General features: G+C 71.5%; 41 protein-coding genes. 19 read left to right on the top strand and 22 right to left on the bottom strand.

Annotated elements, in window-relative coordinates; translation table 11 throughout:
• Positions 1 to 879: 879 nt before the first annotated feature.
• Positions 880 to 2,157 (bottom strand): tyrosine--tRNA ligase, encoded by a 1,278-nt coding sequence (gene tyrS, locus A3IC_RS0142390; protein ID WP_020556141.1) that lies wholly within the window; start codon positions 2,155 to 2,157, stop codon positions 880 to 882.
• Between the two features lie 150 nt (positions 2,158 to 2,307).
• Positions 2,308 to 2,985 (bottom strand): DNA-3-methyladenine glycosylase, encoded by a 678-nt coding sequence (locus A3IC_RS0142395; RefSeq protein ID WP_020556142.1) that lies wholly within the window; start codon positions 2,983 to 2,985, stop codon positions 2,308 to 2,310.
• Positions 2,986 to 3,056: 71 nt separating this feature from the next.
• On the opposite strand from A3IC_RS0142395, the gene A3IC_RS0142400 reads away from it, so the two are divergent.
• Positions 3,057 to 3,842, top strand: a complete 786-nt coding sequence (locus A3IC_RS0142400; protein WP_020556143.1) for a sporulation protein — start codon at positions 3,057 to 3,059, stop codon at positions 3,840 to 3,842.
• Positions 3,843 to 3,899: 57 nt separating this feature from the next.
• On the opposite strand, the gene A3IC_RS0142405 is transcribed toward A3IC_RS0142400, so the two are convergent.
• The gene (locus tag A3IC_RS0142405) at positions 3,900 to 5,417 is read right to left on the bottom strand and encodes a hypothetical protein (RefSeq protein ID WP_020556144.1); all 1,518 of its coding nucleotides are present in this window, start codon (positions 5,415 to 5,417) and stop codon (positions 3,900 to 3,902) included.
• 135 nt (positions 5,418 to 5,552) lie between these two features.
• Between A3IC_RS0142405 and A3IC_RS0142410 the strand changes: the two genes are divergently transcribed.
• The gene (locus A3IC_RS0142410; RefSeq protein ID WP_020556145.1) at positions 5,553 to 6,095 is read left to right on the top strand and encodes a YbhB/YbcL family Raf kinase inhibitor-like protein; all 543 of its coding nucleotides are present in this window, start codon (positions 5,553 to 5,555) and stop codon (positions 6,093 to 6,095) included.
• A 253-nt stretch (positions 6,096 to 6,348) separates the two neighbouring features.
• Positions 6,349 to 6,876, top strand: coding sequence for an HNH endonuclease (locus A3IC_RS0142415; RefSeq protein ID WP_020556146.1), 528 nt, complete (start codon positions 6,349 to 6,351; stop codon positions 6,874 to 6,876).
• Between the two features lie 138 nt (positions 6,877 to 7,014).
• Here the strand turns inward: A3IC_RS0142415 and A3IC_RS0142420 are convergent, their stop codons facing one another.
• The 10 genes from A3IC_RS0142420 to A3IC_RS0142465 all read right to left on the bottom strand — a co-directional run bounded on the left by A3IC_RS0142420 (position 7,015) and on the right by A3IC_RS0142465 (position 17,714).
• A complete protein-coding gene (locus tag A3IC_RS0142420) occupies positions 7,015 to 8,499 on the bottom strand; it encodes a peptidase MA family metallohydrolase (RefSeq protein WP_020556147.1) in 1,485 nt (494 codons plus the stop codon).
• Position 8,500: 1 nt separating this feature from the next.
• Positions 8,501 to 10,147: a hypothetical protein gene (locus tag A3IC_RS0142425; protein WP_020556148.1), complete on the bottom strand. Its 1,647-nt coding sequence runs from the start codon at positions 10,145 to 10,147 to the stop codon at positions 8,501 to 8,503.
• 165 nt (positions 10,148 to 10,312) lie between these two features.
• Complete coding sequence (locus A3IC_RS0142430; RefSeq protein WP_079027046.1) at positions 10,313 to 11,272, bottom strand: metallophosphoesterase family protein; 960 nt, start codon at positions 11,270 to 11,272, stop codon at positions 10,313 to 10,315.
• Between the two features lie 52 nt (positions 11,273 to 11,324).
• Positions 11,325 to 12,836 carry a cobyric acid synthase gene (locus A3IC_RS0142435; RefSeq protein WP_020556150.1) on the bottom strand — a complete coding sequence of 504 codons (1,512 nt, stop codon included), beginning with the start codon at positions 12,834 to 12,836 and terminating at the stop codon, positions 11,325 to 11,327.
• A gap of 94 nt (positions 12,837 to 12,930) precedes the next feature.
• On the bottom strand, positions 12,931 to 13,893 hold the full coding sequence (locus tag A3IC_RS0142440) for a cobalamin biosynthesis protein (protein WP_020556151.1): 963 nt from the start codon (positions 13,891 to 13,893) through the stop codon (positions 12,931 to 12,933).
• Between the two features lie 109 nt (positions 13,894 to 14,002).
• Positions 14,003 to 14,191, bottom strand: coding sequence for a DUF1272 domain-containing protein (locus tag A3IC_RS0142445; protein WP_020556152.1), 189 nt, complete (start codon positions 14,189 to 14,191; stop codon positions 14,003 to 14,005).
• A gap of 72 nt (positions 14,192 to 14,263) precedes the next feature.
• A complete protein-coding gene (locus A3IC_RS0142450; protein WP_020556153.1) occupies positions 14,264 to 15,034 on the bottom strand; it encodes a sulfite exporter TauE/SafE family protein in 771 nt (256 codons plus the stop codon).
• A 116-nt stretch (positions 15,035 to 15,150) separates the two neighbouring features.
• Complete coding sequence (locus tag A3IC_RS0142455; protein ID WP_020556154.1) at positions 15,151 to 16,284, bottom strand: SPFH domain-containing protein; 1,134 nt, start codon at positions 16,282 to 16,284, stop codon at positions 15,151 to 15,153.
• 117 nt (positions 16,285 to 16,401) lie between these two features.
• Positions 16,402 to 16,809 carry an NfeD family protein gene (locus A3IC_RS0142460; protein WP_040878161.1) on the bottom strand — a complete coding sequence of 136 codons (408 nt, stop codon included), beginning with the start codon at positions 16,807 to 16,809 and terminating at the stop codon, positions 16,402 to 16,404.
• A 92-nt stretch (positions 16,810 to 16,901) separates the two neighbouring features.
• Positions 16,902 to 17,714, bottom strand: a complete 813-nt coding sequence (locus A3IC_RS0142465) for an ABC transporter ATP-binding protein (protein ID WP_020556156.1) — start codon at positions 17,712 to 17,714, stop codon at positions 16,902 to 16,904.
• A gap of 171 nt (positions 17,715 to 17,885) precedes the next feature.
• Between A3IC_RS0142465 and A3IC_RS0142470 the strand changes: the two genes are divergently transcribed.
• Complete coding sequence (locus tag A3IC_RS0142470; protein WP_020556157.1) at positions 17,886 to 18,662, top strand: hypothetical protein; 777 nt, start codon at positions 17,886 to 17,888, stop codon at positions 18,660 to 18,662.
• Positions 18,663 to 18,687: 25 nt separating this feature from the next.
• On the opposite strand, the gene A3IC_RS0142475 is transcribed toward A3IC_RS0142470, so the two are convergent.
• Positions 18,688 to 21,216 carry an FHA domain-containing protein gene (locus tag A3IC_RS0142475; protein WP_020556158.1) on the bottom strand — a complete coding sequence of 843 codons (2,529 nt, stop codon included), beginning with the start codon at positions 21,214 to 21,216 and terminating at the stop codon, positions 18,688 to 18,690.
• A gap of 253 nt (positions 21,217 to 21,469) precedes the next feature.
• Here A3IC_RS0142475 and A3IC_RS0142480 point away from each other — a divergent pair, with 253 nt between their 5' ends.
• Together A3IC_RS0142480 and serB are read left to right on the top strand one after the other, a co-directional pair.
• On the top strand, positions 21,470 to 23,089 hold the full coding sequence (locus A3IC_RS0142480) for a streptophobe family protein (RefSeq protein WP_040878152.1): 1,620 nt from the start codon (positions 21,470 to 21,472) through the stop codon (positions 23,087 to 23,089).
• 86 nt (positions 23,090 to 23,175) lie between these two features.
• The gene (gene serB, locus A3IC_RS0142485; RefSeq protein WP_020556160.1) at positions 23,176 to 24,360 is read left to right on the top strand and encodes a phosphoserine phosphatase SerB; all 1,185 of its coding nucleotides are present in this window, start codon (positions 23,176 to 23,178) and stop codon (positions 24,358 to 24,360) included.
• Positions 24,361 to 24,477: 117 nt separating this feature from the next.
• Here the strand turns inward: serB and A3IC_RS0142490 are convergent, their stop codons facing one another.
• Together A3IC_RS0142490 and A3IC_RS0142495 are read right to left on the bottom strand one after the other, a co-directional pair.
• Positions 24,478 to 24,993 (bottom strand): SixA phosphatase family protein, encoded by a 516-nt coding sequence (locus tag A3IC_RS0142490; RefSeq protein WP_026219374.1) that lies wholly within the window; start codon positions 24,991 to 24,993, stop codon positions 24,478 to 24,480.
• A gap of 209 nt (positions 24,994 to 25,202) precedes the next feature.
• Positions 25,203 to 27,560 (bottom strand): MMPL family transporter, encoded by a 2,358-nt coding sequence (locus A3IC_RS0142495; RefSeq protein ID WP_020556162.1) that lies wholly within the window; start codon positions 27,558 to 27,560, stop codon positions 25,203 to 25,205.
• Positions 27,561 to 27,947: 387 nt separating this feature from the next.
• Here A3IC_RS0142495 and A3IC_RS0142500 point away from each other — a divergent pair, with 387 nt between their 5' ends.
• A complete protein-coding gene (locus tag A3IC_RS0142500) occupies positions 27,948 to 28,244 on the top strand; it encodes a hypothetical protein (RefSeq protein WP_158696326.1) in 297 nt (98 codons plus the stop codon).
• Positions 28,245 to 28,554: 310 nt separating this feature from the next.
• On the opposite strand, the gene fabI is transcribed toward A3IC_RS0142500, so the two are convergent.
• Both fabI and fabG read right to left on the bottom strand, forming a co-directional pair.
• The gene (gene fabI, locus A3IC_RS0142505) at positions 28,555 to 29,334 is read right to left on the bottom strand and encodes an enoyl-ACP reductase FabI (RefSeq protein ID WP_020556164.1); all 780 of its coding nucleotides are present in this window, start codon (positions 29,332 to 29,334) and stop codon (positions 28,555 to 28,557) included.
• 4 nt (positions 29,335 to 29,338) lie between these two features.
• Positions 29,339 to 30,043 (bottom strand): 3-oxoacyl-[acyl-carrier-protein] reductase, encoded by a 705-nt coding sequence (gene fabG, locus A3IC_RS0142510; protein ID WP_020556165.1) that lies wholly within the window; start codon positions 30,041 to 30,043, stop codon positions 29,339 to 29,341.
• A gap of 358 nt (positions 30,044 to 30,401) precedes the next feature.
• Between fabG and A3IC_RS0142515 the strand changes: the two genes are divergently transcribed.
• The 5 genes from A3IC_RS0142515 to A3IC_RS0142535 all read left to right on the top strand — a co-directional run bounded on the left by A3IC_RS0142515 (position 30,402) and on the right by A3IC_RS0142535 (position 35,274).
• Positions 30,402 to 31,925, top strand: coding sequence for a TldD/PmbA family protein (locus A3IC_RS0142515; RefSeq protein WP_026219375.1), 1,524 nt, complete (start codon positions 30,402 to 30,404; stop codon positions 31,923 to 31,925).
• The gene (locus A3IC_RS0142520; RefSeq protein ID WP_040878154.1) at positions 31,922 to 33,331 is read left to right on the top strand and encodes a metallopeptidase TldD-related protein; all 1,410 of its coding nucleotides are present in this window, start codon (positions 31,922 to 31,924) and stop codon (positions 33,329 to 33,331) included. The genes A3IC_RS0142515 and A3IC_RS0142520 overlap by 4 nt, the downstream gene beginning before the upstream one ends.
• 206 nt (positions 33,332 to 33,537) lie before the next feature.
• Positions 33,538 to 34,077 carry an RNA 2'-phosphotransferase gene (locus A3IC_RS0142525; protein ID WP_020556168.1) on the top strand — a complete coding sequence of 180 codons (540 nt, stop codon included), beginning with the start codon at positions 33,538 to 33,540 and terminating at the stop codon, positions 34,075 to 34,077.
• A gap of 135 nt (positions 34,078 to 34,212) precedes the next feature.
• Positions 34,213 to 34,719, top strand: a complete 507-nt coding sequence (locus A3IC_RS63985) for a DUF3099 domain-containing protein (RefSeq protein ID WP_020556169.1) — start codon at positions 34,213 to 34,215, stop codon at positions 34,717 to 34,719.
• A gap of 297 nt (positions 34,720 to 35,016) precedes the next feature.
• Positions 35,017 to 35,274: a hypothetical protein gene (locus A3IC_RS0142535; protein WP_086018539.1), complete on the top strand. Its 258-nt coding sequence runs from the start codon at positions 35,017 to 35,019 to the stop codon at positions 35,272 to 35,274.
• 367 nt (positions 35,275 to 35,641) lie between these two features.
• Here the strand turns inward: A3IC_RS0142535 and moaA are convergent, their stop codons facing one another.
• Complete coding sequence (gene moaA / locus A3IC_RS0142540) at positions 35,642 to 36,649, bottom strand: GTP 3',8-cyclase MoaA (RefSeq protein WP_020556171.1); 1,008 nt, start codon at positions 36,647 to 36,649, stop codon at positions 35,642 to 35,644.
• Positions 36,650 to 36,862: 213 nt separating this feature from the next.
• Here moaA and A3IC_RS70380 point away from each other — a divergent pair, with 213 nt between their 5' ends.
• Both A3IC_RS70380 and A3IC_RS0142550 read left to right on the top strand, forming a co-directional pair.
• On the top strand, positions 36,863 to 37,804 hold the full coding sequence (locus tag A3IC_RS70380; RefSeq protein ID WP_205354584.1) for a D-alanyl-D-alanine carboxypeptidase family protein: 942 nt from the start codon (positions 36,863 to 36,865) through the stop codon (positions 37,802 to 37,804).
• Positions 37,805 to 37,960: 156 nt separating this feature from the next.
• Positions 37,961 to 38,140 carry a hypothetical protein gene (locus tag A3IC_RS0142550; protein ID WP_020556173.1) on the top strand — a complete coding sequence of 60 codons (180 nt, stop codon included), beginning with the start codon at positions 37,961 to 37,963 and terminating at the stop codon, positions 38,138 to 38,140.
• An 18-nt stretch (positions 38,141 to 38,158) separates the two neighbouring features.
• Here A3IC_RS0142550 and A3IC_RS0142555 read toward each other — a convergent pair whose 3' ends face one another.
• Together A3IC_RS0142555 and A3IC_RS63395 are read right to left on the bottom strand one after the other, a co-directional pair.
• Positions 38,159 to 39,535 (bottom strand): ABC transporter substrate-binding protein, encoded by a 1,377-nt coding sequence (locus A3IC_RS0142555; protein ID WP_052174052.1) that lies wholly within the window; start codon positions 39,533 to 39,535, stop codon positions 38,159 to 38,161.
• A 56-nt stretch (positions 39,536 to 39,591) separates the two neighbouring features.
• Positions 39,592 to 40,227 (bottom strand): MTB12 C-terminal domain-containing protein, encoded by a 636-nt coding sequence (locus A3IC_RS63395; protein ID WP_158696327.1) that lies wholly within the window; start codon positions 40,225 to 40,227, stop codon positions 39,592 to 39,594.
• Positions 40,228 to 40,511: 284 nt separating this feature from the next.
• Between A3IC_RS63395 and A3IC_RS63400 the strand changes: the two genes are divergently transcribed.
• The 5 genes from A3IC_RS63400 (at position 40,512) to A3IC_RS0142585 (ending at position 45,296) form a co-directional block, all read left to right on the top strand.
• The gene (locus A3IC_RS63400) at positions 40,512 to 41,150 is read left to right on the top strand and encodes a hypothetical protein (protein WP_020556176.1); all 639 of its coding nucleotides are present in this window, start codon (positions 40,512 to 40,514) and stop codon (positions 41,148 to 41,150) included.
• Positions 41,151 to 41,155: 5 nt separating this feature from the next.
• Positions 41,156 to 43,051 (top strand): branched-chain amino acid ABC transporter permease, encoded by a 1,896-nt coding sequence (locus A3IC_RS0142570; RefSeq protein ID WP_020556177.1) that lies wholly within the window; start codon positions 41,156 to 41,158, stop codon positions 43,049 to 43,051.
• Entirely contained in the window at positions 43,048 to 43,839 is a 792-nt protein-coding gene (locus A3IC_RS0142575; RefSeq protein ID WP_020556178.1) for an ABC transporter ATP-binding protein, read from the top strand. Before A3IC_RS0142570 ends, A3IC_RS0142575 begins: the two co-directional genes overlap by 4 nt.
• On the top strand, positions 43,839 to 44,519 hold the full coding sequence (locus A3IC_RS0142580; protein ID WP_020556179.1) for an ABC transporter ATP-binding protein: 681 nt from the start codon (positions 43,839 to 43,841) through the stop codon (positions 44,517 to 44,519). Before A3IC_RS0142575 ends, A3IC_RS0142580 begins: the two co-directional genes overlap by 1 nt.
• 312 nt (positions 44,520 to 44,831) lie before the next feature.
• The gene (locus tag A3IC_RS0142585; protein ID WP_040878174.1) at positions 44,832 to 45,296 is read left to right on the top strand and encodes a DUF6924 domain-containing protein; all 465 of its coding nucleotides are present in this window, start codon (positions 44,832 to 44,834) and stop codon (positions 45,294 to 45,296) included.
• A gap of 41 nt (positions 45,297 to 45,337) precedes the next feature.
• Here A3IC_RS0142585 and A3IC_RS0142590 read toward each other — a convergent pair whose 3' ends face one another.
• Positions 45,338 to 46,423 (bottom strand): amidohydrolase family protein, encoded by a 1,086-nt coding sequence (locus A3IC_RS0142590; protein WP_020556181.1) that lies wholly within the window; start codon positions 46,421 to 46,423, stop codon positions 45,338 to 45,340.
• Positions 46,424 to 46,712: the final 289 nt, after the last annotated feature.

Below are 46,712 nucleotides of genomic sequence, written 5' to 3' on the forward strand. Positions count from 1 at the left end.
CAACACTGACCGCTGCTTCCCGAGTGGGAAGACGTTCAGCGCCGGGGGTGTTTCTTTGGCGTTGACTTTTGGCACGCTGTTGAGTTCTCAAGGAACGGACGCTTCCTTTGGTGCGGAGTCAACCGCGCCCTCCGGGCGTTTAACGTTCAGGTGTTTCGTTGTGTTTCTTTTGTTTCGCTTTCGCGTCTCCAGCTTAGCACACCGTTTCGGCGGCTTCGCTTTCCTCGCTTTCGGCTTCCACCGCGTTTCCGCGTTTTCCGCCTTCCGGACTCTAGCAGATCCTGCGACCCGCTTTTCGTCCTTTTCGTGCTTTCCGCTTTCGAAACTCTCGTTTCTTCCGCTTCCGGCCCGCCGAGCTTAGCAGACCCGTTTTCCCGCCTCCCCCGACCCCGCTCGATCACTCTGCGGTGCCGGCGGCTTGCGAGCCGCGCGTCGTGCCCCGGATCTCTCCGGTACTCGATGCCTCCACCTTAGCAGGTTTCCGCGATAAATCCGAATCTCATTCCATGAATGTGATCCCGGTAATTAATGGCAGCACAAATAGAACCCCCGGAATTTGGATGATCAAATTCCGCGCGCTTCACAATGGCTGTCACTGGTTTCTCTGGTTCACACCCGCCCCGGAGACACCACAGGTACGGAGCGGCCGAAGGCCGTCCGTTTCCGGATGGATCGTTGGGGTGTGAGTCGCGGTGGGATCGGCCATCGCGCCGGTGCTGAGGGCGCGCCTGTCCGGATCTCCCGAAGTTGCGACTCGTACGAGCCTAGACCACCCTCTTGGACGGGTCAAGCCGGTCCCTATACCCAGTGGAACGGGTCGGGAACCGGCTCGACGAGTGATCCGATTGGTGTGGCTGACAATCCATCAACTGCGGTGCGTCAGGCGGTGATCTCCGCTGCGGCGAGGTTGCGCTTGCCGCGGCGCAGCAGGGCCCAGCGGCCGTGCAGCAGGTCGGTCGCGGTGATCACCGCGTCCTCGTCGGTCACCTTGGCGTTGTTGAGGTAGGCGCCACCCTCCTTGATGGTGCGCCTGGCGCCGCCCTTGCTGGGGGCGAGGCCGGTGGCCACCAGGGCGTCGACCACCGTCGGCATCTGGGCCAGCTGCGCGCCCGGGAGTTCCGCGACCGCCGAGCGGAGCGTCGCCTCGTCGAGCGCGGTCAGGTCGCCGTGGCCGAACAGCGCCTTGCTGGCCTCGACCACCGCGGTGCACTGGTCGGCGCCGTGCACCAGCGTGGTCAGTTCCTCGGCCAGGGCGCGCTGCCCGATGCGGGCGGCGGGGCGCTCCGCGCTGTCTCGTTCGAGGGTCTCGATCTCCTCGCGCGAGCGGAAGCTGAAGGTGCGCAGGTAGCGCGACACGTCCCGGTCGTCGGCACCAAGCCAGAACTGGTAGAAGGCGTACGGCGTGGTCAGCTCGGGGTCGAGCCAGACCGTGCCGCCCTCGGTCTTGCCGAACTTGCTGCCGTCGGCCTTGGTGAGCAGGTTGGTGGTCAGCGCGTGGGCCTGGCCGTGCGGCTCGTTGCCGGTGATCCGGCGGATCAGGTCGAGGCCGGCGGTGATGTTGCCCCATTGGTCGCTGCCGCCGATCTGGAGCGTGCAGCCGTACCGCCGGTAGAGCTCGACGAAGTCGTAGGACTGGAGCAGCACGTAGCTGAACTCGGTGTAGCTCATGCCCTCGCCGGCGAGCCGGGACTTCACCGTCTCGCGCGCGAGCATCTGGTTGACGCTGAAGTGCTTGCCCACGTCGCGCAGGTACTCGACGATGCTCAGCTGCGAGATCCAGTCGTGGTTGTTCGCCATCACGGCGGTGTTCGGCTCGGCGCCGTCGAAGTCGAGGAACGCGGAGAGCTGACCCCGGATCCGGTCGGTCCATGCCTCGACGGTGGCGACCTCGTTCATCGCGCGCTCGGCCGAGGGCTTGGGGTCGCCGATGAGACCGGTGGCGCCGCCGACCAGGGCGATCGGGCGGTGGCCGAAGAGTTGCAGCCGGCGCAGCGTCAGCACCTGGGTGAGGTGGCCGACGTGCAGACTGGCCGCGGTCGGATCGAACCCGCAATACGCCGTGACGGGACCGTCCGCGAACGCCTTCTTGAGCGCGTCCTCGTCGGTGGTCTGGGCCAGCAGGCCCCGCCACCGCAACTCGTCGACGATGTCCGTCACAGTGCCTGGTCTCCTCGGTCGATACAGCGGATACAGCGAATACGGCGGATATGGGGTTACGGCCGATATGGCGCCGTGGCCCGCGGGCAAGCGGTGCGGAGCATCCGCCGGTACAGCGGTTACAGGGTGCCCGACGGGCCGCCCTGTGCGCTAACCGCTTTGTCTGCCGGCGTCGGCGGCCGGCTTGGCGGTGCGCTTGCGCGGCTGGTGGGCCCGATACGGGCTGACCGTCGGATCCTCCGCGATGTGGAAGCGCCACGGCTGGGCGGCGCCACCGCCGCCGACGCCGGTGCGTGGGCCGGTGCGGATGGCGGCGCGGGCCGGTGGGGTGCCGTACAGGACGCGGACCGGGCCGGTGGGGTCGCAGACGTCGGTGCCGTCCTGGGTGCGGTCCAGGCCCATGGCCATGGCCAGGCGGGCGGGGCCGCTCGCGAGGTCGGTGTCCTTGCGGGTGGTGGGGCGGCGGGCGCGGGCCAGGGCGGTGCCGGCGGTGATCTCGCCGCCGCGCAGCAGTACCCCGGAGGCCCGGCCGGGTGGGCCGCAGACCAGGTTGGCGCAGTAGTACATGCCGTACGTGAAGTAGACGTACAGGTGTCCGGGCGGGCCGAACATCGTCGCGTTGCGGGCGGTCCTGCCGCGGAAGGCGTGCGAGCCGGGGTCGTTGGCGCCGTCGTACGCCTCGACCTCGGTCAGTCGCAGTTCGACCGGGCCGGCCCCGGTTTCGTGCACGACGACTCGGCCGAGCAGATCGGCGGCGACGGCCAGGACCGGGCGGTCGAAGAACGAGCGCGGCAGCGGATCGGTGGGATCGGCGGTGGAGGCACGCATGACGAGCCAGCTTAGGGCGGCCGCGCACGCGTGATGGAATGGGCCGCCGGGACGATCTTCGGGGAGGACATGTGGTTTTCAAGAAGCTGATGGCGAGCATGGGTGCGGGCAGTGCCTCGGTGGAGACCGAGCTGCACAGTGCCGAGACCATGCCGGGTGGCGTGGTCGAGGGACGGATCCGGGTCCGGGGCGGCAAGGTCGATCAGCGGATCGAGGGCTTGTTCGTCGGGTTCCAGGCCGTCGTCGAGGTGGAGACCCAGGACGGCGAGCAGCGGCGGAACGTGGAGTTCGGTCGGCACCAGGTGGGCGGCGAGTTCGGGCTGCGCGAGGGCGCGACACACGACCTGCAGTTCCGGCTGCCGGTCCCGTGGGAGACACCGCTGACCATGTTCCGCGGGGTGCAGCTGCGCGGGACCACGATCGGGGTGCGGACCGAGCTGGCCATCGATCGGGCGATCGACAAGGGCGACCTCGACCCGATCTCGGTGGGCGCGTTTCCGGCGCAGGCGTTGATCCTCGACGCGTTCGGCAATCTGGGCTTCCACTTCAAGGCCGCCGACCTGGAGCAGGGGCACATCCGCGGGGTCGACCAGCGGTTGCCGTTCTATCAGGAGATCGAGTTCGCCCCGCCGCAGGCGTATGCGCGCGGCATCAACGAGGTCGAGTTGACCTTCGTGTCGGCCGAGCACGCGACCGAGGTGATCCTGGAGATCGACAAGAAGGGCGGTGCGCTCTCCGGTGGGAGCGACGCGATCCGGCGGTTCACCGTGGATCACGGCACGGCGCAGCAGACCGACTGGAACGCCTATCTGCACGGCTGGTTCCAGGAACTCGGGCAGCGCCGCGGCTGGTTCTAGGGCGAAGGCGCAACCCGCCGGGGTCGGTTGTCCGGCGGGGTGCGGCGGCCCGGTGTGTCACACGTCCAGGAGGGCGTGCACCCGGGCCGCCCAGTCCGCCTCGAATCTTGCCCTGGGCAGGCCGGTCGCCTTGCTGATCGCCGCGTCCACGGCGGCCGGGGCCGGGTCGGCGTAGACGGCCGTGACGAAGCCGTAGACGGCCAGGGGGCCGCTGATCTCCTCGATCCGGCGGATCGCCAGGTGGGCGAGTTCGTAAGCGGCCGCGTTGCCGACCGTGTCGGCCTGATACAGCTCGTTGTCCGTGGGCAGTTTGCCGGTGAAGCGGTTCGCGGCGAGGTAGGTCCTGGCCTCGTACAGTTCGTCGGTGCCGAGCAGGGTTCTGCCGCGCAGCGCGAGCCAGTCGGCGAAGCCCTCGACGACCCACACGGGTTGGTCCTGGTTGGGCACCTCGTTGCGCAGCGGGGTGACCAGGGCGTGGGCCATCTCGTGGCGCAGCAGTTCGCCGAGCCGGCGCGGGTTGGGCGAGGTGAACCAGCCCGAGGTGGTGTCCAGGACGATCCGTGAGCCGCCGAAGCGCCCCTTGCCGGCCGGGTCGATGGTGCGCAGCGCGTAGGTGAGGCCGGATTCCTCGCCGTGTTCGCCGGTTCGCCCGCCGTACAGCCGATAGAAGGTGTCGCGGTCGGCGACCGGGACGATCACGAAGCCGGGGGCGGTACCGGGCGGGCCGCCGTCGGCCCAGGTGTCGATATCGGCGCGCGCGGCCTCCTCGGCGTCGTCGGCGAGTCGGTCGGCGCCGGCGGAGGTGGCCGGGTCGGCGAGGACGACCACGTGGGCGCGGCGGACCACGGTCAGGTCGGCGTGGTCCCACGGGGCGGGGTAGTCGCGGGCGTACGCGTAGCCGGCTCCGTCGTAGGGGGTGCCGTCGACGGCGGAGATGAGCAGCGGGGCGCCGGGGCCGGCTCGGACCACGGTCCAGCGGTAGCCCTCGCCGACCGTGGCGGTGTCGGCGGCGGAGATCCGGTGGTCGAAGGAGACGTCCACGTAGGCGGTGATTCGCTCGTCGGTGGCGGGCATGGTCTGCACCATCTCGACCCGGTAGCCGAGTTGGTCGAAGGACACCCGGCCGAGGTTGGCGAACAGCCGCAGCTGACCGGTGATCAGGTCGGGGATGTCCGGGTCGAGGTCCGCGGTGAACGCCTGTTCGTCCCGGCCGATCAGGGCCTGGCTGCGGCGGTCGGCCAGGGTCTGGATGTCGGCGGTGGCGATCGTCGGGCCGTGGGCGGGGGCCACCGGGGTCGCGGTACCCGGGCGTGGTCCGCCGATCGAGCCGTCGGTGGCGCGCGGCTTCGCGCTGCCCGGGCCGCTGAGGGTGACGCCGAAGACGATCAGCGCGGTGATGGCGAGCAACAGGGCGATCAGCGGCGCGGCGAGTCGGCGCGCGACGGATCGCGGCCGGGCCGGTGCGGCCTCGGGTATCGCCCCGTCGTTGGTGTCGGCTCGGTCGACGGGCTCGGCGGATATGCCGGACGAGGCGTTGTCGGCGGCATCGCCGGTGTCGTGCGTCGGCTGGGTCACGCCGGATGCCTCCCCCTTGTTGGCGCGAGGATACCTAGGCGATCTTCGCCGGTTCGGCCGATGGTGAGAATAGGCTCGTTCGGACAAGGCGCCCGGCAGGCGGCCGGGTGCCGCCGAGCACGATCGGAGCCTCGCGTGACCGAGCCCAACAAGCCCTCGATGCCCTACGACTACCTGCCGGAGCGGCCCTTCTTCGCGGTCACCAGCCAGGATCTGACGGATGGTCAAACCCTGCCGACCGCGCAGGTCAGCGGCGTGATGGGGGCGGGTGGCGAGGACGTGTCGCCGCAGCTGTCCTGGTCCGGGTTCCCGGCCGGCACCAAGAGCTTCGCGGTGACCTGCTTCGACCCCGACGCGCCCACGCACAGCGGCTTCTGGCACTGGGTCGTGGTGGACATCCCGGCGGACGTCACCGAATTGGCGAGCGGCGCGGGCGCGGGTGACGGCAAGGCGCTGCCCTCGGGCGCCTTCCACGTGCGCAACGACACCGGCGGTGCGGGCTACGTCGGCGCCGCGCCGCCGGCCGGGCACTACCCGCACCGGTACGTCTTCACGGTGCACGCGCTGGACGTGGACAAGCTCGGCGTGGACGAGAGCGCGACGCCGGCGTACGTGGGCTTCAACCTGTTCTCGCACACGCTCGCGCGGGCGGTTTTGGTGAACACGTACGCGCAGTGATCGCCGCGCCGCGCGCGTGCTGATCACAATCGGCCGGCCGGTCCGAATTCCCGTCCGGTAATTGCGTTGTCCCGGTGATCGTCCGAAAGGCACAGTGGTCGAGTTGTCCGTACTGACGGTTCGTCGAGTCGAAGGGTGCGCATGAGCGTCGCAGCACCGCCCCAAAGCTGAGCGCGTGGTCGCGCCCGGCCGGTTCGGTGCGCGTCCGGGTGTGCTCGCTCCTCCCCTCGTCGACCAGGTGAGGGGAGGTCGCATGCGGGAGACGTTGGTGCTGAACGCGACGTATCAGCCGCTGGCGACGGTGTCGTTCAAGCGCGCGCTCGTGTTGGTGCTGCAGGAGAAGGCGGTCGTCGAGCACGTGGATCCCGGCCGGGTGGTGCGGGCCGCGACTGCCGAGTTCCCGTTGCCGCGGGTGATCCGGTTGCTCAAGTTCGTCCGGGTGCCGTTCCGACAACAGGCCTCGTGGTCGCGTCGGGGGGTGTTGCTCCGGGACAATCGGCGCTGCGCGTACTGCGGTGGGCGGGCGACCACGGTGGACCACGTGCTGCCGCGTTCGCGGGGTGGCGCGGACTCGTGGCTGAATACCGTCGCCGCGTGCGGGAGCGACAATCAGCGCAAGGCGGCCCGGACGCCGGCCGAGGCCGGGATGCGGCTGTTGTTCCAGCCGTACGAGCCGTCGGCGACCCGGGCGCTGGTGCTCGCGTTCGGCGTGGCGGACGTCGAGGGCGCGCAGTGGCTCGCCGAGCCGGTACGGCCGCCGGTGCTCGCGATGGGCGCCTGACGCCGGTACGCGGGTGAGGATCCGACGAAGCCGTCGGGGGATGCGAATCCCCCGACGGCTTTCGGGTCCTTCGGGTTTTTCATGTCTTTCATGTCTGCCTTGTCCGCGGTCGTCGTCGGGGGTCGTGCGGTCCTCGGATCAGACGGTTTTGCGCACCCAGGCCGCCCAATCGCTGCGGAGTCGGTCCGGAGCGACGCCGAAGGCCGCGGTCAGGGCCTCGTCCGCGGAGCCGTATCGGCCGGTGACGCTGTCCGTGTAGAACGCGCACACCCGCTCGGCGCCGAAGGTCTCGGCCAGGTAACGCAGCATCAGATGGGCCAGGTTGTAGGCGTTTTCGACCCGGTCCTCGTCGCTGGTCTCGAAGTCCGCCTCGGCGGGCAGCTCTCCGGTGAACCTCCCCCGGTCGATCAGCGCGCGGATGTTGCGGGTGACCACGGGCGCGAGCGGCCGGTCGGCCTCGGCCTGCCAGTCGGCGAACCCTTCGGCCAGCCAGGTCGGCAGTTCGGCGCCGCGGCCGGGTCGGGCCAGCGGGGCGACCAGGGCGTGCGTCATCTCGTGCCGGAGCAGGATCGGCGCGAAGGCCGGATCGCCGGCCAGTTGCTCGTCGTCCACCACCATGCGCACGCCGCCGACGGGCCGGTCGGTCCCGGGCATGGCCAGCGCGTAGCCCGCCGCCCACTCCTGGACGTCGCCGCTGCTGTAGAGCTTGCCGAAGGACGCCCGTGACGAGGTCAGCACGAGGGCGAAGCCGGGCGAGGTGCCGGAACCGCCCTTCCAGGCGCCGAGTGTGTATACGGCTGCCTGTTCGGCCAGGTCCGCGTTCCGGCGCAGCGCGGCCGAGTCCTGCCCGGGGCCCATCAGCAGTACGTGCGGGCGCCGTTCGACGCGCATGTCCCACAGGTCCCATGCGGCGGGGTAGCCGGCGAAGCCCGAATCGGTGTCCTCGTCGTCGGCGCCGTCCACACCGACGAGGGTGCACGGGTCGTCGGGGCCGGCGCAGCGGGCCTTCCAGACGTAGGTCTCCGGGACGGGGTCCAGGTCGACGCCGGTGATGGCGTGCTCGAAGGCGACGTTCAGGCTCACCGTCACCGGCCACGCGGCGGCGGTGCCTGCCTGCTCCGCGCTGGAGCCGTCGGCGGTGACCGTCGTGCCGGCGCCGACCGGCCGCCAGCGGGCGGTGTCGAACGGAACCTTGCGCAGGTTGGCGAACAACCGGCGCTGGCCGTCGAGCAGGGCCGGGTCCTGCCGGTCGACGCGGGCCAGGAAGGCGGCTTCGTCACCGCGCTCGAAGGCCGACGACCGCGTCGTGACCAGAGCCGTCACCCGGGCGAACACGCGGGCGCTGATCCGGTTCGAGTACGCGGTGGCGTCCTCGACCGGCGCCCCCGCTTCGTGCGTGCCGGGCACGGAGCGGTCGGCCGACGGGTTCGACGCGGACCGGTCGTGGCCCAGCAGCCGTTCGGCGGTGTCGAGTCCGACGAACCGGCCGCCGACCGACAGCGCGCCGAGGACGAAGGAGAGCGAGAGCAGGCCGCCGAGCAGTGCGACGCAGATCGCCCACGGTCGCGAGCGCCGTGGTTCGACGGCGTCCGGCCACAGGCCGTACGGGTCGTACGGGTGCACGTCAGTTGCCCACCTTGGTTCTGACGTACTTGGCCCAGTTGCTCTCGAAGGTGTCCCGGTCCAGGCCGGTGGCCTCCTTGAGCGCGGCGTCCAGGGCGGCCGGGGCGGAGTTCTTGTACACCGCGACCACGAACGTGTCGGCCTTGGCCGCCCCGTACTTCTCCGCGATGTAGCGGATGGCGAGCATGCTGTAGTGGTAGCCGACGGTCGAGGTCTTGGCGTCGGGCGAGTTGACCTCGGTGTCGGTGGGCAGCTTTCCGCTGAACTTGCCCGCCCGGACCTGGTCGCGGGCGTCCGGCTGGAACCACTCGGCGAGCGAGAGGTCGGTCCAGGCGAGGTACTCGGCGAAGCCTTCGGAGACCCACAGCGGCGGCCCGTCGCCGCCGCGCTCGAACTCGGCGACCATCGCGTGGCCGAGTTCGTGCCGCATCAGGTGCGACTGCTGTTCGCCGTCGCTCTTGGTGAACATGGTGTCCGAGCCGTCCAGGGTGATCCGGCTGCCGGCCATCGGCTGGTCCCGGCCGATCGGGCGGGCCGGCGGCATCGTGCGGCACACGCCGGTGACGTTGGGCAGGTCGTTGCCGGACAGCGCGCGGGTGAAGGTGTCGTGGTCGGGCGTGACATAGACGACGTAGCGCTGCGGCGTGATGGCCGGGCCCTTCCACACCGCCAGGTTCTTCTTCAGCGCGCTCTCCGCGCGATCGGCCCAGGCCGCGGCCTTGGCCTTGTTCTTGACGGGAACGGCGAGCAGAACGTGCGGGCGTTCGATCAGCGCGAGTTCGCCCTCGTCCCAGGGTGCGGGGTAGGCGTTGCCGCCGCCGCTGGTCGAGGCGCCGACGATCTTGGTGATCACCAGCGGGGCGCCGACCGAGGCGCGGTGGACGGTCCAGATGTAGCGCTCGGCGATCGGCTCGCTGTCCACGCCGGTCACCTGGTGGGCGAAGACGACGAACACGTCGCGGGTCAGCGGACCGGCGTCGGTGCCCGGGTCGATGAACGTCGTCGGTGGCCGGAACTCGACGCTCGTGAACGGGAACAGCCGCAGGTTGGCGAACAACCGACGCTGTGCGGTCACCAGTTCGGTGGCGGCCGGGTCGATGCCGGCGACGAACGCGTCGGCGTTGCCGGCCTTGAGGGCCTGGGTGCGGTTGTCGGTCAGGAAGGCCACGTCGGACACCGCTATCCGGGTGACCGGGACCTTCTCCTCGGTCTTCGCGGAGGTCTCGGCGCCGTTCTGTTCCGCGATCGGCGCGGCGGCCGGGGAGGACGGTGTGTCGAAGACGCCGCCGACGGCGAGGGACGCGAGCAGCGCGAGGATCGCGAGCACGCCGCCGGCCGCGGCGAGCAGGTGTCGACGGGCGTTGCGGCGCTGCTGGTCGGGCGGCGGGATGAAGGGGAGGGGTCCGTAGAGGCCGACCCGGGTGGGGACTTCGGGGGTTTCGGGCCCGGCGGGCGTGCGGATTTCCGCTGCGTCGGGCGTCGTGGCGATGGCGTCGCCACCGGGTATCGCCTCCGGGCGGGCCCCGGTCGTTGCCATGGCCCGGTTCCCGGGTGGTTGTTCGTGCTCGTTCTCGGACTCGATGGGTCCGCTGGTCGATGCGCCGCGCGGCGGATGTGCGCCGTCGGCGGCAGTGGGCATGTCGGACATGCCAGTCCTCCCCTGGACCACCGGCCCGATGATTCCGCCCCCGGCCCCGGATCGGTGATCCGATCATGTGTTCGCCGAGGTTATCCACGCCCCCGGACACCCTCGGCAAGGGGGCCCGCGAACGGCCCCGGGCGGCGGCCGCGGTCGATCAACCGTTTGTCTCGGTCAGGAACCGGCGCCGGCCTCGACGGTGTCGACGTCGGGGTCCGCGGTCGGGGTGGCAGTCGGGTCGGTGAGGTCGAGGACGTGCCACGAGTCGGGCACGCGGTAGCCGGGCACGTCGTAGGAGGCCATCGGGTCCGCGGCCAGGCCCTCGACGCGGGTGGACGAGCCGTCCGGGTGGGCGAGTTCCTCGGTGTAGCGGAAGTGCAGGTGCCCGTGTGCCGCCAGCGCGGGCCGGTAGGCGTCCACGAGGCGCTGGACCCGGCGCTGGTTGGGCACGCAGCGCGGGTCGCCCTTGCGGTTGAACTCGGGTGCGGTGCGCAGCGGTTTGTCGTGCGTGAACAGCACGTCCACGGGCGAGGGATCGGCCAGGACCGCGTCCACGTCGGCGTCCGTGGCCTCCTCCTCGGGAAACCACAGGGCGCCCACGAAGTCGGGCACCTGCGCGGGCGGGCGACCCGCACCGAGCCGGAAGCCCTCCTTGCGCAGCGCCTTCTCGTAACGCCGGCGCTCCTCGGCCAGCCGCTGCTCACGGTCGAGCGAGAGCGCGCCGCCGAAGGCGAGGAAGTTCGTCCCGCGCCAGGACCAGCGGTGCCCGCGCGGCGCGTAGCGCACCCGGGGACGCACGATCACGAAGCCCTGCTCGTCCCGGTTGTCGCCGTAGGACTCCATCAGCAGCGAGGTCTTGTCGTGGTTCCCGTCCAGGAAGTACACGTCGACGCCGCGCGAGCGGGCGAAGCGGTTGACCGCGTCCAGGTAGCGGACACCGGACGCCTCGTGCTCCCAGTAACCGAAGTCGCCGAGTTGGAAGATCAGATCGACGTCGAGCTCCGCGGCGGCTTCGAGCAGCCGCCGCACGTGCCCAGTGTTGCCGTGCGTGTCTCCGGCCAGCAGGATCCGCATCGTGAGCCCCCGCCCTTCCACCCCGTTTTCGCGTACCTGTACGCCCCCGAAATCCATCATCGGCGATCGGGCGGCGGCCCGTCCGGGGTATTTCCCCAGGACTTGGGGACGCCTACGCGCCCGGAGGCACGAACGGCAGGCCGGGGGTCGCGCCGGCGGTGATCAGCCGGTCCACCGCCGCGTTGTCCAGGTGATCGGCGACCAGATCGCCCAGCGCGTCCAGCCGGCTCTGCCGGGCCGCCTCGAACGAGGTGTCGGGCGAGACGAGGAAGCGACGGCCGGCCAGTGCGGCGGTCCGGGTCAAGAACGCGCGGCGGAAGCCGTCGTTCTCCAGTGCGCCGTGCCACAGCGTGCCGGTCACCGCGCCGACTCGGCAACCGTCCAGCGCGGCGCCGTCGGCGGCGGTGAACACCGGCTCGCCGGCTTCGACGTCGACGATGCCGTGATGGATCTCGTACCCGGTCACCGGCTCGCCCTCGGCGAAACCGCGCGGGCGGGCCAGGGTCTTGTCGGCGGCGAAGCGTATGCGAACCGGGAGCAGACCCAGACCCGGCACGGTGCCCTGCCGGCTCTCCACGTCGTCGTGGATCTCGTGGCCGAGCATCTGGTAGCCGCCGCAGATCCCGAGCACGGGCCGGCCCTCGGCGGCGCGGCGGGCCAGCGCGGTGTCCAGGCCGCGCTCGCGCAACCAGGCCAGGTCGGCGACGGTGGCGCGGGTGCCGGGCAACACGACCAGGTCGGCGTCGGCGATCTCGCCGGGCGTGCTCACGAAGCGGACCACGACGCCGGGTTCGACGGAAAGCGCGTCGATGTCGGTGAAGTTGCTGATCCGCGGCAGCCGGAGCACCGCGACGCGCAGGACGTCCGCGCCGAGCGGCGGCTCGGGCGTGCCCCGGTCGGCGTCCAGCGCGAGCGAGTCCTCCACATCCAGCCACAGGCCGCCCAGGAACGGGAGCACACCCAGGACCGGACGCCCGGTGAGTTCGCACATCCGGGTCAGCGCCGGATCGAGCAGGCGCGCGTCGCCGCGGAACTTGTTGATCACGAAGCCGCAGACCAGCGCCTGGTCCTGGGGCGAGAGCAGGGCGAGGGTGCCGAAGAAGGACGCGAAGACGCCGCCCCGGTCGATGTCGCCGACCACGAGCACCGGCAGGTTCGCGGCCCGGGCCAGGCCCATGTTGGTGATGTCCCGGTCGCGCAGGTTGATCTCGGTCGGGCTGCCCGCGCCCTCGCACACCACCACGTCGTAGCGCGAGCGCAGATCGGCCAGCGACTCCAGCACCGCCTGGAACAGACGCGGCTTCAGGTCGCGGTAGTTCAGCGCGCCGACCTCGGCGATCGGCTTGCCCAACAGCACGACCTGACTGCTCATCAGCCCGCCGGGCTTGAGCAGCACCGGGTTCATCACCGCCTCCGGCTCGATCCGCGCGGCGGCGGCCTGCATCGCCTGCGCGCGCCCGATCTCCGCACCGTCGGCGGTGACCATCGAGTTGAGCGACATGTTCTGCGCCTTGAACGGCGCGACCTTGACGCCCTCGCGGGCCAGCCGTCGACACAGCCCGGCGACCACGACGCTCTTGCCCGCGTCAGAGGTGGTGCCGGCCACCAGGAGGGCGCCGTTCATCGAAGTGCCTTTCGGGGATGCGGTGCCATTCGGAGGCGATGTGCCGTACGGGCGGCAGCCCGCGTACCCGGTTCGGCGGTGCGAAGTGTGCCGGTCATCGACGCGCCTTGCGGGTGCGCGACGCGGCGCGCACGGCGACGGCGGCGATGGCCAGTGCCGCCGAGGCCAGGCCGACGGCGGCGGAGAGTCGGTTCGCGCGGTCGATGTCGGTGGGGCTCGGCGGTGGGCCGTCGCCGAGCGCGGGGCGGTCCTCGGTACGGCCGGCATAGACGTTGCGGCCGCCCAGCCGCACGTCCAGGGCGCCGGCTGCGGATGCCTCGCAGCGGCCCGCGTTGGGGCTCGGGTGGCTGCCGCCGTCCCGACGCAACACGGCCCAGGCGCGAGCGGGGTCGCCGCCGACGACGGGGGCGGCGGCGACGGTGAGCAGGCCGGTGAGGCGGGCGGGCAGCCAGTTGGCCGCGTCGTCGAGGCGGGCCGAGGCCCAGCCGAAGTTCTCGTACCGCGCGCTGTGGTGGCCGACCATCGCGTCGAGGGTGTTGATCGCGCGGTAGCCCAGCAGACCCGGGATGCCCGCGACGGCGCCCCAGAACAGCGGGGCGACCACGGCGTCGGAGGTGTTCTCGGCGACCGATTCGACCACGGCGCGGGCGATGCCCTTGTCGTCCAGGCGGGCCGGGTCGCGGCCGACCAGGCGGGGCAGCGCGGCCCGGGCGGCGGGCAGGTCGCCGGCCACCAGCGGGGTGGCGATCAGCCGGGCCTCGCGGCGCAGGGTGGTGCCGCCGAGGACGGCCCACGTGCATCCGGCGGTGACCACGGTGTCGGCGAGCGGGCGGCCGGCGACGGCCCTGCGCAGCCCGAGGCCGAGCCCGACGGTGCCGCCGACACACAGCGCCGTGTACGCGGCGCCGCGCGCGCGGTCGTCGCGGTACAGGGCTCCCTCCAGCCGACCGGCCACGCTCCCGAAGCCGGCCACCGGGTGGCCTCGACGTGGATCGCCGAAGGCGGCGTCCAGGAGGACACCTGCGGCGAGCCCGACGGCGTGGGACGTGAGTGGCATGCGGGGCATCGTTTCACGAGGGCGCGGATCCGCTGCGGCCGGCTCGGGCCTGCCGCCCGGGCTCGCGGGCCCGATCCCCGTGGCCGCGCCGGCGGCGGCCCGCCGGACGCTATCCGACCGCCGGTTCCGCGCGGCGCGGCCTCGGCACGAGTTCGCCGCCGCAGTTGGGGCACGTGTCGTCCATGGTGGCGCTGCACGGCTCGCAGAAGGTGCATTCGTACGAGCAGATCCGGGCCGGGCCGTTCGCGCCGAGTGCCACGTCGCAGCGTTCGCACCGTTCACGCATCTCCAGGGCCATTCGGCCACCTCCCCGGTAGTGCTGTTCGCCCGCCAATGCCGTTCGAGGAGGTCAGGGTAGCCGGAACCGGTGTCAGAGCAGCAGCCGCACGACCGCGATCAGGCCCACGACGACGATCACCGCGCGCAGTGCCGTGGGCGGCAGTCGGCGGCCGACCTTGGCGCCGATCTGGCCGCCGATCACCGAGCCGAACGCGATCAACAGGACCACCCACCACGCGACGTCGGCGACGAGCATGAACACGATCGCCGCGACACCGTTGACGATCCCGGCGAGCACGTTCTTCACCGCGTTCATCCGTTGCAGGTTCTCCGCGATGAACACCCCGAACAGCGCAAGCAGCAGGACACCCTGGGCGGCGCCGAAGTATCCGCCGTAGATGCCGGTCGCGAACACGGCCACCCACAGCAGCGCACCGCCGTGCCGGGGTCCCTCGCCGGCCGAGCCGTTCTCGGCACGCCGAGCCGCGAGCCGCTTGGCCAGGCGCGGTTGCAGCACCACGAGCACCAACGCGAGCACGATCAGCGCCGGCACGATCGCCTTGAAGGCGTCGTCGGGCAGCGTCAGCAGCAGAATCGCGCCGGTCAGGCCGCCGAGCAGCGAGGCCAGTCCCAGGCGGATCAACCGGGGCTTTTGGCCCACGAGTTCACGTCGGTAGCCGATCGCGCCGCTGACCGAGCCGGGCACCAGGCCGATCGTGTTCGAGACGTTGGCGGTGACCGGCGAGTACCCGAAGGCGAGCAGCACCGGGAAGGTGATCAGCGTGCCGGATCCGACCACCGTGTTGATCCCACCGGCAGCGATGCCCGCGGCAAAGATCGCCAAAGCTTCCAACCAGCCCATGTCCACCCGCTCCGCCGCGATGATCCTGGCGCCGGGAGGACGTCACCGTCCCCCGCGGCCGCAACGCCAGTGATCATCGCAGCACGCCGGTGATCGTCCCGGACGCGGGCCCGGCGTCACCGGGTCGGGCGGTGGCCCCGCTCGATGTGCGGGGGCTCGACGTCACCCATCGGCGGATTTCCGCGGCGCGGCGGCTCGGCCGGAGGCTGCGCGGGCACGGCCGGCGGTTCGGCGGACGGTCGCGGTACCGACGAGGCGCCGTTTCCGGCCGGCGCCTTGCGCACCGGCGCGGCGGGAGTGCCCGAGCCGGGCCAGGCCGGCTCCTCCTCGACCGGCACCTGCGGCACCCGGTGTGCCGGGCCGGAGCCGCCGTTCGGAGACAGGTTGCCGACCGCGTCGCCGATGCCCTCCAGGGCGCGGGTGACCTCGCTGGGCAGGATCCACAACTTGTTCGAGCTGCCCTCGGCGATCTTCGGCAACATCTGGAGGTATTGGTAGGCGAGCAGCTTGTTGTCCACCTCGCCCGCGTGGATCGCCTCGAAGACGGTCTCGATCGCGCGCGCCTCACCCTCGGCCCGGATCACCGCGGCCTGGCGCTCACCCTCGGCGCGCAGCACGGCGGCTTCCTTGTCGCCTTCGGCGGTGAGCACCTGCGAACGCTGGTGACCCTCGGCGGTCAGGATCGCCGCGCGCTTGTCCCGCTCGGCGCGCATCTGCTTCTCCATCGAGTCCTGGATGGAGGGCGGCGGCTCGATCGCCTTGAGCTCGACCCGGTTGACCCGGATGCCCCAGCGACCGGTCGCCTCGTCGAGCACGCCGCGCAGCCCCGCGTTGATCTCCTCGCGCGAGGTGAGCGTCTGTTCGAGGTCCATGCCACCGATGATGTTGCGCAGCGTGGTGATGGTCAGCTGCTCGATCGCCTGGATGTAGTTGGCGATCTCGTAGGTGGCCGCGCGCGGGTCGGTGACCTGGAAGTAGATGACGGTGTCGATCTGGACGACGAGGTTGTCCTCGGTGATCACCGGTTGCGGCGGGAAGGGGACGACCTGTTCACGCAGGTCGATCATCTGCCGGATGCGGTCGATGAACGGCACGAGGATGTTGAGTCCGGCGTGCAGCGTGCGGGTGTAACGCCCGAAACGCTCCACGATGGCGGCACTCGCCTGGGGGATCACCTTGACCGTCTTGACCAGGGCGACGACCACCAGCAGTACGAGTACGACCAGGACGATGACGGCGGTGGCCTTCACGATCTCTCCCGAGGTCCTGCTTGCCTGCGGCTGCCTTTGAAAACCAAGGCTGCGTCGAGCCTAGGGCTTCGCGGGCCGGCGTGGGACGTCAACACGATCGGCGCAATCGATCGGGCGTCACATCACCACGGCGGTCGCACCCACGATGTCCGCTACGTCCACGCGGGTCCCGGGCTCGAACACGGCGGTGGTGTCCAGACTGCGGGCCGACCAGACTTCGCCGGCCAGCTTGATCCGGCCACCGTTCTCGTCGACGCGCTCCAGCACCACGGCGCTGGTGCCCTTGAGCGCCTCGATGCCGGTGCGCGATCCGGGCGAGTTGTTGTGCCGGACCACGACGGGTCGCACGAACACGAGCAGCGCGATCGACACGAGCGCGAACACGAGGCTTTGGATCAGGAAGTTGCCGCCCGCTCCGGCGGCCCCGGCGGCCGCGACGGCCCCGACCGCGAACATGCCCATCTCCACGAAGGAGGTGAGCACGCCGAAGATGCCGAATGCCCCGACCGCGATGAGCCACCACATCCATGCGTCCACGTGTTCATCGTAGATCGTGCACGCACCGGGCAGCAGACGGTTCTCGGACGAAATGATCAGCCCACGATCCACGCCGCGGGTCAGCCCTGTTCCTCCGGTGCCTCCGGCATCGGCAGCCCGCGGGCGGACCAACGCCCGTACTGCTGCTCGACGATCAGCGGCAGGCCGAAGCAGTGCGAGAGGTTGCGCGAGTTGAGCGTGTCGGCGATCGGGCCCGCCGCGAGCACCCGTCCCTGACGGATCATCAGGATGTGCGTGAAGCCGGGCGGGATCTCCTCGACGTGGTGGCTGACCAGGATCATCGACGGCGCGTACGGGTCGGCGGCCAGTGCGCCGAGCCGGCGGACCAGGTCCTCGCGCCCGCCCAGGTCGAGCCCGGCGGCCGGCTCGTCGAGCAGCAGCAGTTCGGGGTCGGTCATCAGCGCACGGGCGATCTGTACCCGCTTGCGCTCGCCCTCGGACAGCGTGCCGAACCGGCGCTCCAGGTATTCGGCCATGCCCAGCTGGTCCAGCAACCGGCGCGCGCGCTGCTCGTCCTCGGCGTCGTAGCGCTCGTGCCACTTGGCGGTCATCCCGTAGGCCGCCGTCAGCACGATGTCCAGCACGCGCTCGCGGCGGGGCAGCTTGTCGGTGAGCGCGGCCGAGGCCATCCCCACTCGCGGGCGCAGCTCGAACACGTCGACCGTGCCGAGCTTCTCGCCCAGCACGGCGACCGTGCCGGTGGTGGGGAACAGATACGTGGACGCCAGTTGCAGCAGTGTGGTCTTGCCGGCGCCGTTGGGGCCGACGACGATCCAGCGTTCGCCTTCCGCGACCGACCAGGTGACCTGGTCCACCAGAGGGCGACCGTCGCGCACCACCGATACGTCAACCAGTTCGAGAACGTCGCTCATCGCCTGCCAGCTCCCCATCGTGCGCTACGCCGCCGGACGGCATCCCCTTGTGTGGGATCACCGCCTCGCTCCGTGGTCCGCGTTGTTGCACCCGGTCCGGGAGAAACCTATGACACCGAGCGACCTCCGGTCGTGTCCGGGAGCGTTGTGACGCCCCTTACGCTTGTCCGCATGCTTGCCGAACCTCGCTCCGGACTTCTCGTCGCATGGGGCAATGCCCTGCTGGCCGGGCACGTTCCGCCGGACGACGCGGTGTCCGAGATCGTCGGAACGGACGAACCACATCGGGTGACGGGCGTGCCGGGCGAAAGTGTGCCGGTCGGCCTGTCGCTGGCGCTGGGCCGGCTGCGGGCGCTGGGGGTGAGCGGTCTGCGGCTGGCGCTGCCGGTGTCGGGCGATCCGCTGGCGCTGCCCGGACCGCCCGCGTTCAACGACCTCGCGCTGGTCGCGGGCGAGGCGGCGATCACGGTCGGCGCGCCGGGCACCGCGTACGGCCTGGTGCCCGAGGCGACCCGACACGGCTCGATCGGCGACGCGACCGTGCGGGTGGCCTGGCGCATGGTCGAGGTGGCCGACCGGCCCGCCCCGGGACCGTTCCTGGCCGAGGCGGAGCGCGAGCTGGCCGAGGCGATGCGCGACGCGATCGAGGACCTGACCCGACTGGACGTGGCCGGCGGCGGCCCGGCGGCGCAGCGCACCCTCGCCGGGCTGTACCGCAAGGACTCGGACACCCGGGTCGCCCCCGGCCATCCCGGTCGGGCCGGCCGGGTGCTCGACCAGGCGCGCCGGATCCACGCGGTGCTGACCGTGGCCGGCCGCGAGGACGGCGCCGCGATCAGCGCGGCCGAGATATCCGCCCGGCTCGGCGCGCTCGCCCCGCTGGAGCGGGCCTGCCGCCGGGCGATGGTGGCGGCGTACGGCGCGGCCCTGGAGCCGGACCGGGCCTGAGCCGAACCCGGGCCCGAGCCAGACACTAGCTGCCGCGCTTGCGCTTGGTCTTGGGGTCCAGGCGCCGGAGCATGATCAGCGCGATCGTGCCGTAGACCGCGATCTGGCCGGCCAGGATGCCGATGTTGCGGTACCAGACCTTCGCGTCGTGCTTCCACAGCGGATCCGGCGACTCGCCGGGTTTGCGCGGCAGTTGGGTGGCCAGATCTATCGTGCTGCCGGCCGCGGCGAACGCCCAGCGGGCCGGGGCCAGCCAGGAGACCTGCTCGATGCCAGCCTTGCCGTTGAGCGGGAACAGGCCACCGCACAGCACCACTTGCACGATCGCGATCACCACGAGCAGCGGCATCGCCAGTTCGGCGCTGCCGATCGACGCGGAGACCACCAGGCCCACCGCCATCGCCGCTATCGCGGACAGCACCACCGCGATGCCGATCTCGATGATCGGTGGGCTGATCACCACACCCTTGGCGGGCAACTTCTGCCCGACCAGTGCGACCGCGGTGAGCACCACGCCCTGGATCGCGGAGATCAGCCCGAGCACGATGATCTTCGAGCCGAGGTAGGCGGACACCGAGAGTCCGGCGCTGCGCTCGCGCCGATAGATGGCGCGCTCCTTGATCAGCTCGTTGACCGCCGTCGCGGTGCCCATCAGGCCGCTGATCACGAAGAGCACGAGCAGCTTGGTGGTCGCCTCCTGGTTCGAACCCGGCGGTGAGCCCTCCGGACTGACCAGCCTGCCGGGGATCACCCGGCACAACATGCCCAGGAACAGCGGCGCTATCGCCAGCAGCGCCAGGTACTTGCGGTCCGAGGCGATCACCGCGAGGTAGCGCCGGGAGAGCGTGGTCAGCTGGGAGAACCAGCCCTGCGGCTTGGGCGGCTTCGCCTGCGGCCGCTCGCCCTGTTCGGCGTGCGCACGGTCGCGACCCACCTCTATGTACCGGCCGTACAGCTCCGAGCGACGGAAGGGACCTTCGTAGTCGCGGTCCGGCTCGTCGTCGAACATCTTGAAGACCTCGGGCCAGTCGCCCTTGCCGAAGAACGGCAGCGCCTCGTCCGGCGGTCCGAAGAACGCGATCCGACCGCCCGGCGCGAGCACCAGCACCCGGTCGCACACGTTCAGGCTGCGGGTGCTGTGGGTGACCACGATCACCGTGCGGCCGTCGTCGGCGAGTTCGCGCAGCTTTTCCATCACCGAGCGTTCCAGGCCCTCGTCCAGGCCGGACGTCGGCTCGTCCAGGAACAGCACGGACGGCTTGGTGAGCAGTTCGACGGCCACGCTCACCCGCTTGCGCTGGCCGCCGGAGAGGCTGCTGACCTTGGTGTCGGCGTACGGTGACGTGGCGCCGCGCGGCATCTTGTCCAGACTCAGCTCGCCGATCACCTCCTCGACCCGTCTCTCCCGCTCGGCCGCCTCGGTGTCCTCGGGGAAGCGCAACTGCGCGGCGTAGCGCAGCGCGGTGCGCGCGGTGAGCTGGGCGTGCAGGATGTCGTCCTGCGGCACCAGGCCGATCCGCTGGCGCAGTTCGGCGTTGTTCGCGTACAGGTCGCGGCCGTCGTAGAGGATCTTGCCGCTGGCGGCGCGGCGGCTGCCGGTGAGCGCGCCGAGCAGGGTGGACTTGCCCGCGCCCGAACCGCCGACGATGGCCAGCAGGTTGCGCTCGGCGAGCGGGAAGGAGACGTTGTCGAGCAGGACCCGTTTGCCGGCCGTGACGGTGAGGTTCTGCACCTCCAGCGACACCTCGCCGGTGTCGATGAACTCGCGCAATTCCTGGCCGTCGAGCCGGAAGGTGGCGTGCCCGATGCCGACCAGGTCCGCTTCGCCGAGCAGCGCGCGCTCGATCGGTTGTCCGTTGAGGAACGTGCCGTTGTGGCTGCCGAGGTCGACGATCTCGCGTCGGCCGCCGGGGGTGGTGCGCAACTCGGCGTGGTGCCGGGAAACCATCAGGTCGGTGAGCACCAGGTCGTTGTCCAGCGCGCGGCCGATCCGCAGGGTGCGCACCGGAAGCGGAATGACCATGCTCGGTGCCCGGTCCACGCTCGGGCGCGGATCCGCGTGCGGCCCGGCGCCGATCTGCGCGCGGCCCAACGGGTGGGCGCGCTCGGGGACTTGCCGGGGCGGCTCGGGGACGTAGGGCGGTTCGGGGGTGTACGGCTGCTCGCCCGCGCGCGGTGGCTCGGCACGGCGCGGCGGCTCGGGAATCTGTACATGGTCGGGGTGCGCCACCCGTGGCGGCACCACCTCGGTGGCGTTCGACTCCGGCGCGAGCCGCAGCTGGTCGCCGTCGTCCGGGTCGCCGAGCAATACCTCACAACCTCGGCCCACGACCACGCGGTGCACCCGATTGCCGCGCATCCACGAGCCGTTGACGCTGTTGGTGTCGACGAACTCCCAGCCGTCGGCGCCCACCCGCAGGACCGCGTGTTGGCGCGACACGCGGCGATCGTCGAGCACGATCGCACAGGACGGGTCGCGACCGACGATGTGTTCTCGCCCGGGATCCAGGATCACCGGTGCTCCGGCGCTGGTGCCGACCGTCAGGTGCGGCACTGCCGGTCCTTCTGGCGTATAGCTGTCCCCCACTCTTCGAGAGTGTAGGGACGTGCGGGCCTCCCGGGCAGCCTTTCCGGTCCGGAAGCGTACGGAACCACTCCGAAGGGCGATTACGACATCAACTTCCCTGCCTCGCGCCGTCCACCCGGGTGGCAGTCCGGCCGAATCCGTTGACGCGCGGGTCGGTGCGCTCGATAGTCGAGTTTGTCCCGCTCAACCGGCAGCCGGGTCGCACGTGACAGGAGCGGTCGTGTCCTGGAACCAGCAGCAGCACAACGCACCGCGGCACGAGCCGCCCGGGGCCCGACCACCGGCCGGTCCCGCACCGTGGGGCGGCGTGGCGCCATGGCTGCACGCGCTCGGCGCGGTGCTCGCCGCGTTCGTGGCGATGGCCGTGGCGGCGTGGTCGGCGCTGTGGCTGCTGGGCGCGAACGACCTGGGGTCGAGCACGATGCCCGCGCTGGTCGCGGCGGTGATCGCGCTCGCGGTCGGTGGCACGGTCGACCTCAAGGGCGCCGAACAGGGCGGCCCGAGCAACGACATCCTCAGCCAACTCACCGGCGACGTCTCGCTAGCGCAGGGCAGCGGCAAGGTCGACATCATGCTGCTGGGCATCGGCCTGATCGGCGCACTCGTACTGGGCTGGTTGTTCCTGCGCCCGCTGCGCCACCGGCTGGTGATCGGCGCGCTCGACCTGATCGTGCACGGCGTGCGGGTCCTGGTGTTCACCATGGCCGCGCTCGGCGTGGTGGTGTCGATGGGCAAACACTCGCTGCCGATCGATCGGTTCGTCTCGCAGGTCGGCGGGGCCCGGGCGCAGGACCTGATGGGCATCTTCGACCTGGGCGCGGCGGCCCGCTTCGAGACCGAGGTGAGCGGCACGCTCGTGTTCGGCGCGTTGTGGCTGCTGATCACCCTGGTCGCCACCGTCGCGGTGTCCGCGCGCGGGCCGCTGCCGATCAAGTGGTTGCGGCACCGCGCGGTACTGCGGGCCCCGGTCGCCGGTCTGCTCGCGGTGCTGATCACCGCGGTGGTCGCCGGGATCGTGGGCACCCCGTTCGTGGCCGCCGCCGCGCCCGCGCCGAAGCGGATGATCGGCGGCATGTTGTTCGCGCTGCCCAACGCGGTGTGGCTGCTGGCCTCGCTCGGCCTGGGCATCCCGTGGAAGGGCACGACCAGCGCGCCCACCGAGGTCGGCGGCTTCTCCTTCGGTTTGCCCGGTCCGCTGGGCAAGCTGGTCGGCGCCTCCGCCGGGGACGGTCTGCCGATCCGGATCGACCGGCTGGCCGAGTTGGACTCGCGGGCGTGGTTCGTACCGCTGTTCTCCGCGCTGCTCCTGCTGCTCGGCGCGACCGTGATGGCGATGCGCGCGCCCGCGTCGGTGCGCCCGCATCAGCACGCGTGGCGATTCGCGGTCACCCTCGCGGGCGGCCTGCTGGTGATCGCCTACCTGATGCAGCTCCAGCTCAAGGTCGCGGTGAGCGTGCTGGGCGGGGTGATGTCCCCGGGCGCGTCGGTGTCGCTGCACGCGGACTACCTGTGGACGGCGCTGCTCGGCCTGCTGTGGGGCGCGTGCGCCGGCTTCATCGGCGGCGCGGTCGCGGACTGGGTGCGCTACCGCCAGGCCGGCGCCGCCGTCCCGCCGGCGGCCTCGGGCCCGCCGCGGCCCACCCGCGCCGCGCCGCAGCAGCGGTACCCGCGGGGCGCGCCGTATCCGCCGGCCCGACCGGCGCACCCCGGCGCACCGGGCGGGCCCGGCACACCCGCGCCGCCGGGCCCGCCGTACTCGAACAGACCCGCCCCGGCGTACCGCCCGCCGCCCCCGCCCGATCCGCAGGGACCGCCCCGGGATGGCCCCTGGCCTGGGTAGATGCGGCTCGCACGAGGACCGGTCCGGTGTTCGTACCGTGGACCGGTGACGCGCGCGCCCTCGAACGGCCGGTACCGTGAAGCATCATGAATGCGCCGCGCACTCTTCTCGTCAAGATCTTCGGCAAGGACCGGCCGGGGGTGACGTCGAGCCTCTTCGAGATCCTCGCCGGCCACTCCGTCGAGGTCGTCGACGTCGAGCAGACCGTCACCCGGGGCCGGCTCACGCTGTGCGTCCTGATCACCACGCCGACCGACGAGGGCCTGCTGCGGGCCGGCGTGCACCGCTGGGCGGACGGCGAGCGGCTGGAGGCGGAGATCCTCTCCGGCGTCGGCGACAACCGTCCGCGCGGCGAGGGCCGCTCGCACGTCACCGTCCTGGGCCACCCGCTGGAGGCCGCCGCGTTCGCCGGGATAGCGCACCGGATCGCGGCCACCGGCGCCAACATCGACCGGATCTTCCGCCTCGCCAAGTACCCGGTGACCGCGATCGAGCTCCAGGTCTCCGGCGTCGAGACGGACAAGCTGCGCCTGGAGCTGGCCACCGAGGCCGCCGAGCGCCGGGTGGACGTCGCGGTCCAGCCCTCCGGCCTGCGGCGCCGGGCCAAGCGGCTGATCGTGATGGACGTGGACTCGACCCTGATCCAGGGCGAGGTGATCGAGCTGCTGGCCGAGCACGCCGGCTGCCTGGACGAGGTGGCCGAGGTGACCGCCGCCGCGATGCGCGGCGAATTGGACTTCGCCGAGTCGCTGCGGGCCCGCGTGGCGCTGCTCGCCGGGCTGGACGAGGACGCCATAGGCAAGGTCCGCGAGCAGGTCGTGCTCACCCGGGGCGCGCGCACCCTGGTCCGCACGCTCAAGCGGCTCGGCTACAAGGTGGGCATCGTCTCGGGCGGATTCACCCAGGTCACCGACGCGCTCGTGGAGCGGCTCGGGCTCGACTACAGCGCGGCCAACACCCTGGAGGTGGTGGACGGCAAGCTCACCGGGCGGGTGATCGGCGAGATCGTCGACCGAGCGGGCAAGGCCCGGCTGCTGCGCGGCTTCGCGGCCCAGGCGGGCGTGCCGTTGACCGCCACGGTCGCCATCGGCGACGGCGCCAACGACCTGGACATGCTCAACGCCGCGGGTCTGGGCGTGGCCTTCAACGCGAAGCCGGTGGTCCGCGAGGCCGCCGACACCGCGGTCAACGTGCCGTTCCTGGACACCGTGTTGTTCCTGCTCGGCGTCACCCGCGACGAGATCGAGGCCGCGGACGCCGCCGACGTGTAGTACGGCCGGCCGAATTCGTCGGCCGGGCCCGGTCGGGGCGGGCGTCCCCGAGCGCCGGACGGGCTGTTCACCGCCCGGACCGACGCTCGAGTCACGGTCGCCTTCGCGGGCGTGCGGTCAGGACGCCGGCGTGCTGAAGCGGGTCAGGTGGGCCGAGCGTTCCCGGAGGTCGGCCCACGCGGTGTGCAGGCTCAGCACCGCGACCGCCGAGGTCGGATACTTCTCCCGCAGGCGCACGAGCGTGTCGTCCTCGCCGCTGCCCGCCAACGCGTTGACCAGCGTGGCCACACCCGGGTTGTGCCCGATCAGCAGCAGCGTGTCGACCTCGTCGGGGGTCTCCTGGACGAGGTACAGCAGCGCCTGCGCGCTCGCCTCGTACACCCGCTCGTCGTAGACGGTGTGCGGCTTGTGGCCGTAGACCTTGCCGGCGAGACGCCAGGTCTCCCGGGTGCGTACGGCCGGCGAGCACACCACCAGATCGGGGGTGATGCCCTGGTCGAGCAGTCGGTGCCCGGTCTCGGCGGCGTCCTTGCGGCCGCGTTCGGCGAGGGGTCGCTCGTGGTCCGGCCCGTCGGGCCACTCGGCCTTCGCGTGCCTCATCACCACAAGATTGCGCTGTCGGTGGGATGCCATGGGTTCAGCCTCTCAGACATCGGCCGTTGTGCACTGCGGGTCGGCACCGCAGGACTCGATTGACGGGCGGCGGGCGCGTCGACCGGGGCCGACACGCACGACGGGTCGGGACCGAGTATCCGGTCCCGACCCGCGCTTTCCTCGGATCTACAGGGTGGTCGTCGTCACGGTCGTCGCCGGGATCTCACCGACTGCCGTGCTTGCTCGGGTCAACCGACCGGCGGGCGCGGGATCCGGCGCGAACCGGACACGTTCTCGTCGTACCCGGTGTTGCCCGGGTGGACCGGCTCGTACGTCGGCGTGGCGTAGCCGTTCGCCGAGGCGTACGCGGGGACCTGCTCGCCGGCCGGGGTCGGGACCGGGGCCTCGACCGCCTCGTCGCCGTGGTCCATCTGCGGCAGCCACCCCAGCCAGCGGGGCAGGTACCAGTTGTGGTCGCCGAGCAGGGTCATCACGGCCGGCAGCAGCAGACCGCGGATGATCGTGGCGTCCAGCAGGACGGCGACCGCCAGGCCGACACCGAACTGCTTCATCGACTGCATCGACAGGGTGCCGAAGACCGCGAACACCGCGACCATGATCGTCGCCGCGCTGGTCACCACACCGGCGGTGGTGCGGATGCCGTGCGACACGGCCGACTTGGTGTCCATGCCCTTGTCGTACGCCTCACGAATTCGCGAGACCACGAACACGTGGTAGTCCATCGACAGGCCGAACAGGATCACGAACAGGAACATCGGGATCCAGGAGACGACCGCGCCGGGTGCGTCCGTGCCCACCAGCGAGTCGCCGTAGCCGTGCTGGAAGACGAGCGTCATCACACCGTAGGCGGCGCCCACCGACAGCAGGTTGAGCACGATCGCGGTGACCGCGATGGCGATCGAGCGGAACGAGACCAGCATCAGCAGGAAGGCGAAGCCGAGCACGAAGGCGAAGATCGGCAGCCGCGCGTCGTCGAGCTTGTCGTTGAAGTCCTTGGACCCGGCGGTGTTGCCGGTCACCGGGGCGTCCACGCCGTCCAGCTTGCCCAGCGTGTTCGGGATGACCTTCCCACGCAGCGTGGCCAGGGCCTTGTCGCTGGCCGAGTCGTTGCCACCGCCGGCGAGCGGGACCGAGACCTTGAAGACGTTCGTGGTGCCCTGCCGCTCGACCTCGATCGGCTCGTGCATCTGCCCGGTGGCGACCGCCTCACGGCGCAGGTTGTCGAACGCCGCCGCGAGCTTGGGGTCGTCCGGGTTGTTCGCCTTGACCACGATCTGGGCGGGCGCCGGACCACCGGGGAACGCCTTCTCGATGTGCTGGTAGGTCTGCACGATGGACAGCGAGGTCGGCAGTTCCTTGTCGATCGGCAGTTCGGAGGTCTTCATGCCGAGTGCGGGGATGGTCAGCGCGATCAGCAGACCGCCGGCGAGCACCGCGGTGCCCTTGGGGCGGCTGAGCACGACGCCCAGGATCTTGCCCCATGCCTTGCTGCCCTCGGTGGGGCGGCGCATCTTGGCCAGCCCGGGAATCTTGCCCAGGTCCACCCGGTCGCCCAGCATCGACAGGATCGCGGGCAGCACGGTGAGCGAACCGAGCACCGCGGTCAGCACGACCAGGATGGTCGCGGAGGCCATCGACTCGAACTCGCTGAGCCCGGACAGGAGCATGCCGGCCATCGCGACGATGACGGTGATGCCGGAGATCAGCACGGAACGGCCGGACGTGGCGGCGGCGATGCGCAGTGCGGTCTCCGGGTCGCGCCCCTTGGCCCGCTCCTCCCGCTCGCGGCGCAGGTAGAACATGCAGTAGTCGACGCCCACGGCCAGGCCGATCAGCAGCATCACCGACTGCGCGTTGTCGCCGACCGGCATCAGGTGGCTGCTCAGCGCGAGCAGGCCGCCCGCGGCCACGAACGCGGTCAGGGCGAGGGCTACCGGCAGCAGGGCGGCGACCACGGCGCCGAACGCGACGAGCAGGATGCCCAGGGCGAGCGGGACGGCGGTCCATTCGGCCCGGGTGAAGTCCTTGGCGATGGTGTCCTGGAACCACTTGTCGCCGCTGGCGTCACCGAACTGCTCGATCGCCACGTCCGAGTGCGCCTTGCGGGCCTCGGCCACCGCGTCCAGGACGGGCTGGATGTTGTCGACGGCCTTGTCGTCCTCGCCCACCATGTCGAACTGGATCAGCGCCGAGTGCTTGTCCGAGGAGATGCCGCCGTCACCGGCGTACGGAGAACGCATGTGCTGGGTCGCCGGGCCCTTGTTGCCCTTGACCTGGGTGGCGTTGACCCGGTTGATCACGTCGTCGACGGCGGCCCGGAACTTCGGGTCCTGCGCGATGAGCTTGTCGCTGCGGACCAGGACCATCTCGCCCGCGGGTTCCTTGATGCCCGCGTCGTCGATGATCCGCGCGGCCCGCCCGGACTCGCCCACGCCGCGCTCGGCCTTGGTGATCTCCTGCGACCCGCTCATGTTGCCGATGACGACGGCGAGGACCACGAACAGCAGCCACCCGAATACCGCCGTCTTGCGATGCTGTGCGCTCCAGCCACCGATCGAGGCGGCGAAATTACGCCTGGATGCCATTGGTCCCCGCTCCTATGTTCTCCGCTTCGCCGAGGATCTTCCTCGACACACACGAAGGTATTGGCGGGCGAACGGGGGTCACATCCTGCAAACCGGTGTCTTCACCGGGGGGCAGGCACCCCTGCGTAGTAGGGCTGGCCCCACCCCTGAGAAGGAGGCCGCTGATGATCAGTCGGGGCATACCCGGATACATGTAAGGGGAAGGTTCCGCACCCACCCCGCCGACCTGCACCAACGCCGAATGGATCGCTCGGGGGAGGGGTCCCCCGGGCGAGGGACCACACGTGTGCACAACGCCCGGCGGACGAGCCGCGGTTCCCGCCGGCCGCACCCTGCCGGCCGCCCCACCGGTCGGTCCGGCGGGTCGGGTCTGCGAAACTCGTCTCCATGGCTGCTACATCTGGTGAATCGTCCAAGGAGCGGTACGAGCGGGCCATGGCCGCTCGCAAGGCCCGCGAGGAGCGCGCCCACGCGGAGGAAGTCGCGCGGTCGAACGCGCGCAACGAGGTCCTCGCCCGCAAGGCCGCCGAATCCGGCGCGGCCGACGAGTTCCGCCAGACGGTGCTTGCGCCGCCGGACCCGAACAAGTCCTCCGCCAGGCAACTCGGCGGCATCCTGGGCATCATGCTGCTGATCACCGTGCTGATCGGCATCGCCGCGACGATCGCCGCCGCGACCGGCTGAGCGGGGTTTCTCACCCACCCGCCCGCCCGTACCGTTCGCGAACGAGGCCGCGGGCTCACCGGCGACGGCGCGCCTGCTCCGGCCCGGCGGCCCTCGGCCCGCGGTCGACAACGACACAGCCCGACCGCCACGACCTGGTGGGTCGGGCGATCGGGCTGCGGAAGACATCCGGTGCACCGTCGAAACGGCTGCCCGGCGGCGCGTCGGCGCCCAAGGCTTGATCGTCGACCGGTGATCGACGAGCGCGCGAGGAGAGCGGCCGGAGGCCGCCGGCGGCACGGCCGCCCCTGCGGGCAGCGCGGTTTCGAGGCTACGCGCCGATGGCGTGCAGGCCGCCGTCCACGTGGATGACCTCGCCGGTGGTCTTGGGGAACCAGTCGGACAGCAGTGCGCACACGCCTCGGGCGGCCGGGTCCGAGTCGCGCAGGTCCCAGCCGAGCGGGGCCTTCTCGTTCCAGACACCCTCGAACTTCTCGAAGCCGGGGATGCTGTTCGCGGCCATCGTCTTGACCGGGCCCGAGGAGATCAGGTTGACCCGGATGTTCTTCTCGCCCAGGTACTTGGCCAGGTAGCGCGAGGTCGACTCGAGCGCGGCCTTGGCGACGCCCATCCAGTCGTAGCCCGGCCACGCCACCTGCGCGTCGAAGTCGAGGCCGACGACCGAGCCGCCGCGCCCCTTGTTGGCCTCGATCAGCGGCAGGCACGCCATCGTCAGCGACTTCAGCGAGTACGCCGAGACCTCCACGGCGGTGGCCACGTCGGACCACTCGGTGTTGAGGAAGTTGCCGCCGAGCGCGTCCTTGGGACCGAAGGCGATGGAGTGCACGACGCCGTCGAGCGCGGGCACATGCGCGCGCACGTTGTCCGCGAGCGCCGCGAGGTGTTCGGGGTTCGTCGCGTCGAGCTCGATCACCGGGGCCGGCTTCGGCAGCCGGTTCGCGATCCGGTTGACCAGCGAGAGCCGGCCGAATCCGGTGAGTACGACCTCGGCGCCCTCCTCCTGGGCCCGCTTGGCGACTTGGAAGCCGATTGAGGCGTCGGTGATGACGCCGGTGACGAGAATGCGCTTGCCCGCAAGCAGGTCGCCCATGAGTTCAGTGCCCCATTCCAAGTCCGCCGTCCACAGGGATGACGGCTCCGGTGATGTACGACGCGGCGTCCGAGGTGAGGAACTTGACCACGCCGGCGACCTCGTCCACGTCGGCGTAGCGCGCGAGCGGGATCTCCTTGAGGATCTGCGCCTTGCGCTCCTCGCCGAGCACCTCGGTCATCGCGGTGTCGACGAAGCCGGGCGCCACCACGTTCGTGGTGATGTTGCGCGACCCCAGTTCCCGCGCGATCGAGCGGGCGAAGCCGACCAGGCCGGCCTTGGAGGCCGCGTAGTTGGCCTGTCCCGCCGAACCGAGCAGCCCCACCACCGACGAGATCAGCACGATGCGACCCTTGCGGGCCCGCAACATGCCCTTGCTCGCCCGTTTGACCACCCGGAACGTGCCGGTGAGGTTGGTGTCGACGACGCTGGTGAAGTCCTCTTCGCTCATCCGCAGCAGCAGCGTGTCGCGGGTGATGCCCGCGTTGGCGATCAACACCTCGACCGGGCCGTGTGCGGCCTCGATCTCCTTGAACGCCTGCTCGACCTGCTCGCCGTCGGTGATGTCGCAGCGCACCCCGAGCAAACCCTCCGGGGGCTCACCGGAGCGATACGTGATCGCGACCTTGTCGCCGTCGGCGGCGAAGGCCCGGGCGATGGCCAGGCCGATGCCCCGGTTTCCTCCCGTGACCAGTACGGACCGGCTCAACGGATCACTCCTTCGTCGTCTGTCGTCCTCGGACGTCCTCGGCCGCGCCGGCGCGCGGGCCGTCGGCTCACGTCACGATGACGCTATCGGGCTACCCCGGGGTAACGGGAATCCGGTCCGGGACAGCGTCCCCCGCTCGGTCCTTGTAGGAACCCGACAAGAGCACACGGCAACCGGAACGACCGGCTCCACCGGCCGAATCCGGCCGGCCTGCGCCCGGCAGGTTTCGTTCCGCTTGTCCGGGCGCAAGACCCGTCCGACGCACGAGCGGCCCGCCGGAAAATGCAGGAATGCCGGCGACATCGTGTCTGGTTGACTGAACGACGCGAGCCGACAGGCCGAACGTATGGAGGAATGGGTGCCCAACGAGATCGATCCGACGTTCCTCGCCTATCCCCTTCGGGAGCTGGCCGCTGCGGCCCTGTCCCGAGCCGGGGAACTGGGTGCCGAACACGCGGACTTCCGCTTCGAGCGGGTGCGAGACGCGTCCTTCCGGTTGCGCGACGGGCGGACCGACTCGTCCGTGGACACCACCGACGTGGGCTTCGCGGTCCGCGTCGTGCACGAGGGGGCGTGGGGCTTCGCGGCCGGCGTCGACCTGACCCCGGAGGCCGCGGCGTACGTCGCGGAGCAGGCCGTGGCGGTCGCCCGGGTGTCCCGCTCGGTGAGCGAGGCCGCCGGCGCGGGCGAGACGGTCGCGCTGGCGGAGGAGCCGGTGTACGCCGACGAGACGTGGATCTCGGCGTACAAGGTCAACCCGTTCGACGTGCCCGAGGCGGAGCGGATCGCTCTGCTCGCGCGCTGGAGTCGGGAACTGCTCGCCGCCGACGGCGTGGACCATGTGGACGCCACGTGCATGGTGGTCCAGGAGAACAAGTTCTACGCCGACTCGGCCGGCACCACCACCACGCAGCAGCGGGTCCGCATACATCCCCAGCTGACCGCGATCGCGGTGGACCGCGAATCCGGCGCGTACGAGACGATGCGCACCATCGCACCGCCGGTCGGCCGGGGCTGGGAGTACGTACAGGGCGTGGGCTGGGACTGGGACGAGGAGCTCGCGTCGCTGCCGGGCCTGCTCGCCGAGCGGGTCAAGGCGCCCAGCGTCGAGGCGGGCGAGTACGACCTGGTGATCGACCCGAGCAATCTGTGGCTGACCATCCACGAGTCGATCGGGCACGCCACCGAGCTGGACCGCGCGCTGGGCTACGAGGCCGCCTACGCGGGCACCTCGTTCGCCACCTTCGACAAGCTGAACAAGCTGCAATACGGCTCGCCGGTCATGCACGTCACCGGCGACCGCACCGTGCAGCACGGTCTGGCCACGATCGGCTTCGACGACGAGGGCGTCGCGACGCAGAGCTGGGACCTGGTCACCGACGGCATCCTGACCGGGTACCAGTTGGACCGGCGGATGGCGCTGATGCAGGAGCTGGGTCGGTCCAACGGGTGCGCGTTCGCGGACTCCCCCGGCCACGTCCCGGTGCAGCGGATGGCCAACGTCTCGCTCCGACCGGGCGAGGACAACCTGTCCACCGCCGAGCTGATCGGCCGGGTGCACCGGGGCCTGTACATCGTGGGCGACAAGTCGTGGTCGATCGACATGCAGCGGTACAACTTCCAGTTCACCGGCCAGCGCGCCTATCTGATCGAGGACGGCCGGATCGTCGGGCAGGTCAAGGACTTCGCCTACCAGGCGACCACGACCGACTTCTGGGGCTCGATGGAGGCCGTGGGCGGCCCGGGCACCTACGTCCTCGGCGGCGCCTTCAACTGCGGCAAGGCACAGCCCGGGCAGGTCGCGGCGGTCAGCCACGGGTGCCCGTCGGCGCTGTTTCGCGGTGTGAAGGTCCTCAACACGGTTCAGGAGGCGGGTCGATGAGCAGCGGGCAGACCGTGGTGACGCGGCCGAACGAGACCGTCGAGCGCGCGTTGGCGCTGTCCAAGGCGGACGGCTGCGTGGTGATCGCCGAGGAGACCTCGGCGGCCAACCTACGCTGGGCGGGCAACGCGCTGACCACCAACGGCGAGACTCGCGGCCGACGCGTCACGGTGGTGGCCACCGTCGCGGGCACCGAGGGCACCGCGTCCGGGATCGTCTCGCGCAGCGGCGTGACGGTGGATCGGCTGGAGGGCTTGGTCCGAGCCGCGGAGGCGGCGGCGCGGGACGCCGGTCCGGCCGAGGACGCGCGTCCGCTGCTCGGCGCCGGCGGCGGCCCGGACGGCGGCTTCACGGAGGCGCCGACGCAGACCTCGATCGGTGTGTTCGCGGATTTCGCGCCCGAGTTGGGTGCCGCGTTCGGGCGGGCCCGGGAGAGCGACCGGCTGCTGTACGGGTTCGCCTCGCATCAGCTGACCTCGACCTATGTGGGCACCTCGGCCGGGCTGCGGCTGCGGCACGACCAGCCCACCGGGCATGTCGAGTTGAACGCGAAGTCGGGCGACCTGACCCGCTCGGCGTGGGCCGGCACGCCCACGCGCGATTTCCGCGACGTGGACCTGGCCGCGATCGACACGGACCTGGCGCAGCGGTTGTCCTGGGCGAGCCGCACGATCGACCTGCCGGCGGGCCGCTACGAGACGCTGCTGCCGCCCTCGGCGGTCGCGGACCTGATGGTCTACATGTACTGGCAGGGCAGCGCCCGGGACGCGCACGAGGGCCGCACGGTGTTCAGCAAGCCCGGTGGCGGCACCCGGATCGGCGACCGGCTCACCGAGCTGCCGCTGACGCTGTACAGCGACCCGGGCTACGCGGGGCTGGAGAGTGCGCCGTTCACCATCGCGCACGCCTCCGGCGACGCGGCGTCGGTATTCGACAACGGACTCGCGTTGACCCGGACGAACTGGGTCACCGACGGTGTGCTCACGTCGCTGCTGACCAACCGGCACACCGCGGAGCTGACCGGGCTGCCGGTCGCGCCGGAGATCGACAACCTGATCCTGGACGGCCCGGCCGATGGCCCGAGCCTGGCGGACATGGTCGCCTCGACCGAGCGCGGGCTGCTGCTGACCTGCCTGTGGTACATCCGCGAGGTGGATCCGCAGACGCTGCTGCTGACCGGGCTCACCCGCGACGGGGTGTATCTGGTCGAGGGCGGCGAAGTGGTCGGCGCGGTGAACAACTACCGCTTCAACGAGTCGCCGGTGGACGTGCTCGGGCGCGCGGTCGAGGTGGGGCGCACGGAGCGGACGTATCCGCGGGAGTGGGGCGACTGGTTCACCCGCGCGGCGATGCCGCCTTTGCGGGTCCGCGATTTCAACATGTCCTCGGCGAGTCAGGCGCAATAGGCCCGCGGCTCGCTCGGCGGCACGGGCCGAGCGGCCTGCGGCCGGTTGTCCTCGGACGCCGGACGGGCTACGGCCGGTTGTCCTCAAACGCCGGACGGGCTGAATCGGTACGCCGGGTGGGCTCGATCGAGTCCGCCCGGCGTGCTGCGTCGCAACGGAAAATCGCTGTTCCTGTAGGGAACTCCGTGCTTTCGTTGGGGGTCATCATGAACATCGTCAAGATTTCGAAGTATCTGTCCCGACACCTGCGGCATCAGCCGGAGCGGCTCGGGATCACGCTGGACGAGGCCGGCTGGGTCGACGTGGACGTGCTGCTCGCGGCGTGCAATGCCCGCGGGATGGCACTGACCCGGGCGCAGCTGGACCGGGTCGTCGAGGAGAACGACAAGCGACGGTTCGCCTTCTCCGCGGACGGCGCCCGGATCCGGGCCAGCCAGGGGCACACCGTCGCGGTGGACCTGGGTCTGGTCGAGGCCGCGCCGCCCGCCGTGCTCTACCACGGCACCAATCCCAAGAGCGTGCCGGCGATCCTGGTCGAGGGCCTGCGGCCGATGGACCGGCACGACGTACATCTGTCCGCCGACACCGAGACGGCCCGCCGGGTGGGTGCGCGGCGCGGCCGGCCGGTGTTGTTCGTGGTCCGGGCCGAGCGCATGGTCGCGGCCGGGCATGTGTTCCGCCGCTCGGACAACGGCGTGTGGCTGGTCCCGGCGGTGCCGCCGGAGTTTTTGGAGCGACTCGGCTGACCCCCGTCCCGCCGTCCGCCACTCGGGTCGGTTTGTGGTAAAGCTCCTGCCCCCGTCTCGGTATGACCCACCTGCGGGCGTACCGTGAAAGGGAGGGGACGAGTGTGTGGGCACATGGTCGGAGACGGTGGAGTCGTGAAAAACGCCAAGGGCTCGGTGTACCAGATCAGTGGTGCGCGCAAGGGGCTGACCGAGGACGTGGCCGGGCGCCAACGCCGGTACGTCATCTCGATGTCCATCCGCACCGTGTGCTTCATCGCGGCGGTGTTCACCCCGTCGCCGTGGCGGTGGATATTGGTCGCCGGCGCGCTCTTCCTGCCCTACATCGCGGTGGTGCTGGCCAACGCCGGTCGCGAGCCCACGTCGAACGCGCCGGTGCAGGCCCAGTTCGTACCACCGCTCCCGCCCAAGGCGCTGGAGCCGCCGCCGGGGGCGGTGCTCACCAGCGCCGAACGGGAGACCGTGCACACCCATTCGGAAGACTCCTGGACGATGCCGGTCGGATCGCCCTCGGCCGCCGGCCCGGAGCCCACCGACCTTTCCTCGCACACCAATTCGGATACACACGGTGACCCCGGGGGTGCCGACCGAGGCCATGCGGGCGACCCGACGGGCACCCCTTCGCAGCCCGTCAAAAATTAGCGGGAAGCGCTACGCGGGTTGGTGCTTCAACCGCATGCAGGACGTGCCATACTTCGAAACGTGCTCCGTATCCCCCGTCGGAGCGACCGACGCGATGCCGGGCGGCTCCCCCCGTGGCTGCCCGGCATCGCCCGTGTCCGGGTCGTTTGACTGTCAGGCAAGTCGACGCGCACACGGTTTCCGCACCAGACCGTTGCTTACTGAGCGCAGCGCTCCGGTTGGTGCCTGACGCAGGGTCAGCTGCCCGTTCGATGCGCCGCATCCGGGCGGCCGACCCCGTCTGCGACACTGGTGGACATGTTCCCCACCCCCAGCGACCCCGGCCGTGCGATCTGTTCGGCGAAGGGCTGTCGGGCCGACGCCGTGTGGGTCCTGGCGTGGAACAACCCCAAGCTGCACACTCCGGAGCGGCGCAAGACGTGGCTCGCGTGCGACGAGCACCGCGAGCATCTGGCCCAATTCCTGGCGATTCGCGGATTCCTCAAGGACACCGTCGCGTTCGCCGATTGGCACGAGCCCCGTCCCCCGGCCGCTCCGGCCGGCGAGGACGCCTGAGCAATCCGCGCACGGTCGCCGAGCGCGGTCCGAACCCCCTTGCCCGCTCGGCGGGTTGATCGGGCCGGCGGGCGGGCTGCGGTCGCGGCACGCCGGGTCGATCGCGCAGGCGGGTGGAGCGGGAAGGGTCCCTGATCGTCGCCGCACGGCAGCCCGGGAGCACGCCGGGCGCGGGTGCGCAAGCGGGCATCCCGCCCGTCACCGCACGGCAGGCAACGGGCGCACCGGACCCGGGGGTTCACGATCCCCTGAGCCACGCGCGGGCACTGGCGAGCACACGCGGGCGTGCGCTGCCGGCGGCGCGCAGGCGCATCCGCGCGGGTCGCGGAGCGGGCCAACCCGTCCCCGCCCGCCTCGGGCCGCGGGTTCAGCCGCCGATGGCCGACATCGGCCGGTCGGGCTGGAGGAACTCCGGGTCGTCGATGCCCGCACCGGCCTTCTTCGTCCACATCGCGGCCCGCCAGCGGTCGGCGATCTCCTCGTCGTCCGCGCCGCCGCGCAGGGCGGCCCGCAGGTCGGACTCCTCGCGGGCGAAGAGGCAGTTGCGGATCTGGCCGTCGGCGGTCAACCGGGTCCGGTCGCACGCACCACAGAACGGGCGGGTCACCGACCCGATCACGCCCACCGTGCCCGGGCCGCCGTCCACGAGCCAGCGCTCGGCCGGGTTGCTGCCCCGCGCGTCCTCCGCGTCGAGTCGGAAGACGTCGCGCAGCGCGGCCAGGATCTCGCCGGCGGTGATCATCTCGGCGCGCTTCCAGCCGTGCTGCGCGTCCAGCGGCATCTGCTCGATGAAGCGCAGCTCGTAGCCGCGTTCGAGGCACCACGCGAGCAGCGCGACGGCCTCGTCGTCGTTGACCCCGCGCATGAGCACGGTGTTGACCTTGACCGGTCCCAGGCCCGCGTCCACCGCCGCGGCCAGCCCCGCGAGCACGTCCGCGTGTCGGTCGCGCCGGGTCATCGCCTTGAACCGGACGGGGTCCAGGGTGTCCAGCGAGACGTTGACCCGGTCCAGGCCGACCTCCTTCAGCGTCGTTGCCAGCCGGGCCAGGCCGATCCCGTTCGTGGTGACCGAAAGCGTGGGCCGCGGCTCCAACGCCGCGGCGGCCCGGATGATCTCCACCAGGTCCCGGCGCAGCAGCGGCTCGCCCCCGGTGAAGCGGACCTCGCGCACGCCCAGCAGGGTCACCGCGATCCGGACCAGGCGGGTGATCTCCTCGCCGGTCAGCAACTCGGGCTTGGCCAGCCAGTCCAGCCCCTCCTCGGGCATGCAGTACGTGCACCGCAGATTGCAACGATCGGTCAGTGAGACCCGTAGGTCGGTCGCCACGCGGCCGAAACCGTCGACGAGTCCCCCGGTGCGGTGGTGCGTGCTCACCTTCGACCCCCTTCTCCTGGTTTCGGCACATCTTTGGCGATGCGGCAAGTTCCCAGGCTACGCGGGTCGCCCGGGTCGACAGGCTCACCAGGTTACGAGCGGGGCCCCCGATCGGTTGCAGTGGCGTATCCCACACGGGCATCGACAACCGTGAGTCGAATACCGGACGTGATCCACGAGAGGATCCAGGCTCACTACGAGGAGGCTTCACCGGTGAGACACGCAGCGGGCAGCGGTCCACAGCCCGACGAAGGGGGCACACCCGACGGAGCGCACTTCCTGGACACCTCGTGGCAACAGCACACCATGGGCGCGGCGGGCACACCGGGCGCATCCGGCCCTCCGCGCACATCGGGCACACCCGGCGCGTTCGACGCGGCGACCACGCCGGTCCCGGCCGACTGGTACCAGCGCGAGCAGCCCGCCGCTTCCCCCGCGGAGGCCCCGGCCGAGCCGGCCCGGCCCGCCCGCCGGGACGAACCGGAGCCGCCGCGCCGCAGCCGACGGGGGTTGGTCGTGTGGAGCCTGGCGGGCGCGCTGGTGCTCGGCGGAGCCGGCGTCGGGGCCGTGCTGTTCCTCGGGAGTGGCGACGACAAGAACAAGGCGAGTTCGGTGGGCGCGCAGTTGCCCCCCGCGCCCACGGCCGCGCCGACGGCCACGGTGCCCACGACCGCATCCACCACCAACGCGCCCGCCTCGACGCGGCCGCCGTCCTCGAGCAAGCCGCCGAGTACGTCCTCGACCGCGAAGCCGCCGGCGAACGACGTGGACGCGCCCAAGGACCCCAAGGCGCTCAAGCCGGCCGCCTACGCCGCGTGGAAGAGGATCGACGCCGCGATGGCCGCGGAGGGCATCACCCTCAACCTGAACTCCGGCAAACGCGGCTGGGCCCACCAGCAGAGGCTGCTCGACGAGAAGATCGCCGCGGTCGGCTCGCGCGAGGAGGCCCTGCGCTGGGTATTGCCGCCGGAGAAGTCGATGCACGTCCAGGGCATCGCGGTGGACATCTACCCGGCCAACGCCCAGGCGTGGCTCCAGGCCAAGGGCAGCAAGTACGGCTGGTGCCGGATGTACGACAACGAGGAATGGCACTTCGAGTACAACGCCTCCTACACCTCCGGCTGCCCCAAGCGCCTCCCCAGCGCCACGGAATGACCGAGCCGGCCGCGCCCGCGGGCGCGGGGCCATGGGAGTGACCTCGCGACACCCGGCCCCGGTCCGATCGTTGTACGCCGTGTCCGCCGACGAGTCTCGGCGGGCGCGGCGTCGGGGCGTGGGATCTCGGGGCCGTCGTAGCGGAGAGGCTCTCCCGTGCGGAATTCGGCCCTGATCGCCCCCAATCCCGATCCCCATCACCGCCGCCCGTTCGGCATGGTGCGGCTGCCCTATCCGGTGGCCCAGGCAGTGCTTCCGGCGCCCGCGGGCCGCATGCCCGCGCGGCCGCCGATCCTCACCCGGCCGCAACCCTGGTACCCGGCCGACTGGCGCTGACCGATCCGGCGCGGCCCGTCACGGCTTGTACGGCAGCGAGGGAACGTCGTAGCAGTTCGTGGTCATGTCCGGCACCTGGCCGACCCAGCCGCCCGGCGCACCGTCCTGCCAGCGGGCCACGTCGAAGCAGGTCCGGGTGGGCGCGGCGACGCGGTCGACCGGTTCGGCCCTGAAGTCGACCGGGATCAGCAGTCCGTGTGCGTCGTAGCCCTCGGGGCGGTTGACGAAGCCTTCGACGCACGCCCGGGTGACGTTCGCGCCGCACGAGGCGATCGCGTCGGTGAGCCACATCGCCGAGGCCCAGCCCTCCAGTTCCCACTGGGAGAGCTTGTCCTCGCGGTCGGGGTAGTACTTCTTCATCGCGGCCCGGAACTCGGCCACCGCGGGTTGCGCGGTGTCCGTGTAGCCGCGGCTGTTGCTCGTCGCGTAGATGCTGTTGCGGCAGGTCGGGGACGCCTTGAAGTCCTCGCCGACGCGCGCGTTCCAGTTCTGGACGTTGGTCACCTTCGCGGTCACCCGCAGTCCGGCGCCGTCCATCGCCTTGCACAGTTCGACGTTGCCGCGCGTGTCCACCGCGTCGAAGACGATGTCGACGCCCTTGCTGCGCATGTCCACCACCGCGGCGGCGAAGTTCGGCAGCGCGAAGTCGACCTGCTTTTCGAGCACGGTGTAACCCTCGGCGCGCAGGCCGTCGGCGACGGTCTGCGCGTAGCGCGCGGAGTCGGCCTGGTTGTACGACACCACGGCGGCGGTGCGCGCGCCGAGCTTGTCCTTGAAGTAGCGGTAGACCTCGGTACTCGCGTACAGCTCGCCGTTCCAGCCGACCTTGCCCTCGCGCGGAGCCCGCGAGCCGTAGATCGAGTACAGATGCGGGTAGGTCTCGTACGCGGTCCCGATCGGTTGGCCGCCGACGTCCGGGACGCCCTTGTCGCTGACGTAGCCGGCCGCGTTGTAGCTGTAGATGCTGTTGCCCGCGAAGGCGAACACCTTGTCGTCCTCGACGAGTTTGCGGGCGCAGCGCTGGTTGGCCACGCCGTAGCCGTTGTCGTCGCACGCGGACACCTCGACCTTGCGCCCGTTCACGCCGCCGCGGTCGTTGAGCGCCTTGAACCATGCCTGTGCGCCGTACATCGGCCCGGAGAAGGTCTCATTGCCCAGGATGCCCTGGACGGTGTCGATCATCCCGACGGTGATCCGGGTGGGGGTGACGCCCACGTCGGACGCGGTGTTGGCGTTCGGCGCGGGCGCGCCGGTGCCCACCGGGGCCGGCTCGCGGTCGTGGAAGTCGCGCTCCGGCAACCGCGAACCGCACCCGGCCACCAGGCACAGCAGCAGGGCCGACAACAGGGCCACCGAGGCGCACGGCACGCCCCGTCGGTGGAAACGACGACGCATACGTGCTCCTCGATGGCCCGGGTGTGGCGGATGTACGCCCGTTCGGGGTGTGGCGATCAGGCCTTGGGGCAACCCTCGACCACGGTGCCCGGCTTGAGCGCGGAGACCAGGGTGCAGACGGTGCTCAGGCTGACCTTCCAGGTGCCGTCCTGCTTGACGGCCTGGCCGGTCTGGCCGGGCAGCGCCGGGTTGCCGGCGAGCAGGATGTCGAACGACACGGCCGCCTTGTCACCGCTGATCTTGACCGCGGTGGTCTTGGACGTGACCTGCTTGGCCAGCGGGTCGTTCGCGAGCGTCTCGACGAGCGTGCCCACCTGCGCCGAGTTCTCCAGAACCGCCTTGCGGTCCGCGAGCGGCGTGGCGTTGTCGAACAACTTGTCCCAGTTGTCGGCGACCTTCTTCTCCTCGCCGGTGAGCGTGGTGCCACCGGCGGCCGGCGGAGCGCTGGACGCGCCACCGGGCGCGGCCGGCGTGCTCGCGGCGGGTGCGGGCGTCGTCGCCGCGGGGGCGGCCGGCGCGGACGCCGACGGCGTCGACTTCGCCTTGTCGTCCTTCTTGTCGTCATCGCTGCTGCAACCGGACATCACCAGCACCGCCGCCACCGGCAGGGCCAGCCATGCCCGACGCGCCCCCTTGCGACGACCGACGCCGGTGCCCGTTGTCGCCCGCTCGTTGATCATGTCCACGCTCACGCGCATTCACCACCCGTTCCGCCGGTCGCCCGGCGTCCTGTTGCTGTTGATGTAGCCAGGTAGTACCTGGGTTACCGGCAAGTCATGTTGCCACGTGCGACTCGGTATCCAATCGTGTTCCGGCCCGTATGACCAGATCCCGGCGAACTACGCTGAGGCACGAATGCGCGATCGGGCGGACTCGACGGGTGGACCCTATGGCAGGTTCGACGGACTCGGCAGGTTCCACGGGAAAGGCGAACTCCCCTATCGAACGACAGCGTACGACCGACGCGGCCGCGACCATGGAGGGTTTGCGGCGGCTGTTGCGCACGCACGGCGGCTGGCTGGTGGGCCTGTGCGGCGCGTTGTTGTGCGCACTGGGTTGGTACGGCGTATCGGGCGAACGGTACGAGGCGCGCCAACTGCCCTACCTGGCCTCGGCGACCATCCCGGGCGCGGCTTTGATCGTCGCGGGCGCGGTGCTCGTGGTGGGCACCCGGGGCGGGGCGGCGGGCGAGTCGGGAGCGGTGGACGCGGAGCTGCGCTCGATGGTGGGCCGGCTGTACGAACTGCTGGTCGAGCCGGTGCCGGACGCGGCGGAGCAGCCGACCGCCGCGGCGGGGTGGGTCACGGTGCCGGGCGGCGCGCGGTACCACCGGTCCGAGTGCTCGCTGGTGCGGGGCAAGAACGGGGTGTTTCCCGTGGACGAGGCGATGGCGCGGAACAAGGACCTGCGGCCGTGCCGGTTGTGCGACCCCGGCCCGGGGCCGGGGCAGACCACGCCGGGGGCGGCGGGGCCGGGGGCTGTCGGGCCGGAGGCTGCCGGGGTGGGGCCCGCCGGGGCGGTCTCGCCGCCCGGAGCGGCCGCCGGGTCGACGAAGCGAAGCGAAACCGGTGACGCCGGTCCCGACGGGCCCGCCTCACCCGCGACCGGCGGCTGAGCGTCGTGCTCACGGTGGAACTGGCCCTGGCCGGACTGGGCGTGGGCGCGATCGCGGCGCTCGCGGCGGTCGGGATGATCACCTCCTACCGGGCGACCGGCGTGTTCAACCTGTCCTTCGGCGCGCTCGCGATGATCGTCGCCTACCTGGTCTGGCAGCAGGTACGGGTATGGGGCTGGCCGCTGTGGGCGGCGGTGCTGCTCGACGTGGGCGTGGTGGCGCCGGCGCTCGGCCTGGTCCTGGAGCGCTTCGTCTTTCGCGGCCTGCACCGCGAGGGGGCGGGCCCGGCCCGGATGCTGGTCGCCTCGCTGGGCGTGTTCGTGCTCCTGGTCGGTGTGGCCACGCTGACCTGGGGCACCCAGGCCCGCCTGGACCCGCCCTCGATCGTGCCGACCGGGTCGGTGGCGCTGCCCGGCGACACGTCCGTGGCCCGCGGCACGCTGGTCGAGCTGGGCGTGGTGATCGCGGTCGCCGCGCTGGTGGCCGGCGTGACCCGGTACACCCGGTTCGGCGTGCGGCTGCGCGCGGTGGTGGACCGGCGTGCGCTGGCCGAGTTGGCGGGCGTGCCGGCCGACCGGGTGGCCGCGGCGGGCTGGGCCTTCGGGTCGATGCTGGCCGGGTTGACCGGGGTGCTGCTGGCACCGCACCTGCGGCTGGATCCGTACGGGCTGACCCTGCTCGTCCTGGAGACGATCGGCGTCGCGGTGGTCGCCCGGCTGGCCAGTCTGCCGGTGGCGATCCTGGCGGCACTGGCGATCGGGGTGGGGCAGAGCGAACTGTCCCGGCTGGAACTCGACTCGTGGGGGCTGATCCAGGCGCTCCAGGCGAACCTGTTCGTGGTGGTGATGCTGGTCGCGCTGCTGGTGCTGCCGCGGATGATCGAGGTGGGCGGCCCGGACGCCACGCGGGCGGCGACCCGGATAGGGACCGGGCACGGCGAGAGTGCGCCGGCGGGCTGGTGGGTGCCGTTCGTCGCGGTCGCCGCGGCGCCGCTCGCCCTGGGCGCGGAGCATCTGCGGATCGCCCAGCAGGTGCCGGCGCTGGCGATCGTGTTCGTGTCGCTGGTGATGCTCACCGGGTACGCGGGCCAGATCTCGCTCGGCCAGGCCGGCTTCGCGGGTCTGGGCGCGCTGTTCGCCGGGCAGCTGATGAGCCGGCACGTCCCGGGCCTGGTCGCGCTGTTCCTGGCCGCGCTGCTGGTGGTGCCGGTCGGCCTGTTGACCGGGTGGCCGGCGATTCGGCGGCGCGGGTTGACACTGGCGCTGACCACGTTCGCGGTGGCCGCGGTGGTCAGCCGGTTCGTCTTCGCCCAACCGCGCTTCACCAGCGACGCGGTGCTCGACCACCCATGGCCCTTCGAGGACGAACGCGCCTTCTACGCAATGGAGTTGGCCTGCCTGGGGCTGGTCCTGCTGGTGATCCGTCGGCTGCATGTGAGCCGACTCGGCCGGATGCTGGTCGCGGTCCGTGACCACGAGCGCGGCGCGGCGGCGGCCGGTGTGGACGTCTCCTCCGCCAAGGTCTTCGTCTTCGCGATCGGCGCCGGCGTGGCCGCACTGGGCGGCGCGCTGCTGGGGATGGGCGGCCGGGCCTTCGACGCGGCGGCCTTCGACCCGGTTCTGGGCCTGGTCTGGTTCGCGGCGGTGGTCGTCTTCGGCGTGGACAGCGCGGCGGGCGCGGTACTGGCCGCCGGTTTGGTGGTGGCCCTGGACGCGGCCACCACGGCCGGCATGTCCACGATCGTGATCGGCGCCCTGGCCGTCCTGCTGTCCCGGATGCCGGGCGGCGTCCCGGCCACGGCCCTGCGCCTGGCCGCCGGCCGCCCGGCCGCCCCGGCGGAGCCGATCCCGGTCCGGCTCACCCCACTCGGCCGAACCCTGCGGGCCCGGGTGCGCCCGTGAACGGGGCACCGGAGTCGACGCGGCCGGACCCGGACGGTGGTGGGTCGGCGAGTGCGCTGCGGGCCGACGCGATCGTGCGGCGGTTCGGCGGGTTGCGGGCCGTGGACGGGGTGGACCTGGTCGTGCCGGCGGGCGCGGTGACGGCGGTGATCGGGCCGAACGGAGCGGGCAAGAGCACCCTGTTCGACTGCCTCGCGGGCGGTCGGGTCGACGCCGGTCGGGTGTACCTGGGCGGGCGGGACGTCACCCGGCTGCCGGCGCATCGGCGGGCCCGGCTCGGGCTGGCCCGTACGTTCCAGGTGGTGTCGGTGTTCCCCAGTCTGACGGTGGTGGACAACCTGCGGGTGGCGGCGGAGAACCGGTCCGGATCCTCGGCCGTCGCCCGGCTGTTCGGCCTGCCCGACCCGGCCCGGGGACGAACCGGGGCCGCGGTCGAGGCGGCGCTGCGCCGACTCGCGCTGACCGAGCACGCCCACACGCTGGCGGGCCGCCTCCCGGCCGGGGTACTGCGCATGGTCGAGCTGGCCCGCGCCCTCGCGTCGTCCCCCTCGGTGCTGCTCCTGGACGAACCGGCCAGTGGGCTGGACGACGCGCAGACCGACCGGCTGCGGCACGAGCTGCGCGCGCTGGCCGCCGACGGCCTGGCCATCCTGCTGGTCGAACACGACATGGACCTGGTCTTCGGCGTCGCCGACACGGTGCACGTGATGGCCGCGGGCCGCATCGTGGCGGCCGGCACACCGGAGGAGATCCGCGCCGACGAGCGCGCCCAGGAGGTGTACCTCTGATGCCGATCGCCCTGTCCGTCACCGGACTTCGGGTGCGCTACGGCCCGATCGAGGCGCTGCACGGCGTCGACCTGGAATTCCCCTCGGGCGCGGTGACGGCCCTGGTCGGCCGCAACGGCTCGGGCCGCAGCACGCTGTTGAACACCCTGGCCGGCCTGGTCCGCCCGAGCGCGGGCCGGGTGCTCTGGCACGGGGTGGACATCACCGGATGGCCCGCCGACCGGCGAGCCCGCGCGGGCCTGACCCTGATCCCCGAACGCGGCGGCGTGTTCGCCGGCCTGACCGTGGCCGACAATCTGAAACTGTTCGCCGACGGCGGTGACATCGGGCCCGCGCTTGCCGCGTTCCCGATCCTGGGCGACCGGCTGACCCAAAAGGCCGGCACCCTCTCCGGCGGCGAACAGCAGATGCTCGCGGTCGGCCGCGCCCTGCTCACTCCCACCAAGCTCCTCCTCCTGGACGAACTCAGCCAGGGCCTGGCCCCGAGAGTCGCCGCCCGGCTCTACGAGGTCGTCACCACCCTGGCCGACGCCGACCGCACGGTGATCCTGGTCGAACAACACACCGGCGAGGCCCTGGACCGCGCCGAGGTCGTCTACGCCCTCAGCCGAGGCACCATCACCTTCCGCGGCGACCCCACCGAATACCACACCCACCCGAACGCGACACACCGCACGTAGGCCCTGCCCCGGAGGCTCGGCGCGTGTGGCGCCCCAAGCCGGTGTCGGTGACAACATCTGGGCGGCGGAGACCGACAACCGCGGACTCGTGGTCGATCACATCGACGTGGCCGAGGCGCCGGTCCCGAAGTCGGTGGCGCCGCTGTCGGGGCTGAAGACTGCCGGTCCGGGTGCCCCGGCGCGGGTTCGTGCTCGACGGGAAGCCGGTGCTTGCGTCCACGTCCTACCTGCCGGCCGACCCGGTCGCCGGCTTGCGCATCACGCACGAGCACCGGGCCGCCCGGCGGTGGACGACCGGAAGGGATCGGCGTGTTGCCGGAGATCGATGCGCGCAGCGAGTTCGCGGCTGTGGTGATCAGGACCGACTACGGGGACGAGACGGCCTGGGCGGCGGTGGCGACGGAATTGGGTCGGCCGTGGGGAACGGACGGGGAGTTCGAGGCGGGCGTGCACTTCGTCGACGATCCGGTCCGGGCAAACGCCGGGCCCGACGACATCGTCGCGGCGGTCCGGCGGGGCGAGGAGCAATTCGTGGTGTTCGTCGCCGACCGGCACACGATGCGGTCCGCCGACCACGCGCTACTCGCCCTCGACACCCGGCCCGAGGACCAGGCTCCGGACCCGATCGGCGCCCCGTCCCCGCGCGCGTTTCGGACCGTGCCGGCCGGCGTCCACGAAGTGCAGGCCAATCCGGCGATCGCGAACCTCTTCTTCTCGGAATTTGCGCAAGCGGCCCATGCCCACCCCGAAGGCGTCTTCCGAGCCTTCGGAGGCTGATCCCGGTAACCGTCGCCCCCGACTCGGCTGCGCCCGACGGCTCAGCGTGGCATCACCTTCCCGCGCAGCACCACCGCGCGGGGGTCGGCCAGGACGGCGACGTCCGTGCGGGGGTCCGCCGCGTAGACGACCACGTCGGCGGAGGCGCCCTCGGCGATGGCGTCGCGGCCGAGCCAGGTGCGGGCGGACCAGCACGCGGCGGAGAGCGCGTCGGCCGGGGGGATGCCGGCGGCGACCAGTTCGGCCACCTCGTCGGCGACCAGGCCGTGTGGCAGCGAGCCGCCCGCGTCGGTGCCGACGAAGATCGGGATGCCGGCGTCGTAGGCCGCCCGGACCGTGGCATAGCGGTTCGCGTGCAGCGCGCGCATGTGCGCGGCGTAGGTCGGGAACTTGCCGGCCGCCCGGTCGGCGATGCCGGGGAAGGTGGCGATGTTGACCAGTGTCGGCACGATCGCCACGCCGCGTTCGGCGAACAGCGGGATCAGGTCCTCGGTCAGGCCGGTGGCGTGCTCGATGCAGTCGATGCCCGCCTCGACCAGGTCCGGGAGCGAATTCTCGGCGAAGCAGTGCGCGGTGACCCGGGCGCCCTCGGCGTGCGCCGCGGCGATCGCCTCCTTGAGTGCGTCCAGTGGCCACAGCGGGGACAGGTCGCCGGTGTCCCGGTCGATCCAGTCGCCGACCAGCTTGACCCAGCCGTCGCCGCGCCGCGCCTCCCGGATCACGAACGCGGTCAGGTCGCCGGGCTCGATCTCGTGTGCGTAGTTGCGGATGTAGCGCTTGGGCCGGGCCAGATGGCGACCCGCGCGGATCAGTCGGGGCAGGTCCTCCCGACCATCGACCCAACGCGTGTCGGCAGCCGATCCCGCGTCCCGCAACAACAGCGCGCCGGCGTCCCGATCGGTCTGCGCCTGACGTTCGGAGGTGGCGGCGTCGACGGCGCCGTGTTCGTCGATCCCGACGTGGCAGTGCGCGTCGACCAGGCCGGGCAGTACCCAACCTTCCAATGTCGCGTCGACGGCGAGGGAGGTCGGCCGATCGAAGGTGATCCGCCCACCGACGATCCACATCTCGTCACGAACTTCGTCCGGGCCGACCAGAACGCGACCCTTCACGTGCAACACGGTCATGCCGAGACCCTACGCCCCGACCTCATCGACGCTGCGCCCACAAAAACCACCCACCCAGCTTCGACAAATCACGGAGCCCCACCGCAGCCCCCACGAATCCCCAAGCCGACCACACAAACAACTCGACCCCCCGGCCCACCAAGTCAAGCCCCACCCCCACCCACCAGCACCCGGCCCCAGCCCACCCCACGACCCACCTCCCCCAAGCCCCACCCCCGGCGCGTCAGCGCCCCCGACCCAGCCCGCCCCCAGTGATCGACGCGCGAAGCGCGGAGAGCGGCGGAGCCGC

This window comes from Embleya scabrispora DSM 41855 (genome assembly GCF_000372745.1).
Classification (GTDB): domain Bacteria; phylum Actinomycetota; class Actinomycetes; order Streptomycetales; family Streptomycetaceae; genus Embleya; species Embleya scabrispora.

Coding starts and splice junctions, on each gene's coding strand:
- A3IC_RS0142395 (WP_020556142.1), bottom strand. CDS start 2,985: ATGCGTGCCTCCACCGCCGATCCCACCGATCCGCTGCCGCGCTCGTTC.
- A3IC_RS0142415 (WP_020556146.1), top strand. CDS start 6,349: ATGCGGGAGACGTTGGTGCTGAACGCGACGTATCAGCCGCTGGCGACG.
- A3IC_RS0142425 (WP_020556148.1), bottom strand. CDS start 10,147: ATGTCCGACATGCCCACTGCCGCCGACGGCGCACATCCGCCGCGCGGC.
- A3IC_RS0142430 (WP_079027046.1), bottom strand. CDS start 11,272: ATGATGGATTTCGGGGGCGTACAGGTACGCGAAAACGGGGTGGAAGGG.
- A3IC_RS0142435 (WP_020556150.1), bottom strand. CDS start 12,836: ATGAACGGCGCCCTCCTGGTGGCCGGCACCACCTCTGACGCGGGCAAG.
- A3IC_RS0142440 (WP_020556151.1), bottom strand. CDS start 13,893: ATGCCACTCACGTCCCACGCCGTCGGGCTCGCCGCAGGTGTCCTCCTG.
- A3IC_RS0142445 (WP_020556152.1), bottom strand. CDS start 14,191: ATGGCCCTGGAGATGCGTGAACGGTGCGAACGCTGCGACGTGGCACTC.
- A3IC_RS0142450 (WP_020556153.1), bottom strand. CDS start 15,034: ATGGGCTGGTTGGAAGCTTTGGCGATCTTTGCCGCGGGCATCGCTGCC.
- A3IC_RS0142460 (WP_040878161.1), bottom strand. CDS start 16,809: ATGTGGTGGCTCATCGCGGTCGGGGCATTCGGCATCTTCGGCGTGCTC.
- A3IC_RS0142465 (WP_020556156.1), bottom strand. CDS start 17,714: ATGAGCGACGTTCTCGAACTGGTTGACGTATCGGTGGTGCGCGACGGT.
- A3IC_RS0142470 (WP_020556157.1), top strand. CDS start 17,886: ATGCTTGCCGAACCTCGCTCCGGACTTCTCGTCGCATGGGGCAATGCC.
- serB (WP_020556160.1), top strand. CDS start 23,176: ATGAATGCGCCGCGCACTCTTCTCGTCAAGATCTTCGGCAAGGACCGG.
- A3IC_RS0142490 (WP_026219374.1), bottom strand. CDS start 24,993: ATGGCATCCCACCGACAGCGCAATCTTGTGGTGATGAGGCACGCGAAG.
- A3IC_RS0142495 (WP_020556162.1), bottom strand. CDS start 27,560: ATGGCATCCAGGCGTAATTTCGCCGCCTCGATCGGTGGCTGGAGCGCA.
- A3IC_RS0142500 (WP_158696326.1), top strand. CDS start 27,948: ATGGCTGCTACATCTGGTGAATCGTCCAAGGAGCGGTACGAGCGGGCC.
- fabI (WP_020556164.1), bottom strand. CDS start 29,334: ATGGGCGACCTGCTTGCGGGCAAGCGCATTCTCGTCACCGGCGTCATC.
- A3IC_RS0142520 (WP_040878154.1), top strand. CDS start 31,922: ATGAGCAGCGGGCAGACCGTGGTGACGCGGCCGAACGAGACCGTCGAG.
- A3IC_RS0142525 (WP_020556168.1), top strand. CDS start 33,538: ATGAACATCGTCAAGATTTCGAAGTATCTGTCCCGACACCTGCGGCAT.
- A3IC_RS0142535 (WP_086018539.1), top strand. CDS start 35,017: ATGTTCCCCACCCCCAGCGACCCCGGCCGTGCGATCTGTTCGGCGAAG.
- A3IC_RS0142555 (WP_052174052.1), bottom strand. CDS start 39,535: ATGCGTCGTCGTTTCCACCGACGGGGCGTGCCGTGCGCCTCGGTGGCC.
- A3IC_RS63400 (WP_020556176.1), top strand. CDS start 40,512: ATGGAGGGTTTGCGGCGGCTGTTGCGCACGCACGGCGGCTGGCTGGTG.
- A3IC_RS0142580 (WP_020556179.1), top strand. CDS start 43,839: ATGCCGATCGCCCTGTCCGTCACCGGACTTCGGGTGCGCTACGGCCCG.
- A3IC_RS0142590 (WP_020556181.1), bottom strand. CDS start 46,423: ATGACCGTGTTGCACGTGAAGGGTCGCGTTCTGGTCGGCCCGGACGAA.